Below are 45005 nucleotides of genomic sequence, written 5' to 3' on the forward strand. Positions count from 1 at the left end.
CAACCATAACAACATATTATTATACTCAAAGTCTTTTTGCCATTCACTTGGGAACTGAGAAGAAATTTGAGATGTAGTCAGCACTAGAGAAACTTGGGCATCCTGAACACAAGCTTGAAGTCGAGGCAGAGTTCGCTTCAATCGAATTGCATCAGGTGGAGGAGCCGGAATAGCAATGACTCCTGCATATAAACATCCAAAGAAAGCACAAATGAAATCTAGAGGCTGTGAATAGAGCAGCAATGCTCGTTCCCCCCTGGTTACCCCCATCTCCTGAAGCTGAGCTGCGATTGCTCGTGACCGCTTTTCCAATTCTCCATAAGTCAAGCTGGCTGTCTCTGTTTTTCCATTAGAAATAAAGGTATAGGCTTTTTGGTTCGGTTCATTTGTTACTCTATAACATAGCAGGTCTATCAAAGAGGTAAATTTTTTCTTAGTATTCATAAAATTTGTCCTTCATTCATTAATCATCCATCAATTCCTGAATTTTCGGCGTTACTGGAGTTTAGACTAAAGGGATAGGAGCAAACTATAAACAAAAGCCAAAAACCGCATCAGCGCTCAAAGATCTGAAAATTTAAGCATAGCTCCTAAGTGATTTTAGAATTTTTTGGAAAATGACAAAGTTTTTATTACCAGACGACTAATCCTTTGTCTTCAGGTATTATTTAATCTTTCAATATGATTAGTTTTACCAGTTTTTTTTGCTACTTGTTTGTGACGCTGTCTTGATGCAAAACGCGAGTGGGGGAACCACGGCAGTCGCTCATGGTTAGAAGTTACCGTAAGACAGTTGAGCCTTGTCTTGATGCAAAGCGCGAGTGGGGGAAACCCCCTGTTCCGAAGCTGCATCGCTAATCAATAAGTTTTACCCCTTTTCTGCATAGCCTACCAACCATAAAGGCTCAACGTAATCAGGTTTGGTCTCCGGGGGGAACCCCCGCGTGAAGGCTTAGGTGCGCTTTCCGTAGGCGAATTAAATTCGCCACGGGTCGCACCTCTGCATTGCTTTTGTCGTATTACTGTTCTTGATGCAATAGCGAGTGGGGGAAACCACGGCAATAGCGAGTGGGGGAGACCCCCAAGACCGCGCTGCCTCCCCAAGACCGCGCTGCATCGCTTTTATAAGCTTCCCAAAAATCTGTATAACACACAGCACATTGTCGAACCACTGGAGGGAAAGACTGCTACNAGTCGCTCATGGGGGAAACCCCCAAGACCGCGCTGCATCGCTAATCAATAAGTTTGAACCCTTTTCTGCATAGCCTACCAACCATAAAGGCTCAACGTAATCAGGTTTCGTCTCCGGGGAAACCCCCTTTGGCGGCGCTGCCTCCCCAAGACCGCACTGCCTCCCCAAGACCGTAATGGTGCTTTTGACCCGTAATTAAATTCGCCACGGGTCGCACCTCTGCATTGCTTTTGTCGTATTACTGTTCTTGATGCAATAGCGAGTGGGGGAAACCACGGCAATAGCGAGTGGGGGAGACCCCCAAGACCGCGCTGCCTCCCCAAGACCGCGCTGCATCGCTTTTATAAGCTTCCCAAAAATCTGTATAACACACAGCACATTGTCGAACCACTGGAGGGAAAGACTGCTACAGTGTAAAGCTTTGAGTTTTGGAAAATGTGCAATTAATTTTTTGCACCTGCTTAAAGGCAATGTTGTATCACTACATGTTTATCACTACCAATTAATTACCTACTCTGGATCTCTGTAACCCTTACATTGCAAGGCTTTGAGTTTCATTAAATGTGCAATTAATTTTTTGCACCTGCTTAGTTTAGCATAACAGGTACGGAAGAAGCAAATTTTTAAGAAAATCTATTCGGCTATAGTAAATTTACTTTTTAGTTGGTATAATCCGGAGCAAATTGTCAACAGGTAGGTTTTATGCTAATAAAATATTTACCTGTTTTTCCCACAAAACCTACCTTACTTATTTTTACCATAAAATTCTACAACCTTTACATAGCAAGCATTTGACCCTGTTTCGTTACCCCGTAAGAACATATAGCAAGTCTTATACCCATGAGGTACAAATCTCTGGTTTTTAGGGAGCAGGGAGCAGGGAGCAGGGAGCAGGGAAGAATGAAGAGGGAAGAGGGAAGAGGGAAGAGGGAAGAGGGAAGAGGGAAAAAATAATGTGTACCTCATAGCTATGAGAAACGCTATAGATAATGAACAGCTTTACAAAATGTTACACTAATAAAGTGCATTTCAGAATAGCTTCTGTTAAGCTACTGAATGATACTTTGTATCAGTATAAAAAACTAACCCATACAGTGTTTTTTTATACCATTACAGTAGTAATCTAGAAAGGATTGAACCCTGAATATGCTCACACCAAACCAGATTCAACACTTTGAAGAAAAGGGATGGTTAGGCCCCCTGGATCTATTTACAAGTTCAGAAGTAGAATCTGTAAAAAAATGTATAGAAACTAATAGTTCAATTAAAGAAGTAGAGGGTCAGCCGATGATGATGCTCTACAACAATGTCCTGAACCTCAACACATCTCGTGACCTTCATCTGTTTCATCAACCGATAGCCGAGATGTTTAAAAACAACAAAATTGTTCGGCTACTAAACCAGTTGGGTGGGGACAATTTACTATTGTGGAACAGTAATGTTTTTTGCAAAATGCCAGGGGAAGGAGAGATCAAATGGCATCAAGTTTATGATTCTTACGACCCCAGCGCTTATGATCCTCAAAAGCCAGCACTGCTTTACCCCAATACTGAAGATATTATAAATATATCAGTATGGATAGCTTTAGATGATGCTACTCTCGAAAACGGTTGCTTACATTTTGCTAATGGGACACACAAGGAAAAATTTCGGCGAGTGCAGGTACCTGCTGAGCAGGGAATGTTTGCGGGTATAAAAAACCATAAAATGGTTTGGCAAGGGCGGAGAAAATACTCAGTAGTGTTTGACTTCGATGACAATGAATGGGAAGTGGAAGCTGTACCAGCGCGCATGGGGCAAGCTATCATTTTTACCGAAAGAGTTATGCATTCCTCTCCCCCCAATAACTCCAAGCAACAACGCCGACTAGGTATTAATGGACGTTATGTTCCTCCCAGCGTACAGGTTTATCCACACCGTTTAAAAGGCGATTTCATCGACGAAAATTTTCATAATATCAAAAAGCATTTTTGTATCCTGGTATCAGGGCAAGATGATTATGGAATAAATGTCGTTCGTGATTCTCATGATCTAGACAATATAGAGTTAGAATTTCAGACCATGTCCAACTTAGTTCGCTTTGGTCATGTTCAACTACCTAAAGGCAAGAAAGAAATAGAGCTTGAGACTCTCTATCAACAAGCAATGGAAGGGGATTGTCTAGAGGAGGAGCCAGATCCGATTCTGCAACCTAGAAAGTATATTCAATGGCAAGCCTGGAATCAACTTAAAGGCATGAGTTGCAGTGAGGCGATGAAGCAATACAGTCAAATAGTAGCCAAACTGCCAGTAGTGGATCAAAAAAAGGAGCTGCCTCTAGAAGAAAAAATTAAAGCTTGGTTAGTCGCTTACATCGCCAAAGTTTTTAACATTGAAGCAGATGAGGTGAATAGTACTCTTCCTTTTGAGCGCTATGCTCTAGGATCGGCTGATGCAGCAAATCTAGTTGCTGAGTTGGGAGCTTGGCTAGAACGAGATATTCCTGCTACTGCGCTTTATAGTTACCCAACTATAGAGTTTTTGGCTAAGCATTTAGTTTCGTCATCCTGAAGATAAGGTGCAAATTACATGGATCCAACCGCGATTATAGGTATTGGTTGTCGTTTTCCAAGTGCTGGAAATCCAGAAAGCTTTTGGGATTTGCTGCGGCATGGGGTGCATACCATCACTGAAGTTCCGTCAAATCGATGGGATGTTGATGCCTTGTATCATCCAGATCCAGCTACACCAGGAAAAATGAACACCCGTTGGGGCGCTTTTCTGGAACAGATAGATATGTTTGAACCGAGTTTCTTCGGAATTTCTCCCCGAGAAGCAGAGTCAATGGATCCCCAGCATAGACTAGTCTTAGAGGTAGCCTGGGAAGCTCTGGAAAATGCAGGACTGGCACCAAATAAGTTAGCTGACAGCCAAACAGGTGTGTTTATAGGAATCGTTGCTAGTGATTATGGCCGACTGGTGTTCAATGATCACCTTAATATAGATGCTTATGGCGGCATTGGAATCACGCCTGGTATTGCAGCGAATCGTCTCTCCTATATACTGAATTTGCATGGACCTAGCTTGGCGATAGACACAGCTTGCTCGTCATCGCTGGTAGCATTGCATTTTGCCTGTCAAAGCCTGCAAAGCGGTGAGTCTAATTTGTGCTTGGTCGGAGGGGTGAATTTGGTTTTGTCCCCCGAATACACTCTCACTTTTTCTCAAGCTCGGATGATGGCGTCGGACGGTTTTTGTAAGACTTTTGACAAAGACGCCGATGGTTATGTACGAGGGGAAGGATGTGGTGTAATTGTCCTCAAACGCCTCTGTGATGCCCTCCGGGATAGAGACAATATTTTAGCAGTTATCAAAGGCTCGGCAGTTAACCATGATGGTCTCAGCAATGGAATGACTGCACCCAATGGGCGTTCGCAGCAGGCAGTTATCAGGCAAGCATTAAAAAATGCTGGTGTAGCTCCAGCCCAGATTAGTTATGTTGAAGCTCACGGTACTGGCACTTCCTTGGGAGACCCAATAGAAGTTGAATCCATAAAAGCAGTACTGGGTCAAGGGCGATCGCCTCTTGAGTCCTGTGGGATTGGTTCAATTAAGACCAATATCGGTCATTTGGAAGCTGCGGCGGGAATAGTTGGTCTAATTAAGACAGTTCTATCACTACAACATCAGCAAATACCATCCCACCTGCACCTAAAACAACTGAATCCCTTAATTCAGTTAGAAGGTACACCCTTTTTTATACCTACTGAGTCCCAACCTTGGTCTGTTGCTACAGAACCTCGCTTAGCTGGGGTCAGTTCCTTTAGCTTTGGTGGCACAAATTGCCATGTGATCTTGTCGGAAGCTCCCAAACAAGAAACCAAAGCTAATGAAATTGAACGCCCTGCTCACATTCTTGCTCTCTCAGCCAAAAATCAGAAGGCTTTGAGTGAATTAGTAGAGCGCTATGAGGCTCATCTGAAATCAAACTCATCCGCAAAGCTGGCAGACGTTTGTTTCACTGCCAATACAGGAAGAGCGCATTTTGATCACCGCCTTTTTGTTACGGCAACATCTACAACAGAGATGCAAAAGGCTCTGCGCGATCTTGCGGAGGGCGAAGATACAGTGCCAACCGGTCAAATATGCAGTCCCAAGCGCCAGAAAATAGCCTTCTTATTTACTGGTCAAGGGTCTGTGTATCTGAATATGGGGCGTCAACTCTACGATACCCAACCGACATTTCGTAATTGCCTCAAACGCTGTGAAGAAATTTTGCGTCCCTATCTGGAAGAACCACTACTCTCTGTTCTCTATCCAGATATTGATTTGTCTTCTCCAACATCTGGCGAGGCAAACCAAAAGTTATACAACACGGCCTATACTCAACCTGCTTTATTCGCTCTAGAATATGCGCTATGCCAATTATGGAAATCTTGGGGCATAGAGGCGGATGCTGTCATCGGTCATAGTGTGGGGGAATATGTCGCTGCCTGTGTTGCTGGGGTTTTCAGCCTAGAAGACGGTCTCAAATTGATTGCAATGCGGGGACAATTAATGCAACAATTGCCTCCAGGTGGAGAGATGTTGTCCTTGCTCGCATCAGAATCTCAAGTGCGAGAAGTGATTGCTCCCTATGGCGATCAAGTTGCGATCGCAGCTCTCAATGGCCCCAGCAGTATAGTAATTTCTGGTAAAAGTGAAGCCATCCAGGAGATTTACAGCAGCGTGTCAACGCAAGGAATAAAAGCCAAATTTTTGCAAGTATCCCATGCTTTTCACTCTCCGCTGATGGAACCAATGCTAGGGAAGTTTGAGGTAGCAGCATGGCAAATCTCCTACAATAAGCCTCAGATTCCTCTAATTTCTAATGTTACTGGGCAACGAATAGGCGATGACACTAGCACTCCTGAATATTGGGTGAATCATATACGACAACCAGTCCGCTTTGCTGATGGTATGCAGACTTTAGACCAGGAAGGCTGTAAAATTTTCTTGGAAATCGGACCCCAGGCAATTTTGCTGGGAATGGGACGCCAATGCTTACCAGAGGACACGGGGGTTTGGTTGCCTTCTCTGCGCAAAGATCGCGAAGACTGGCAACAATTGCTAGAGAGCTTAGGGGAATTGTACGTAAGAGGTGTAGAGGTAGACTGGTCAGGATTCGACAAAGATTATATCCGTGAGAAAGTAGTATTACCTACTTATCCTTTCCAAAGAGAACGGTATTGGACCAAAGCAACTAATTTTACTAACTTTGTAGATAAAGAGGAGTTCCGGGATTGGTTATACGAAGTAGAATGGCGACCTCAAGCTAGTTTTGGCGGGCAGTTTTCATCAGAGGAACTTCTAGACCCATTGACCATTAACCAGAAACTACAACCTTTGGTGTCGTCTTTAGCCTCTGTTAATAACTTGGATAGCTACAGTCAACTTGTGAGACAATTAGAAACTTTGAGTGTGGAATATGTCTTGCAAGCCTTTGACAAAATGGGATGGTCATTTAAACTGGGGGAAAACTTCTCCACTGAATCCCTAGCCCAAAGATTAGGTGTAGCACCACAATATAAACAACTTCTCAACCTGTTGTTAGAGATGCTAGCAGAAGTAGAAATTCTGCGCTACACCGAAAACCAGTGGGTGACACTCCAAACTCCTGAAAAAGTCAATCTACAACAAAAAAATCAGACCTTACTTGCTCAATTCCCCAGCGCTAATGCAGAAATAACTATGTTAGAGCGTTGTGGTTCCCAATTGAGAGCAGTTTTGCAGGGAACTATAGATCCCCTGCAAGTTCTCTTCCCTGAAGGGGATTTTACTATAGCTACCCAACTATATGAACAGTCTCCTGAAGCACAATATACCAATACTTTAGTCCAGCGAGCGATCGCTACTGCCCTGGAAAATTTACCTCCAAGCCGAGGGGTGCGATTATTAGAAATTGGAGCTGGGACGGGGGGAACTACTAGCTATATATTGCCTCATCTGAATCCAGAGCAAACAGAATATATCTTCACCGATATCGGTAGCTTATTTACAAGCAAAGCACAGGATAAATTTAAGGATTACCCATTCATACACTATCAAAACTTAGACATTGAAAAAAATCCCGAAATTCAAGGGTTTGACCCCCATCAGTACGATGTGATAGTGGCAGCTAACGTAATCCATGCTACAGCCTCTTTGCGTAAAACTCTAGAGCATGTGAGGCAGTTGTTGAGACCTGGAGGGATGTTGGTGTTGTTGGAAATCACAACTCCCAGGCGGTGGGTAACTTTATTTGCTGGAATGTTAGACGGATGGTGGAATTTTAGGGATTTTGATTTACGACCTAATCAACCCTTACTAACTGTATCAAAGTGGCAGAAATTGCTAATAGAAAGCGGTTTTCCCAAAGTGGTAAATCTGCCCAATATTCAGGGAACAGAAGAGGTTATATCTTCCCAGAGTGTAATTATTGCTCAAACTGCAACTACTCCATCGTTGCCTCCGAGTGAAGGATGGTTAATTTTTGCAGACCAGCAAGGTATCGCTCAACAGTTGGCAAATCGACTGCGGAGCTGCGGACAAGTCTGTAATTTGGTGTTTCCAGGAAAGGAGTACCAACAGATAGCATCAGATGAGTTTACTATAAACCCGGAAAATTCTGATGACTACTTAAAACTGGTGACAGAGGTAAAAGCTAATCTGCCCGATTTTAAAGGAGTGTTGCATCTATGGAGCTTAGATACTCCAAGAGCAGAGGAACTAACACTAGAAGACCTGAAAGTAGCTTCAAAACAGGGATGTGGGAGTGCCTTATACTTAGTTCAAGCCTTGAGCGAGGCAAAATTTGAGCTTTCGCCTCATCTGTGGCTTGTGACCACAGATGCACAGCCTGTTGTTCCCATCAAGGATTCGGGATCGGGATTAGCACAATCACCTTTATGGGGAATGGGTAGAGTAATCTCTCTAGAACATCCTGAATTGTCGGTACGAATGATAGATTTAGACCCTAATTCAGCGTTGGAACGTTCCTGTGCCAAACTTTTAGCAGAAATCGGGGATTCAAATGGTGAAAACCATATTGTCTTTCGAGATGAACAGCGTTACGTCCCACGCCTAGTGCATAAGAACTTCATAGAATCTCAAAGTCTCCAGTTCCGGTCGGATGTTACTTACTTGATTACTGGTGGTACTGGTTACTTGGGGCTGAAGTTCGCCGAATATATGGTAGAGCAAGGAGCTCGCCAGCTAGCATTAATCGGACGCAAAGGCCTTCCCGAACGGGAACATTGGACCAACCTTGACCAAGAGAGTAATGAATGGAAACAGGTTCAAGCTATTCAGCTCATGGAAGAGAAGGGAGCTAGCGTAACAGTGTACGCATCTGATGTTACCGACCAAGCTCAAATGTCCTCAATTATTAAGTCGATCCATACTGTTCAAAAACCACTGCGGGGTATTATTCATGCTGCTGGTTTAAGTGACCAACACAAATTAAGTCAGATGACTCATCAAATACTTGAATCGATACTTAGCCCGAAGACAGTTGGAACGTGGGTTCTTCATCAACTAACCAAAGAGATAAACCTAGACTTCTTTATCTGCTTTTCTTCGATTGGGTCAGTATGGGGTTCCCTAGGTCACGGACATTATGATGCAGCTAACCACTTTCTTAATGTTTTAGCTTATTATCGTCGTTCGATCGGGCTCCCAGCATTAAGTATAAATTGGGGAAGTCTCGGTGTTGGGGGCATGGTTTCTGAGGAAAGTTATGTACAATGGATGAAGCAGATTGGCTTAGGAGAATTACGACCACAGCAAGGATTTAATGCCTTAAGTTTTCTTTTAAAAACCAATGCTATCCAACCACTAGTGACAAAGGTAGATTGGTCTACATTTAAGAAATATTATGAAGTAAGGGGATTAGGAAAGCTATTTAGTGACCTGATGACTCTCTCTACTGTGGATATGAAAACACCTTCAATAGAGACAATAGAGAGTCAGGAGTCTAGCATCTTAGAACAATTACAAGCAGCTTCTCCAAGTAAAAGAGAAAACATTTTATTGACTCATTTTCAAAATGAAATTGCGAAATCGTTACGCACAAGCGCTTCAGAAATAAGCTTACAAAAACCTTTAAATAGCATGGGACTTGATTCCCTAATGGCTGTAGAATTGCGAAATATGAGTCTAGTGAAGCTAGGGATAGATATTCCTACTGTCAAATTTATAGAAGGGCTTAGTATTGCCGATATAGTAACTGAGGTAAAAGATCAACTGAACGAGATTGACGCTAGTCAAAAAGTTGAGGGGGAAAATCACCAACAACTTTACACAGAAGAAGCAGACCAGATAGAACGAGTAAGGGGTGAATTATGAATTTAGTTGAGTTTTTACAAGAGCTTTCAATTAAAGGTTGGCAGATCTGGAGTGAAGGTTCGCAGTTACGCTACGATGCTCCGAAAGAAGAATCAACTGCATCAGTATTGGCTCTGCTGAAGCAACATAAGACAGAGATTTTACAGTTACTGCATGACAACCGAGATCTTCTCGATGTTCATCCCCTTTCCTACGGACAACAGGCAATGTGGTTTCTCTGGAAACTAGCACCTGGTAGTTGTGTTTATAACGTGTCCGTACCTGTTCGTATTTGCTCCCAGGTGGATGTGACAGCTTGGAGGAAAGCTTTTCAAGCTCTATGCCAACGTCACCTCATGCTGTCAAGCACATTTACTAAGCTAGGTCAAGTACCCATTCAACAAGTACATCGCCATCAAGACGTGGACTTTTTGCAGGTTGATGCCTCTGCTTGGAGTAAAGAGGAATTAAATCAGAGAGTGGTTGAAGCTCACAAGCACCCTTTTAACCTTGAAAAAGAATCGGCGATGCGCGTCAGGTGGTTTGTGCGGTCATTTCAAGAGCATATTCTACTGCTGACAATACACCACATTGCCTGTGATGGCTGGTCTTTAGACATCATCTTTCAGGAATTACCTAAACTGTACCAAGCTCAACAGACCAACCTACCAGCATCTCTTCCCCCGCTAAAGTATTCATATCAAGATTATGTTCGCGCTCAAAGGAAAATTTTGGATAGCCCTAGAGGAGAAATCCTTTGGCAATACTGGAAACAAAAACTAGCGGGCGAATTGCCAACCTTAAATCTACCTACAGACAAACCACGCCCGCCCATACAAACCTACGAGGGGGCAGCCTATCATTTTAGCTTATCTGAAAAACTCAGTCAGCAACTTATAGAATTAGCTCAAAAAGAAAATGTCACGCTCTACACGCTATTGTTGGCAGTATTTGGTATTTTTCTTTATCGTTACACAGGTCAAGAGGATATTTTAGTTGGTTCTCCCACATCAGGTAGAAATAGGGCTGAAGAGGCTCCAATTGTAGGCTTCTTTGCTAACTCCGTTGTTATGAGGATGTCGGCGTCCGAAAATCTAAGTTTTAAGGAGTTTATCACTAAAGTTCAGCATACTGTATTAGAAGCAGTCAACTATCAAGATTACCCTTTCGCATTGTTAGTAGAGCGATTGCTGCCAAAGCGCGACCCTAGCCGATCTCCGATTTTTCAAGTTTTTTTCCTGCTACAGCAAATGTCTGAATGGCGAAAGCTGCTCTCTGGTGAAATGAAGACATCTTCGGATTGGCAAGGACTTAAGTTAGAAGCCTTTGACAGACCAACGAAGGAGTGTCAATTTGATTTCATACTAGAAATGATACAGGTTGGCTCGTCTCTTGGTGGACTTATTAAGTACAGTACCGATCTATTTGAGGAACAGACTATTGCCAGAATGGTGGAGCATTTCCAGACATTATTACAAGCAATAGTAACAAAGCCGACTGCTAACATAGATCGATTACCATTACTAACAGCAACCGAGCGGCAGCAGTGCCTAGCAGTCGGAAATAACTTGGGTAGAAAACAGGGGCAGAATAAATTTATCTATCAATTGTTTGAGGATGTATTTGGCTATCCAGGAGAGGTTAGTGGCAAGCAAACTCAGTTGGTAGACTATACAGAAATAGTGCCTGTAAATCTTCCGACTGATTTTTCAGTTTATGTTTTAGATTCCTATGGAGAACCAGTACCGCCAGGAGTAACAGGAGAGGTTTATGTTGGAGGTGGCAATTTAACTGAGAGTGACATAAATCGGAACCAACAAGCCCCAGTTAGTTTTGTAGAGCATCCCGAACTTGGTAGTTTATTGAAAACTGGGGAACGGGGTTGTCTTCGTGCCAATGGTGGTCTGGAATTGCAAGGATTTGGGCAACGTTGGGCTTGGATTAAAGGGCATCAGGTGGAGTTGCAGGCTATAGAAAAAGCCTTACTGGCAATTACTGGGGTGGAAGACTGCTATGTGATCATGCGACAACGACAACTAGTTGCTTATGTAGTGACCTCTAAGTCTTTCTTGTCAGAGTCTCTCCACAACCAGTTAAAGACCGAATTACCCAGCTATATGCTGCCAAGTGCCTATGTAACAGTATCTAACCTGCCCTTAACAGGCAAAGGACTAATAGATGAATCAGCGTTAGCCCAATTGGAGGTGATTGACTCCGAGTTAGTGTCACGTTGGGAACAACAGTTGCGTACGCTGCCAGAAATAGAGCAAGTAGCAGTGGTAGTTCAGCCACAAGTAAAAACCCTTCCCAGATTACATATTTCTGATTTAGTACCCTCACCCCCAAAGGGAATGGGTAAAGATTTTCCTCAAGTTGAAACTGACAACTTGATAGACAAAGTTAACAAGAACTTGCCACAGGAAGTAAACCAGCCCGCCATCAGCCAAGGAGAGCCTCTAACAGAGCCAGAGGCACAAACTTTAGGGGAGATACTGCAACGAGCAGCCCTAGAGAATTCAACTAAAGGTGTAGTATACATCCAACCTGATGGAACTGAGTTCGTACAGTCCTATAAAAATTTATTAGAGGATGCCCAAAGACTATTGGGAGGATTGAGAAAACTCGGTCTCAAGCCCCAAGACAAGGTAATCTTTCAACTAGCAGACAATCACAACTTTATTAGTGCATTTTGGGGATGTATTCTTGGAGGATTTATACCTGTACCAATTTCCGCAACAGGCAATTTGAACAAGCTGCAAAATAGCTGGCACATGCTAGGAAAGCCATTGGTACTATCAGAGCAAAAGTTAGCTCCAAAACTTCATCAGTGGGCAGAAGAATTAAAGTTAGAAAACTTTCAGATAGAACCCATAGAACCATTAAAAGATTCAGAGGCAGATCGCAATTGGCATAAATCAAACTCAGAGGACTTGGTGCTATTGCTGCTAACTTCCGGCAGTACAGGTATGCCCAAAGCGGTCATGCACAACCACCGTAGTTTGTTAAGCCGTAGTGCATCAACGGTTCAATTCAACGGCTTTAGCAAAGAAGACATTTCCTTAAATTGGTTTAGCCTCGACCATGTTGGGGGAATAGTGATGTTCCATCTGAGGGACGTTTATTTGGGATGTCAGCAAATCCAAGCTCCAACAGAACTGGTGTTGCAAGAACCGACACGATGGTTAGATTGGATTTCCCACTATCGAGCCACAATTACTTGGGCCCCAAACTTTGCTTATGGGCTAATTGTGCAAGAACTAGAAAATCGACAAAAGACGGGCAGTCAACAAGAAAATCACCGAGGATGGGATTTGTCCTCTATGCACTTTATTCTCAATGCTGGAGAGGCAATTGTTGCAAAAACTGTCAGGCGATTTTTAGAAGTATTAGGTCAATATCAGCTCCAAGATCGCGCCATGCATCCAGCATGGGGCATGTCAGAAACCTCAAGTGCGGTAACGTTTTCATCTAAATTTCTGCTATCTTCAACCACAGACGAGCAGAAATTTGTCGAAGTAGGATCTCCAGTACCAGGGTTCGCCATCAGAATAGTAGATAATCAAAACCAGATAGTGAAAGAGACAATGGCGGGTCGAGTACAAGTAAAAGGACCGTCTGTCACATCTGGTTACTATCAAAATACAGAAGCAAACCAAGACGCTTTTACAGAAGATGGTTGGTTTAATACTGGAGATATAGGCTTCCTGCAACAAGGGTGTTTAACAATAACCGGACGGCAAAAAGACATTATCATCATCAACGGTCTCAACTACTACAGCCATGAAATTGAAGCAGCAATAGAAGAAATAGAAGGTGTAGAAGTGTCTTATACTGCTGCTTGTGCAGTTAGGGATGGTGACAGTGATACAGACAAACTAGCCATATTTTTCAATCCAGCCAAAAGCGCAAGGGATCGAGAAGCAGATTTGTTAAAGGAAATTCGCTTACTGGTAGTGGATCGTTTTGGGATTAATCCTGATTATTTGATTCCTGTAGAACGAGACGTTATTCCCAAAACAGCGATCGGTAAAATTCAACGTTCTCAACTAAAACAGCGTTTTGAAACAGGTGAATTTAACACCATTCTCAAACGGGTAGATTTGTTACTCTTGAATGTCAAGACTATCCCAAGCTGGTTTTACCGAAAGGTATGGCAAGCCAAAGTCCCTGTTTTTAATCTGTCTTCCCAGACAACTACAACCCTAATATTTAGCGATACTTTAGGGCTAGGAACAGTCTTATCTGAGGAATTAGAAAAACATCACCAGCCCTGTATCCAAGTGTCTGTCGGTGAAAACTTTACCAAAATCAGTGACAATCATTATTCTCTTGTGCCCGACCGAGCAGAACACTATCAGATGCTTTTAGAGCAATTGGCACAAGAAAACAAAACGATTGGCCAGATTGTCTGCCTGTGGGAATACGATCAATATAGAGGTGAAATTTCACACCTAGAAGCGCTGGAGCAGTCACAAAAGCAAGGGTTTTTTCGTTTGCTTTTCTTAGTTAAAGCATTAGAAAAATCTAGGAGTGAAGAGCAGTCGGTACAATTACTGTGGGTATCAAGTTACAGTCAGTCGATAGTACCGAGTGATAAGATAGCCTATGAGAAAGGGACAGTTTTGGGCCTATTGAAAACAATTGCTCAAGAAATGACCTGGTTGAACTGTCGCCACATCGATCTGCCAGTACTAGAGGTTGAACTCAATAAGGCATACATTCGGCAAGAACTGGACAATTTTGCCAAAGAAACAGAAGTAGCCTACAGAGACGGAAAACGCTTGGTTTGTGGAATCGAATCTGTAAATCTAGCAGAAGAACCAAAGCAAGAATTACCCTTCATAACAGGTGGTATCTACTTAATAAGTGGAGGGCTGGGAGGTATTGGAACTGAAATTGCTAGTTTCCTACTTAAGAATTATCAAGCACGGTTGTTGATAGTTGGTCGTACTTCTCTACCCGATCAAAATACTTGGCAAACTCATTTAGATAGTGGAAATGAACTGGCAAGGAAAATCCAAGCTTATCAACAATTGCAGCAACTACCAGGGGCAGTCATTTATGAAGATGTAGATATCTGTGATTATGCTCAGTTGCAGCAGATATTGACAACAACTCTATCCAAATGGGGAGGCCAGCTTGATGGGATTATCCATCTAGCAGGAATTTTCACCGAACAACTATTAGTATCCCAAACCCTAGAAAGTATCACTGCCGTTCTTCGTCCCAAATTCCTTGGGACTTGGGCCTTACATAAACTACTGCTGGAAGATAATCCTCAAGGTTTGTTTCTTCATTTTTCTTCCATCAATGGCTTCTTTGGCGGTACCACTGTAGGTGCTTATGCTGCTGCCTCTAGTTTTATGGAAGGGTTTTGCGATTACCAGCAGACCTATACTAGCGTGCAAAGCTACTGCTTATCATGGAGTATGTGGGATGAAATCGGCATGAGTCTGGGCTATCAAATGAAAGACTTGACCCATGCTAAAGGCTACTTTTCGATTAATAAGGCACAAGGGATGTGCTCTTTATTAGCCGCCTTGTCTCGTGGCCAACGTCATTTGTTTGTGGGTTTGGATGGGAGTAAACCCAACATTGAACGTTTAACTATTACCTCAGAACCTCAAAACCGACAGCAGTTAACTGCTTATTTCACCTCCAAGGTAGAACAATTACCAGTGAGTCATTTAGAAGGGTTGGAAGTACGCGATCGCTTTGGCAGACTCAGCCGTTGTGTGTGGGCACAACTTGCCGAGATGCCTCTAAATGAAACTGGAGAAATTGTTCGAGAAAAGCTGATTGGACTTAGCACAGGTATTGGTCTTTTTGAACAAACAAAACCACGCAACCAAGTAGAACATCAACTCGTTGAAATTTTTCAGCAAGTACTAGAAGTGCCTGTTACTAGTATCCATGACAATTTCTTTGCTCTGGGCGGAAATTCTCTACTAGCAGTGCAAGTGGTTTCTCGTATACAGCAAACCTTTAATCAAGAGGTTTCTCTGCATATACTGTTTCAATCACCTACAGTTGGTGAACTGGGGCAAACCATAATCAAAGAAAATCTCTTACCAGGGCAAAAATCAGATACTAGTTTACCAACCCTTGTACCTGACCCAGAACAACGCTACGAACCATTCCCTCTAACTGATATTCAACAAGCTTATTGGCTAGGTCGCAATCAAGCCTTTGATTTAGGTAATGTTGCTAGCCATATTTACATAGAGATCGATTCTGAAAACTTAGATATAGAACGCTTAAACCAGGCTTGGCAGAAATTAGTTGACCACTATGATATGCTGCGAGCCGTAGTGTTACCCGACGGACAACAGCAAGTCAAACAACAAGTACCACCCTATCAAATACAAGTTTTTGATTTACAAAACCAGCCAGAATCAGCAGTTAGTGACCACCTCAAGGCAATTCGGGAGCAAATGTCTCACGAAATATTACCCTCTGAGCAATGGCCATTGTTCAAGTTGCAGGCCACTCACTTCAATGAAAAGCACTATCGCCTCCATCTGAGTTTTGATGCTTTAATTGCTGATAGCTGGAGCCTAATGCTACTGGGGCAGTATTGGCTGCAACTGTATCGAGACCCAGAAAGTTCGCTGCCTTCCTTGGAACTGTCATTTCGCGACTATGTGCTGGCTAAAATAGGGCTGGATGTTACACCACAGTATCAGCGTTCTCAAGATTACTGGTTCGATCGCTTGTCCACTCTCCCGCCAGCACCAGAATTACCCTTTGCCAAGCAGATAGTTGCTCTGGAGCAACCCCAGTTTACACGTCGCAGTGGGCGATTAAATGTTGTTGATTGGCAGCGATTAAAAGACAAGGCAAGTCAGGCAAATATAACTAATTCTACTGTTTTATTAGCTGCTTTTGCTGACATCTTAACTTGTTGGAGCAAGAGTTCTAAGTTTACCATTAACCTGACCCTGTTTAATCGCCTACCCTTACATCCCCAAGTTAATGAGGTGATTGGAGATTTCACATCCCTCACGCTCCTAGAAGTTGATAACTCAAAACCGACTCCTTTTATTAAGCGTGCTCAACTGCTACAGGAACAACTGTGGCAAGATTTAGACCACCGTTATGTCAGTGGTGTGGAAGTGCAGCGAGAATTGCGCCGCCTATATGGAAGTTATCAAGCTATGGGGGTTGTCTTTACCAGCGTTCTGGGGGCTGGTATCGAGTCGGAAGAACAATTGTGGGTTAATCAGCTAGGAAAAATGGTCTATAGCATTAGCCAAACCCCTCAAGTCTGGCTAGACCATCAAGTGCTTGAAGAACAAGGCGAATTAATATTTCAGTGGGATATAGTTGAAGAGCTTTTCTGTGAAGGTGTTATTGATAATATGTTCCAGAGTTACACAGATTATCTGCAACACCTAGCAACTTCAGAATCTGCTTGGATAGACCTCTACCCTCAACTGTTACCAAAAGCCCAACTCCAACAACTTGCACAACTCAATCAGATAAATCTACCTGTTCCCCAACAAACCTTACACGGTCTGTTTCTGCAGCAGGTGGAACAAAATTATCTAGAATTGGCAGTGATTACCCCAGAGCGCTGCTTAACCTATGGAGACTTACATCAACGCGCCCGCAACATCGGGCATTGGTTGCAACAACTGGGAGCTTCGCGCAATAGCTTAGTCGCTGTAGTAATGTTCAAAGGATGGGAACAAGTTGTTGCAGTCTTGGCAATCTTGATGGCTGGTGCGGCCTATGTGCCTATTGACCCCGAACTCCCCCAGGAGCGAAGAGAATTTTTACTGACCCAAGGGGAAGTGAAGGTAGTTCTGACCCAAGAACCTCTGTTAGAACAACTAGCAATACCAAAGGGAATTGAGTGTTTGTCTGTAGATACTTTCGAGTCAAGAAAAAATGATTCAATATCCTTCGTCCCCGTACATAATCCAGAAGATTTAGCCTATGTAATTTATACGTCTGGCTCTACAGGTTTACCCAAAGGGGTGATCATTAAGCATCAAGCAGTAGTAAACACCATCCTCGACATCAACCAGCGATTCAATGTTACAGCTAATGACCGAATACTAGCTGTGTCCGCTTTGAATTTTGACCTATCGGTATATGACATTTTTGGTATCCTGGCTGTTGGAGGAACTGTGGTCATTCCATCTGCTATTGAGGCTAAAGATCCTGCTCGTTGGTACGAGTTAATTGTTAAACACCAAGTTACATTGTGGAACTCTGTACCCGCACTAATGCAAATGTTAGTTGAGTACTTGTCTGGGCAGCTCAACCAGTCCCATGGCACCCTACGATTAGCATTGCTCAGTGGCGATTGGATACCACTAACTTTACCAGAGCAAATTAAAGATTTGTGGAGCGATATCCAAATTGTTAGCTTAGGTGGTGCAACTGAAGCCTCAATTTGGTCAATTTATTATCCGATCGAACAAATTTCCCCTGTAACTAAGAGCATTCCTTACGGGAAATCCCTTGCCAATCAAACTGTTTCTGTCCTCAACGATCTAATGCAGCCTACTCCAATATGGGTATGTGGAGATCTTTATATCGGAGGCGTTGGTTTGGCTTCTGGGTATTTGTTAGATGATAAAAAGACAAACGCAAGTTTTATCACTCACCCAGTTACTCACGAACGATTGTACAAAACCGGTGATTTGGGACGATATTTGCCCGATGGTAATATTGAATTTCTCGGTCGCTCAGATTTCCAAGTTAAAATCAATGGCTATCGCGTTGAATTGGGTGAAGTTGAGGCTGCATTAAGCGAGCATTCTACTGTCAAGGAGGCTATTGTTGTTGTTCTTGGCGAGTCGGAACACAAGCGTTTAGTCGCTTATATTGTCCCCAGTCAGTCCTCTGTTGACAAAGCCAAGCTACCAGAAGGTTATCAACCTAGTCAAACAACAGGGGTAATACAAGACCCTGTGGAGAAAATTGAATTTAAACTCAAGCAACCAGGATTGCGTTCTCCATCTCCCACAAAAGAAACTATTTCTTTACCGCTCTCAGAATTTGATGAAGCTCAAAAAGAAGCTTACCTCAAACGTCAGAGTTATCGACAATTCTTGATGCAACCCCTTCCTTTAGAGGAGTTTAGCCAGTTTTTAAGCTGTCTGCTGCAAATGAAACTGGACGATTTTCCATTACCCAAATATCTTTATCCTTCTGCAGGAAATCTTTATCCTGTACAAACATATTTATTAATTAAGCCAGAACGGGTTTCGGGATTGTCAGGAGGTATCTATTACTATTGTCCTCGGGAGCATAATTTAGTATTTCTCAATCCTTGGAGCGATGTTGACAGCAGGATTTACGGTGGCAATCAACCGATTTTTGAGGAGTCTGCGTTTTCCCTCTTTTTGATTAGCAAACTTAGTGCCATTACTCCGATGTATGGGGAACTAGCTGAAAATTTCTGTTTCCTGGAGGCAGGGCACATGGGGCAACTATTAATGAATACAGCACCAAACTACCAGATTGGACTTTGTCCAATTGGCGGTCTTGAGTTTGACAAGCTACGAGATTTATTTGAGTTAGAATCGAATCAACGTCTAATTTATAGTTTTCTTGGAGGCAAGATTGACCCAGTTCAAACAAAACAGTTGTTCGGTAAATCTTCAAAGGACGACAGATCTATTCCACAACAACTAAACGAGCATTTACAAGGAAAATTACCCCAGTATATGCTCCCCAATGATTATGTGTTAATGGATGTCTTCCCTTTAACTGCAAATGGGAAAGTTAACCGCAAAGCTCTACCTGCTCCTGAGGTATCAATACAAGAAAGAATTTTTCTGCCCCCCAGTACCCCTATTGAGGAGAAGTTAGCTAACCTATGGGCAACAATATTAGAGCTAGAGTTAAATCAAGTTAGTGTTAATGATAATTTCTTTGACATTGGTGGCAATTCCTTACTTGCTACTCAGCTAATCTCCAGAATTCGACAATTTTGCCAAGTCGATCTACCTCTGTCTGACTTCTTTGCAGAACCGACAATTGCTGGTTTGGTTGAACACATTGAAGTTCTTAGTTGGGTGGGACAAGATATACAAGATTCAGAAACAAATATAGAGGAGATAGAATTATGAATAATCAAACAATTGTCAAGTTCCTTTCTCAACTGCGTAAACTAAATGTTCAAGTTTCATCTAACGGAGAAAAATTACGCTGTCAAGCTCCTGAAGGTGTGTTAACACCTGCACTGTCACAGCAGATAGCTGAACGCAAACCAGAAATATTGGAGTATTTGCAACAGGTCAGACAAGAAGAACATAAAAATCTTCCAGCCATTTCGGTTATCCCTAGAGATGAAAAATTACCGCTCTCTTTTGCTCAAGAAAGACTCTGGTTCTTAGACCAACTTGATGGTTCAAAAGCTCCTTACATTCAGCAGGGAGCCATGGAAATTAGCGGTAACCTCAAGATACCTGTCCTCCAGCAAGCCTTTTGTGAAATTATCAGACGCCATGAAGTATTCCGAACCCGCTTTTACTCAGTCAATGGCATACCGATGCAGGTCATTGTTCCCGATACTTCTTTGGAAATACCAGTTGTAGATTGGAAGCATGTACCAAAAACACAACAGCAAACACAAATAAAACAGTATGCTCAGACACAAGCAGAAATACCGTTTAACCTTTCCGAAGATTTGCTCCTGCGAGTGAATTTGCTGCAATTATCACAGCAGGACTTTATATTGCTGGTTACCATGCATCACATTGTTGCTGACGTTTGGTCAATTGGAATATTAGTTCAAGAATTATCAGTACTGTATCAGGCTTACAGTCAGAGTAAACCCTCCCCTTTATCCGAACTATCTATCCAGTACGCTGACTTTGCTTCTTGGCAAAGACAATGGTTATCTGCGGAATTACAACACAAGCAACTGGAATACTGGAAACAGCAATTAGGTAATGCTCCTGCCTTGTTGCAGTTGCCGATAGATAAATCAAGGCCACCAATACAGACTTACCAGGGTAACATTCAAAATTTTGCTGTTGGCCAACAGTTAACTAAGCAACTTCAAGAACTTAGCCAGCATTCGGAAACCACTCTTTTTATGACAACGTTGGCAGTGTTTGCTGTGTTGCTGTTTCGCTACAGCGATCAGGATGATATTGTGATTGGTTCGCCAATTGCTAACCGCAACTATTCAGAAGTAGAATCCCTGATTGGCTTTTTTGCTAATACTATACCCTTAAGAATTTGCCTGCAAGGTAATTTAAGTTTTGAGCAGTTGCTAAGGCAGGTACGTGAAGTAACCTTATCAGCATATGCTCATCAAGATGTACCTTTTGCACAGGTGGTAGAAGCCCTGCAACCAGAGCGTTCTTTGAGTTACTCACCTCTATTTCAGGTGATGTTTACGTTACAAAATGCTCCAGTGATGTCTTTAGAATTGCCTGGTGTCGCTATCAAACCTTTGCCAGAGATACATCCGGGAACAGCAAAGTTTGAACTGGTCTTATCAATGGAAGAGACCGAATCTGGGCTTATAGGTACCTGGGAATATAATACTGACTTATTTGAAGAACAAACAATTACTAGGATGACGGGACATTTCCAGAGCCTGTTAGCAGCGGTCGTCGAAGCTCCCCAAGAGAGTATAGATAAACTGCCTTTGCTGAGTGAGAGAGAACGCCATCAATTGTTAATTGAATGGAATGATACTGCAAGGGAATATCCAACAGATAAATGTATTCATCAATTGTTTGAGGAACAAGTAGAGAAAACACCAGACGCATTAGCGGTGGTCTTTGAGAACGAGCAAATAACTTACCAAGAATTAAATCAAAAAGCCAATCAACTAGCACATCACCTGCAAAGTCTGGGAGTGGGTCCAGAAGTGCTAGTGGGGATTTGTGTAGAACGTTCACTTGAGATGGTGATGGGACTATTAGGGATACTGAAGGCTGGAGGGGCTTATGTACCCCTAGACCCTAATTATCCCCCCTCACGGTTGAGTTATATTTTGGCAGATTCGGGTGTTGAGGTGTTGTTGACTCAAGAGTCTTTGGTCGAATCTTTGCCAGCAACCCAAGCACAGGTGGTCAATTTAGATACAGATTGGGGGGCAATTGAGCAACTTTCTCAGGACAATCTTGAGCTTGGGGTAGGTTCAGACAATTTGGCTTATGTTATCTACACCTCTGGTTCTACAGGTGTTCCCAAGGGAGTTGAAGTTTGCCATAAGAATGTTGTTAATTTTTTGAATTCTATGAGTAATTTTCCAGGCTTAGGCCAGGAAGATACTTTCTGTGCAGTTACTACTATTTCTTTTGATATTGCAGCCCTTGAGATATATCTGCCTTTAACAGTAGGAGCAAAAGTTGTTGTCGCTTCTCGTGAAATTAGCACTAATGCAGATAGTCTATTATCTGAATTATTCAAGTCGAAGATTACTGTTATGCAGGCAACACCAGCTACTTGGCAAATGCTATTAACTGCTGGTTGGTCTTCCGATTATCCCATAAAAGTGTTATGTGGTGGTGAAGCATTAACAGCTCAACTAGCAGATCGAATTCTAGCAACTAGTAGCGAATTATGGAATCTTTATGGTCCAACAGAGACAACTATCTGGTCTGCAATTTACCAGGTACCCGCTAGCACTACAGCGGCTATAAATGGATATGTTCCTTTGTCTATCGGTCAACCAATAGCGAATACCCAAATTTATATTCTAGACTCACATCTCCAGCCAGTCCCTGTTGGTATAGCTGGAGAATTGTATATTGGAGGTGACGGTCTAGCCAGAGGATATTTTAATCGTCCAGAATTAACTTCAGAAAAATTTATCCCCAATCCCTTCTCTAATTCTCAATCGGAAAGGCTTTACAAAACAGGGGATTTAGCTCGATATTTGCTTGATGGGAACATTGAATTTCTCGGTCGCATAGATAATCAAGTGAAAGTAAGGGGATTCCGCATAGAACTTGGGGAAATCGAATCCATTCTTAATAGCCACTCCCAAATTCAAGAAAGTGTAGTGATTGCACAGGAAGATCCACTTGGGAATAAACGCTTGATAGCCTATATCGTTAGTGAAGATGAATTAATAAAGACTAACCAACTGCGTGAGTTTCTGAAACAAAAGCTACCAGAATACATGGTACCTTCTGCTTTTATGACTTTAGAGACTTTACCGTTAACTCCCAACGGTAAAATAGACCGCAAAGCCTTACTAGCCGTTAATGTTGACTTGAGTCTAGAAGAGCAATACGTAGCACCAAGCACGCCAAATCAAGAAATAATAGCTAATGTTTTCGCTTCAGTTCTTGGACGAGTAAATGTAGGAATATACGATAACTTCTTTGAATTGGGAGGACATTCCCTATTAGCAACCCAGTTAATCTCCCGACTTAGACAAAGCTTTGAAATAGAAATTCCTCTCCGGGCGATCTTTGAATCACCCACTGTAAAGCAATTAGATGGAAAAATAATACAGTTAAGAAGAGATGGAGGTCAATTCACTCCGCCTCCAATCAAACCAAGAAATAAGAAGGGAGAATTACCTCTTTCTTGGTCTCAAGAGAGGCTGTGGTTCCTGGCTCAATTAGAGGGAACAAGCCCAACTTATAATATACCAGGAGCAGTTCGGATTAGTGGGGATTTAAATCTCAAAGCTTTTGAGCAAGCCTTATCAGAAATAGTGCATCGTCACGAGATATTACAGACCAGTTTTAGGACTGTTGACGGTAGACCTTGGCAAGTTATTGAACCAGAAACCACTATCAAAATAAACTTAGTCGATCTACAGCAACTAGAGGCAAAAGAAAGAGAATCTGCTTTATACCAATATGTACAACAAGAAGCGATCGCGCCGTTTAATTTAGAGAGTGCCCCCCTAATTAGATGTAGTTTACTGTGCTTAGAGGAGAAAGAGTATGCATTATTGTTAACGATGCATCACATTATCTCCGACTTATGGTCAATAGGAGTATTGATCGAAGAACTATCAAGCTTGTACCAAGCTTTTAATGGGGGCGAACCATCTCCCTTGTCAGAATTAGAAATTCAGTATGCTGACTTTTCAGTGTGGCAAAGAGAATGGATAAATGGTCAGGTACGAGAAGCTTATATTGATTACTGGAAACAGGCGTTAAATGGGGCGCCAGAACTACTTGACTTACCCACCGATCGCCCACGTCCTTCTGTACAGACTTACCAAGGTAAAACCCAACGTTTTTGTATAAATACTGATTTAACTGACAAGCTGCAAATTCTTTCTCGCCAGTCGGGAACTACGTTATTTATGACCTTGCAGGCAGCGTTTGCAACGTTACTATATCGTTACAGCGGTCAATCAGATATTTTAGTTGGCTCAATTATTGCCAATCGAAATTACCTTGAAATTGAATCTTTAATTGGTTTCTTCGCGAATACCTTAGTGTTGAGAACTCGTTTTGAAGACGACCCTAGTTTTGAGACTCTGCTCGAACAAGTTAAAACAACTACGCTGAAGGCTTATGAATATCAGGATATTCCTTTTGAACAAGTGGTGGAAGCCTTACAACCACAACGTTCTTTAAGTTATTCACCCTTATTTCAGGTGATGTTTGTCTTGCAAAATGCTCCCATGGGCGAGTTAACATTACCAGGGATAACTATAAGCGAACTAGAATACGAATATACTATTGCTAAGTTCGATCTCACTCTATCAATGACTCAAACTCAAGAAGGATTGGTAGCCTCGTGGGGGTACAACACAGACTTGTTTGATGATTCAACCATCAAACGTATGGCTAATCATTTCGAGAACTTGTTGTCAGAGATCGTAGCGAATCCTCAACTTACAGTTGACGAAGTTCCCTTACTGAGTGAAGCAGAACGCCATCAATTGTTAATTGAATGGAATGATACTGCCAGGGAATATCCAACAGATAAATGTATCCATCAATTGTTTGAACAGCAGGTGGAGAAAACCCCAGATGCAGTGGCAGTAGTGTTTGGGCAGGAACAACTAACTTATCACCAATTAAATCAAAGAGCCAATCAACTAGCACATTATCTGCAAAGTATGGGAGTTAAACCAGAGGTGCTAGTGGGGATTTGTGTGGAACGTTCCCTCGAGATGATTGTCGGTTTACTGGCGATTCTTAAAGCTGGAGGAGCTTATGTCCCACTCGATCCGACCTATCCTCAGGCGCGTTTGGATTATATGATCCAAGATTCTCAACTCTTTGTGTTGTTAACTCAGCAGCAGTTGCGCTCAAAGCTTCCCCAACTAGATGCATTACTCATTGATTTAGATACAGACTGGAATCTGATTGCTCAACAGCCATTAGCCAACCCAGCTTGTCATACTACAGCTCAGTCACAGGCTTATACGATCTATACCTCAGGCTCCACTGGTCAACCAAAAGGAGTAATGGTTCCTCACCAAGGGGTTGTTCGTCTAGTATGCAACACAAATTATGTAAATTTACAGCCTACAGACTGTGTAGCTCAAGTCTCCAACATCTCTTTTGATGCTGCCACCTTTGAACTTTGGGGAGCCCTCCTCCAGGGAGCTAGGTTTGTTATCATCCCCAAATCAGTAGCCCTCGATCCTCATGACTTTGCGAACACTCTCAAGCAGCACCAAATTAGTACGCTATTTTTGACGACCGCCTTGTTTAACCAGTTGGCTAGTTTGTCACCAGCTGCCTTTAGTGACGTCAAGTATCTGTTATTTGGTGGAGAAGCAGTTGACCCTAAATCAGTGCAGCAGGTATTAGAACACAGCGCACCTCAGCACTTACTTCATGTGTATGGTCCTACAGAAAGTACTACATTTTCCTCTTGGTATGAGATTAACTATCTGTCTACAGGATCGACAACAGTGCCAATTGGAAAACCAGTGGCCAATACTCAAATTTATATTCTTGATCGCCATCTCAACCCTGTTTCCATTGGTGTTCCTGGTGAACTCCATATTGGGGGAGATGGCCTTGCCATTGCCTACTACAACCGCCCCGAGCTTACCCAAGAAAAATTTATCCCAAACCCCTTCTCCAATTCCAAATCAGCACGCCTTTACAAAACAGGTGACCTTGCCCGTTACTTGAGTGATGGTAACATCGAATTTTTAGGTCGGATCGATAACCAGGTCAAAGTGCGAGGTTTTCGCATTGAACTCGGAGAAATTGAATCTATTCTCAATACCTATCCTCAAGTCCAACAATCTGTAGTTATTGCGACAGAAGACACTCCAGGGAATAAACTCCTAGTTGCCTATATTGTGGCCTCAAATGAATCACTCAGTACTAATCAACTGCGCGAATTTCTCAGACAGAAGCTGCCAGAATACATGGTGCCTTCTGCATTTGTGACTTTAGACACCCTACCGTTAACACCTAACGGCAAAATAGACCTTAAAGCACTCCCAGCAGTAGAAGCACAACTAATTTACTCAAAAGAATATGTTCCCCCTCGGACTGTCACCGAGAAAACTATCTCCGACATCTTCGCAGCAGTGCTGAAAGTCCCAGCAGTCGGATTAAATGATAACTTTTTTGAACTAGGTGGCCACTCTCTGATTGCAACCCAATTGATTACCCGTCTACGGCAAGTCTTTGCAGTGGAATTACCTCTTCGGAGATTATTTGAATCTCCGACTGTAGCCCAACTCGATCGAATTATAAGTCAATTAATTCAAGAAGAACCATCCCAGCTCAAAGCCTCAAATTTAGACCTGCCAACAGCTATTGCTGCACCATCTGAGCTTCACCAACCCTTCCCACTGACAGAAATACAACAAGCTTATTGGGTGGGACGAAATGATACTTTTGAACTCGGAAATATATCTAGTCATATTTACGTCGAGCTTGATTGTCCAAATATAGACATAGAAAATCTCAGCCAATCTTGGCAAAAAATTATCAAGCACCATGAGATGCTGAGAGTGGTAGTACGGCCTGATGGACAGCAGCAAATCTTACGTCACGTTCCGGATTACCAGATTGAAGTGTTCGATTTACGTCGGCATTCAAAAAATAGCGTTAATGCTCATTTAGAAACCATTCGGCAGCAGATGTCTCACGAAATTTTTGCTGCCGAATCATGGCCTTTATTTAAGTTTTGTGCAACTCAGGTAGATACAAATTGTTATCGTTTGCACTTAAGTTTTGATGCCTTAATTGCAGACGCCTGGAGTCTAATGATTCTGGGGCAACAATGGTTGGAAATGTACTATAACCCACAGACAGAGCTTCCTAAGGTAGAGATTTCATTTCGCGATTATATACTTGCAGAAATCCAGCTTAAAGACACACCGCATTACCAACAGTCTCAAAAATATTGGTGGGATCGAATTGCCACACTTCCTTCAGCACCAGAACTCCCCTTTGTACAACAGCCAGCGGCTCTTAAACAGCCTCAGTTCAAACGATTTAGTGCAAAGCTTACTGCTCAACAGTGGCAAAAATTGAAAAGCAAAGCTCGTGCAATTAATTTGACGGGTTCTGGAATCTTACTAGCAGCCTTTAGCGATGTCTTAGCTTATTGGAGTAAAAGTCCTAATTTTACCATCAATCTCACACTCTTTAATCGTCTACCTTTACATCCTCAAGTCAACCAGATTGTTGGTGATTTCACATCCCTGACACTGCTAGAAGTTGACAACTCTATAGTAGCCACGTTTGTTGAGCGTGCCCAACGCCTACAGGCAAGATTGTGGGAGGATTTAGACCATCGCTATGTCAGTGGTGTGGAAGTGCAGCGAGAGCTACGACGTCAACGAGGCACTTATCAAGCTATGGGAGTTGTGTTTACTAGCACTCTAGGCTTCAGTGACATGGCTCAACAAGATTGGTTGGTCAACCAGTTGGGGGAAATGGTCTATTCCATTACTCAAACTCCACAAGTTTGGCTTGACCATCAAGTCACAGAAGAAGAAGGAGCTTTATTATTCAACTGGGATGCTATCGAAGAACTATTCCCTGCTAACCTGCTAGACGATATGTTCAGTAGCTATTGCAATTATCTTCAGCAATTAGCTACTGATGAGAAAATCTGGATGGAAAAATATCCGACTCTGCTTCCACCACAGCAGCTAGAGATTATACAACAACTAAACCAGGTTAATCAACTTAAGACCGTAACTTCTGAGCAGACATTGGATGGTTTGTTTGTGCAACAGGTGAAACAAAGAGGAGCATCACTTGCTGCGATCGCACCAGAATTATGCCTAACTTACGAACAGTTATACCAACATGCTGTCAAGCTAGGACACCAGTTGCGGTCACTAGGAGCAACTACAGGCACTCACATCGCTGTAGTTATGAACAAGGGATGGGAACAGATTGTTGCCGTGCTGGGAGTATTGATGGCTGGTTGCACCTATGTACCGATCGATCCAGGGTTGCCACAACAACGTCAGTGGTCGCTTTTAACACAAGCACAAATCCAGTTGGTTGTCACTCAAGAGGCACTGTACCAAAGTCTTTCGTGGCCAGAAGAAATTGAGTGTGTATATGTTGAGTATAACCCTCACATAGGAGTCCAGAGAACCTTAGAAAGATTGCACCAGCCTGGGGATTTAGCTTATATCATCTATACCTCTGGTTCGACGGGCATCCCTAAGGGTGTGATGATTGACCATCAAGGAGCGGTTAATACAATTATCGACATTAATCAGCGCTTTGGTGTTACGGCTGATGACCGAGTTCTCGCAGTTTCTGCTTTAAATTTCGACCTGTCCGTGTATGACATTTTTGGAACCTTAGCAGCAGGAGGGACAATTGTTATACCAACTGCAGCAAAAGCTAAAGACCCCGCACATTGGCTCTCGTTAATCAATGGGCACCATGTCACGGTTTGGAACTCAGTGCCAGCACTGATGCAGATGTTAGTAGAGTACACTTCAGCCCAATCGACACAACAGCATCATCCACTACGACTTGCTTTGTTATCGGGTGACTGGATACCGTTGAACTTGCCGCAGCAAATCAAAGCTATCTGGACAGGTATAGAAGTAGTGAGCTTAGGTGGAGCAACAGAAGCTTCAATTTGGTCGATTTATTATCCGATAGGAGAAGTTGACCCTAACTGGCGGAGTATTCCTTACGGGAAACCCCTTGGTAATCAAACCATGCATGTCCTGAATCAATGGATGGAACCTGCTCCGGTGTGGGTTCCAGGACAGATTTATATAGGTGGGCTGGGATTGGCACAAGGCTACTGGAAAGATGACGAAAAAACAGCCAAGCACTTTGTTCTTCATCCTCTGACCCAGGAGCGATTATACAAAACGGGAGATTTAGGACGCTATCTACCCGATGGAAATATTGAGTTCCTTGGCCGGGAAGATTTTCAGGTAAAAATTAATGGTTATCGAATTGAGTTGGGAGAAATTGAAGCAACACTAATGCGGAATTCCTTAGTGAATAAAGCTGTGGTGAATGCGATAGCTGACTCAAGAGACAGGAATAAAATTGTAGCTTATATTGTGCCCTCAGAAACGCAAGCAAAGTTGCCAGAAGCTTATTATCCTAGTGAAAAAGAGGGGATAATCACTGACCCAGTTGAACGAATTGAGTTTAAGCTCAAGCAACCTGGTCTAAGGAACCTGGAGTCAACGAATAAGGGTATAGATTTGCCTTTGGATATTGATGAGGAAGCCCTAACCCAAGCTTATTTCCAGCGACAAAGTTATCGACAGTTTCAACAGCAACCATTGGAGTTGCCAGAGTTTAGCCAGTTTTTAAGCTGCTTGCGTCAGTTAAGTTTAGCAAATAAACCGCTGCCGAAATATCTTTATCCTTCAGCAGGAAATCTTTATCCAGTCCAGACTTATCTGATGATAAAATCCGAAGGTTTAACTGGAGTTGAAGAAGGGATTTATTATTATTGTCCTCGACAACATCGCTTAGTTTTTCTCAGTACACTAATTAATGCTGAAGGAGATAAGATTTACGGAGGGAATCAGCCAATTTTTGAACAAGCTGCTTTTTCATTGTTTTTGATTGCCAAACTTGATGCGATCGCTCCCATGTATGGGGAATTAGCAGAAAGATTTTGCTTGCTGGAGGCTGGGCATATTGGGCAGTTGTTGATGACTAAGGCTCCTGAGTTTGGTATTGGTTTGTGTCCGATCGGGAATTTAGATTTCCAACAGATCGGCGATTTGTTTAAGCTAGACTCCCATCAAATGTTACTGTATAGCTTTGTAGGTGGAAAAATCGAGCCAGCCCAAGCTCAACAGTGGCTAACCTCTTCAGTCTCTCCTGCAAAATCCTCTGGTGATGCCGATCCGATTTCTCAGTTGCGCAAGCATCTACAATTGCACTTGCCCGACTATATGCTCCCAAGCAAGTTGATGTTACTCGATGCTCTACCGTTATCTGCGAATGGTAAGATTGACCGTCGGGCTCTCCCTGTGCCTGATAATCTCCACGATCTGGAGGAAGAAACCTTTGTGGCTCCTCGGGATCTTGTAGAACTAAAGCTCACCCAAATTTGGTCAGAGGTTCTTAATGTTTTCCCAGTGGGAGTCCAAAGTAACTTTTTCGACCTTGGGGGCGATTCTATTGTTGCCATTCGCTTGATGGCTCAAATTGAAGAGCAGTTTCAAAGAAATTTATCTTTAGCAACTTTATTTCAAGGTCAGACGATTGAGAAACTAGCAACAGTTCTCCGGGAGGAATCGGACCATATTTCTTGGTCTCCGCTAGTACCTATTCAAACTTCTGGTTATCAGCCTCCCTTCTTCTGCATAGCCGGAGGAGGGGGTAATGTTCTGTACTTTTATCATTTGTCGCGCTATTTAGGTCAAGAGCAACCGTTCTATGCTTTGCAAGCTGTTGGTCTTGATGGAGAATCAGAACCTTTTACGCGAGTCGAGGATATGGCGGCCCACTACATTGGATTAATAAAGTCCATTCAACCGGAAGGTCCATACTTTTTAGGGGGGCATTCCTTTGGTGGATTAGTGGCTTTTGAAGTCGCCCAGCAATTACAAAAGCACGGAAATGAGGTGGCTCTATTAGCTATTCTAGATATGCATGCACCAGATACGGAGCGACCAAAGCCTGGCAGCCATAAGCTAGATACAGATTGGGATAGCGCAAAAATGTTGACCAGCATTGCTAGCATATTTGGCCGTATGTTTGGAAAAAACATTGATGTATCATACGAGTTTCTCCAACAGCTGACTTTTGAGGAGCAATTAAATTATGTTAACGAGCGATTTCAAATGGTCAATATTTTCCCTCCTGAAACTGGAATTAAGCAAATTCGCGGTCTTATTCAAGTGGCTAGAGCAAGTCAAAATGCTTGCTACGTTCCACAGGAGGTTTATCCAACTCAGATTACTCTCTTTCGAGCTAGTGACGAAGTGCCGATAGAACTTGCTCCTAGCGTGGATATTTATAGGCTCCTTTACGACAGTAGAAAAAACGATCCAATGTGGGGATGGAGTGAGTTTTCTGCTGGAGAAGTAGAACTTCATCCTGTTCCAGGAGACCATCTGACAATTATGACAGAGCCATACATTGGTGCTCTAGCCGAAAAGTTAAAATCCTCCTTAGAAAAAGCACAAACAGCTAACCCTATGGGTCGTCCGTAGGCTTATTTTTAAGGCGGTGTTGTGGGGCAATCAGCACTCCACAACACCGTTAAATTTATCCCGGCTTAAGTTATAAACCCGTCCATAAATACAAAAATAGGAGAAAACTGATGAAATTTCCTGATGGCCCAAAAACCCCAGCCTTGCTACAGTCTATTAATCTCATAGTTAATCCTCTCAATTACTTAGAGGATTGTGCTAAACGCTATGGAGGTATCTTTACAATAGGTTTTTTGAACTATCCTCCAACGGTGGTTGTCAGTCATCCCCAAGGCATGAAGGAGCTATTTACAGCCAGCCTACAAACATTTAATACAGGGGAAGCTATGAAAGAGTTACCAGACACTTTTTCAGGTAAAACTGCACTACCTGCATTAGATGGCAATCCTCACAGACGTATAAAACAGATGTTAATCCCCGCTTTTCATGGCGAGCGGATGCGAGCTTATAGCCAGTTAATTTATGATATTACTAAGCAACAAATGACGCAGTGGAAAAAAGGAGAACAGTTTCACGTCCAGGGTTCGATGCAAGATATCTCACTGGAATTTATTATCCGTGCTATTTTTGGGGTAAATGAGGAAGCTCGCTTCCAACAGCTTAAGCAAACGTTGATTTCACTGCTGAATTCGATGAGTAGTCCTTTGACCTCTATCGTTTTGTACTTCCATACCCTACAACAGGATTGGGGGCCTTGGAGTTTATGGGGGCGTTTTGTACGCCTTCGCCAGCAGGTTGATGAAATAATTTATGGTGAAATTAAGCGACGTCGCGATAACCCAGCCTTGTTAGGTGAAGATATCCTTAGCTTAATGATAAGTGCTCGCGACGAGCAAGGCGAGCCGATGAAAGATGAGGAAATGCGTGACAATTTAATGATATTGTTAATAGGAGGTCATGAAACTACTTCTATCAGTATAACCTGGGCTTTGTACTGGATTCACCACTTACCAGAGGTGTATGAGAAGCTGATGGTTGAATTAGATACTCTTGGCGATAATCCAGATTCAAGTGCGATTACTAAGCTTCCATATTTGAATGCAGTCTGTCACGAGACCCTACGTATATACCCCCCCACTATTTTGGCAGCACATCGTGTTGCCCAAAAGCCTGTAGAAATTATGGGCTACCAATTTGAACCAGGTACATTCATTTTGCCTTGTATATATTTGACTCACAGGCAAGAAGATTTATATCCAGAACCGAATCATTTTAGACCAGAGCGTTTTTTGGAGCGACAGTTTTCTGCTTATGAATTTGTGGCTTTTGGTGGCGGAAGCCGTCGGTGCATTGGATATGCGTTGTCTTTGTTTGAAATGAAATTAATCCTGGCTAGGATTCTCACTAACGTAAAACTAGCCCTACCTGATAACTGTGTTGCTAAGCCTGTACGTAGCACTTTTACTGTTGCACCATCCCCAATATATCTCATTCCTGCCTAAAAGCTATTCTGAAAAACCTAGAATTAATAACGAATGGTACTGTAGATGGTGAGTGTCGGCTTTCAAAGTTTGATAACACAATCGTAAGTTTGATACCAAATCCGCTTGTCAAAACCCCTTTATGAATATCGACTAAATCTTTGTATGTCAGTAATGTAGGGCTATGCCGATAAGGGGGGTATGGGAAAAGGATTTGGTATGAGTCCTTATTATGGGACGATTACGGACGAGGTGCTCGCAGACTGAAAAAAGCATGTCAACAAATAGTTGATAGCGTACCAATTTTAGGAGGGAGATTGGTAAAGAAATTGTTTAGCCCCATAAAGGTTGTCTGTCAACCCAAAAAACATGGTATTGGTTTTATTGAGGTTGATCTAGGTAACCAGGAGATCAATCTTGATAACTTATTAGAGGCAAAAACCTATATAGGGTTTGCTGAAAAAGTCTTTTGGTATTGGTAGGAGTCAGGAGTTAGGAGTCAGGAGTTAGGAGAAATGGGAATTATATAGGAGGTAGTCGGAAGACTTGCCCCTTGATTTTTCTGCTCTTGTCTGCCCAAAAGCCTAAGTTATTGAGCTTTTTCGATCGATTTGCTGGCACTTTTTTGGACCCAAAAAGGCTAAAACCTTTATCTGTCAATGCTTTGAGAGTTAATCAGCCAGCCCTAAATAGTCATTGACACTCTGGTTAGTCATCTTAGACTCAGGAGTAACCACCATTTTTGAATTCAAAATGCCAAATTCAAAATTCAAAATGAATAGCTTGATAATTTTGAATTGTTGACACCGGATACAAGCCCCTATTTTTGAATTGGAGCGAAGCTATGTTTCAAACCCCCGAATTAATTCCTGGAGTATTTTTGAATTTTGAATTTATAATTTTGAATTGGAGCGCGTTAAGCAGCGGAGGCCGAAGGCCACGCTACGCGAACGGCTTGGCCGATAGCGTTTGACTCAAGGTGTTGACATGATCTGAATCCCCTGACTCGATAACTTGGTTACCCAAAACTCCAAATCTGGGTCAGTAATGTCAATGCTTACTTTCTGTTGAATTTCCTGGGCTTGCTCCTGGGACTCGCACAGGGCAAATACCGTCGGACCGGAACCAGACATCATGGTTCCTATCGCACCACTATTCTCAAAGGCTTTCCGTAGTTCCAAGACTTGGGGGTGATTGGGTAACACCACTTTTTCTAAATCATTGCGCAATAGTTTACCAATCTGTCCCCCATCCTTATTGAGGATTTCCTTAACTATTGGACCACTATGAAAACGATTAGCACGGGATTCTAAGTCCTCAGGCTCCCGGATATAGGTTTCCCCAAACTGATTTCGATAAGTCTGATAAGCCCAAGCAGTAGAAACCATGAGACTGCGGTATTTACCCAACACGACATATAGAGAATCTAGTCCCGGTAGGGCAGACAATCGCTCACCTCTCCCCAGAGCTAGAGCGGTGCCACCAGCAAGGCAAAACGGCACATCCGATCCAAGCTGTGCTGCCAATTGTTCTAATTCCGGGTGGGTTAATCCCAATTGCCACAACATATCGATTCCTACTAACACAGCCGCTGCATCCGTCGAGCCACCAGCTAGTCCAGCCGCTACAGGAATTCGCTTGTGGATAGTAATTTCCACACCACCCAAGTTAGCAAAACACTCAGGAAACTCCTCCCACATCAAGGCAGCTGCTTTATAAGCGAGGTTGCTTTCATCCGTTGGCACTTCCGGATGATTACAGTGGACTTTAATCTCCTGTGTACCAATGGCACGGATGTCGATTTGATCAGCTAATTCGATGCTTTGGAGAATCATTGCGAGTTCGTGATAACCATCACCCGCATCACCGAGGATTTCCAAATACAGATTGATTTTAGCTGGGGCATTTAGGGAGTATGAATGCATTCTTTATGGTGATCTGATTAGCTAGGGCTATCCACTGAGCAACACTAAGGTCTTCCGCTCGGGCTTGAGGGCTTATTTCTAATTGTTCCAGCAATTGGGTGATGCGATCGCGTTCGATTACAGATTTTAAATTATTGCGCAACATTTTTCGTTTGCTGCCAAAGCCCAGTTTCAATAGTGTCTCCAAGCATCTGGGGTCAGAAGCTGGTGGTTCAGCTAGGCTCGGATGTAACCGTACGACAGCGGAATCGACCTTGGGGGGAGGAGAGAATGCCGAGGCAGGTACATCGCAAATCAATTCACATTCGGCGAGATACTGCACCCGCACTGATAATGCCCCAAATGCTCTACAACTGGGCTTGGCATATAACCGCTGAGCGACTTCTTTTTGCACTAGCAGCACGATTAAATCCAACCCTGGCACAGCTGGCTGAGTAATAGTACCTAGCAACTTTTCCAGAATCGGACCGGTGATATTATATGGGATATTGGCAACAACTTTATTGGGTTGTTGGAAATTGGAAAAGTTAGCTAACAATGTATCTAACTCTAGGGATAGAAAGTCCCCTTGTAGCAGTAATAAATTATCTATCTTACCTAGTTTTTTCACTAATAATCGGCACAAGTCTCGATCAATTTCTACCGCCACTACAGACTGAACAAAAGGCAGTAACCGCTGGGTAAGAATGCCAGTACCCGGACCAATTTCTAGAATGCGATCGCTTTTTTGTAAATTAGCGGCTGTCACGATTTGGTTGAGTGCCTCCTCGCTACGCAGCCAATGTTGAGCAAATTTTTTACGAGCTTTTATGGTCATTGCCCAATTTTATAGCATTTCTGAATTCGGTACCCAATTGATAACTTAAGCGCGTAATTACCGATTAATGAAGTATAATACTGATGCTACTGTATAGGATATCAGAGCAAGTTTTCAATCACGTCTAATCGGTTTGATCTCATAAATGTTAGTGTTTAATTAACCAGTAACAAGTAACCAAGTTCCTTGAATTATCATTACTAAACCGACGAACAAGAGCTCAAAGGTTAATCAATTTATTTTCAGGAAGTTTTGGAACAAACCTTGGTTTTGCCAGGCGTAATTCTTGGCAACACGCTTTAACTTGGCAATATTGCTCCGAGTCGCATCATCCATTGCGTCACTAGTGATTTGCGGTTGTAGACGCAGGTAACGAGAAACTGTTGCATCCTCGGATTCTAAGCTACCCATCAACTCTTTGGTAATATACCGGTGAATGTCAGAAGGAGCATCAAATAGCACTTCAATCAATCGTCCTTGCCATCCCCATTGTCCCAATCCCCAGCCTTTAGCTTTTTCCCAAGGAATGGGGCGGTTGGATGCTCCTGTGCCAATGGAGATTATAGAAATTTCCTCAAGGGAATGATTTAAGCGGATCGCTTCAGCTAATGCACAGCTTGAGGGATTATTCGCCCCAACTCCACCATCAATTGCCGAGTAAGTCTTGCTTTGAGTCTTGAGCTGATGGGCTGGAAAATAGGTGGGGGCAGATGCGGAACAGACACAGGCTTCCCATAAGGGAACATCAAAATAATCTTTGTCTTCACGCCAGCTTTTAAAGACAATCGGCATGCGACTAATGGTGTCGTAGGCTGTGATCAACAGCCGAGGTGAATCGTAGATATCCGACAGTTTGGTCGTCCCAAACTGTTCTTTCATCACCTCAATTAACCCCTGATTGGAGTGTTTAGGAGCAGAAAGACCATACTGAAGGATAACCTTAAGCCGCTTTAGTGAAAAACGGCTGGTGTAGCGGAAAATCCTTTCCCCTTTCTGTTCATAAAGTCTAATCATCTCCCGACTGGGGATGCCAGTGGCAATCCCGGCAGCCAAGATTGAACCAGTGGAGGTACCTGCAATTAAATCAAAATACTTGTTGAGGGGCTGGTTAATCTCTTTCTCCAATTCCGCCAAGATTACTGCTGCGATAACGCCCCGAATACCACCGCCATCTAAGCTGAGTATGCGAAAAGTCATGATCCCCCTATAAACCCACGATGTTGAATTATTCGTCCTACCTATTGTGACGGCTTCTAGTCACTTCCAGGGTGATCTTACCTCCAAAATCCGGAATGGGGGCACCAGGTTTGCTTAACTGCACCTGGACTTGCTCCACCTTATCGAATTCTAGGATCGCATTAGCAATTTGAATTGCCAATTTTTCGATCAGGGCACATTTTGAGGTTTTAACCAAATTCTTGACAGTATCAATAGTTTGCCGATAATCCATGGTATCGCTAAGATCATCACTTTCTCCGGCAGTGCTTAGATCTAGCCACATGGTCAGGTCTACTTCAAACCACTGTCCTAGGGTTTGTTCTTCCGGTAGGTAGCCAATGTAGCCGTAGCAGCGAATATTGCTCAGTTTAATACAGTCCATCATCATGTAAAGTTTTCCCTCATGTATCTCCTATCACCAACGTAAACGATTGCGATTAGCGCTACTACTTTGGGCTAATCCCGTTCCAAATCTAATGTTTAAAAATGAGAATTACTGGAGTCTGTTACCAGAATTTTTGTCTCAATTCAACCCCTAGCATACAACGATATCTCTTGCTGTGCTTTCACCCTTCGTTCTCTTGGTGCGCGTTCACGCTTGTGGGGACACCCGACCGGGGTCGCACCGCTGCGTAAGTCCGCTCCTTTATTAGATTTCTAATCAAGCAATCCATGAAAGGGATTTGTGTTTAACAGTTCTAGTCTGTTCCAGTCTCTAAGGATACTGCTGGAGAAAGGGGTTTCCCGATTTGGGGTTCGGTACCTGTAAGTAGACGTTGGATGTTACTGCGGTGACGGATGATGACATATATGCCAGCAGCAATACCAAATAACTCATAGGCAAGAGGAGCTTTGGTAAGGTACATCAGTAGGGAAACAGCGATCGCACCAGCAATGGAACTGAGAGAGACAATACGAGAAATTGCCAAGACTACTGCAAATACACCTAAGGTTCCTAACCCTACAGGCCAAGACATGGTGAAGATAACACCTATACTGGTGGCAACGGATTTACCTCCGGTGAAGTTTAGCCAAATGGATTTACTATGACCAAAGATAGCAGCAAACGCAGCTAATGCCACTAACCAGGGTTGCCAGGTTTCAGGCAGTAGGGAAACTTCTGTCAGGGTATAAAAGCCATTGACTAGACTAATAGCCGCTACTCCTTTCAAGGCATCAATCAGTAATACCACCACTGCTGGTCCTTTGCCCACAGTTCTCAATATATTGGTGGCACCGGTTGATCCAGAGCCATGCTCGCGAATATCAATATCTTTAAGCCAGCGTCCTGCTAGGTAACCAGTAGGCAGGGAACCTAATAAATAGGCTGAGATGACTAGTAGCCCACTCCAAGTTAAGTTAAGTACCATTGGTGTCATGTTGAAGATTGTGACAAGATCCGGCAAGAATTCCCCGATCACCACCGCGACGGGTAGCTTGGCTGTAACATTGCTAACTGTTTTGATGTAAAGCGCAAGTGGGGAAAACTCCCGTCGGAGCAACTACATCGCTTTTTCAGTTCGCTGAACCTCCGGAGTGGCAGCAGTTTTGCGCCTGTTTTGCTAAAATTCAATCCAGTAAACTAAGTAATTCAATAATCGTCATAGGTATACATCTGCCGAGGATCAGGTGCAAAAGCCAACCATAGGGGAAATTGCAATAATGAGAGACTGATTTTATCTTCGGTTTCGTCAACAATGATTAAGGCTAACTGATCCCGCTTGATCAGTCGTTCCGCTTTTTGAACCAGGGCTATTGGATCTTCAAATAAAACAACTCCCCGTTCTGGACCAAAATCACTGCGGGAGATTCCCAGACAGTCCTGTAATCCTCTGCGCCATTCTCCCAGTCGTTCTGGGGTGTTGGCAAGGACAAGAGTACGTAGGCGATTGTCATATAGTGTCCGCAACACGGATATAACCGCTGAGGCAATTAAAACATTTTGTAAGCGGCTGCCCATAGTTTGCAGCGCACCACGACCACCTTGGGAAAAAAACCACTGAGACACTTTTTCAGCGTGAATTGGCTCAAAGGTACGACGCAGTTGCCAGGGAGGACCATAATAATCTGGCATTTTGCGATATTGATCCAACAGCTGACGAATCTGTCGGACTTCGTCTTTAAAGGCTTGTTCGGCAAATTGTGGGTTGCCTCTGGTGGGGGGTGGTGGGGGGTCTTCTAATGCTGGCCGTGGTGTTTCGGTTGGCGGCTGGGAGAGTTCCAGTTGTTCAGCAGCAGCAGCTAGGTCTTGTAAGGAGCCAACCAAATAATCTTTAAAGCCTTGAACCCGAATGGCTAGCTCTTGAGATACACCCGCAAAACTGGTGCGCATTTCTTCACGAATGCGTTCCCGGCGGCGTTCTAATTGCTCAATAGAAATTTGCAACTTTTGCTTGCGTTGCTCCAGTTCGGTCAGACCTTCAAGTATCATCCGCTCCACAACTGCTTGGGTGGTTCCCAATTCCTTTGAAACCAGTGACTGTTCATGGTTTTGCAGATGGGCAATTCTCTGTCTCAACTCCTGTTCTTTTTGCTCAAGTTCAGCCACAGTTTGAGCTAAGCTAGCCATTTTTTTTGCTTGTTCTGAAGACTGCCCTAGTTTAATTTGACTTACTTTCTCCTCCTGCAACGGCTCACTTGACTGTGTTGCTTTAGCTTTGTCATGGTCTGATAGGGTCAGAGAAATGGGAGGAAGGTCGGGAGCTTGAGAGTTATCCCTAGGAGTAGCCCTATCCTGATTTGGCAAATTTGACTCCTGTGAATTATATAATCCCTTAACTGCTTGGTTTTTATCTTGCTCTTGTTCTGGGTTTTGTGGGTCTTCGGAATTCATTTAAACTGATTTCTTAATAACTTATTCACTAACTACCTAACCTCTACTCTATACTTTGAGGTAAGTCAGTTAGATTTTAGGGATGCGTTCTTCTAGGCAAGTTCGTAGCAGCTTTGGGTCAAAGAGAATTGGTAGAAAGTGAATGCTTTTGACTTCTGAGAAATAAAACAAAATCGGTACTGATGTCCAGAAGATTTCCCAATTTTGCCATTCCTGATAAGGAAAACGCCGGATCAGGGTCTCGGAGCGATAAATATCCAAGGCGGTTTCTGTAAATTGCAGGCGTATGGTTACGGCCTGAAACAACAAGAACAACCCAAACAATGCGATCGCTAAACTTACCCAGGGTTGTATGAGCACTATTGTCACTGCAGCAATAATCAACACTATAGGCAGTGTGTAGCTTGGGGAGAGTTCAACGGTTGATGTCGATTTTGGAGAATAATCAGCAGAAGTCACTTGGCTTAAATCCCGAGCTGATAAACTTGAATGAATATCTGAATATAATCTAATTCTAAGCCTATATTCCCAACTTCTTCGATCTTCCCAACTTCTTCTATGGCATTTTATGGGATGACAGTTAGCTAATCTTACCTACTACCAGTATGTAGCACATGCCTGAGTAAGATTGACCAAAAATTAAGTTAAATCCCTGTACGGAGAGGGGGGGATTCGAACCCCCGATGGCTTTGACACCATAACAGATTTCGAGTCTGCCACCTTAAACCACTCGGACACCCCTCCATGATCTAATCAAGCCGCACCCCAGACTTCATCTGAAATTTGAACACAAAACCCTGGAATTTGTCAAGCCTTCCTTTTAAAACTCGCCTGTTGCTGGGTGGTCAATGATGGAATCACCATCAAGGAACATCAATGTCTATCTCAATATCTTCAACAGTAGTCTTAAAACCACCATCCGGTGTCCACTGGATAGCACCATCACGGCCTGTCCAATAGAGGGTCATCTTAGCATTGCGCATTAGCTTCGCCGTGTAGGAATCCACTACATTCGATGATGCGATCGCAATTTTTGGCTGCAGGGCATCGAGGAATTCTGGCCTCAGACTTTTTCCCGACCACCAAAGTACTTGTAGGTCAGGGAAACTGATGGTTTTGGCTAACTGTTTTTGGACGCCTGGTTTGATATCTCCTAGGAGTAACCAATTTTGGTCAATGATGCGCATTAGCAACACTGGTGGTTCAGTGTTGACTAATTCTATTGATGTAGAGCCAAAAGAGAGTATTTCACCCACTGGAATTGGTTGGTAGTTCGCCTCCCTAGAGGCTACTGCACTAGCGATAGAGTTACGGGTGACAATATCGTTCCAATTTTGAGCCTGAGACAATGGTGGTTGTAAATCAGTGTTATCGTAGAATGTCTCGATCGGCAAACTACCGAGAACCTGAACCCAACCACTTCTGAGTTGGGGCTGCTTGTCGAGAGCAACCGCCCAATTAATATGATTGATACCTTGCTTTTGCAGAAAAGGCAGCACTGTAAACCTGACTGTATCAGGGTTTCCACTATTGACCAAGGTTACTTGTCCCTGGTTTTGAATCACTAAAATTTGGTCATTTCCTGTAGCTAGCACTGTAACTTGAAACAATTTTGACGCTTGTTGCCATTGGGGCAATACCACCACAGTGACAGCAACTAGACTAATCAGCCACCAACGAGGATGTAACCATTGAATCAAGCAAGCTAGAACAATTAGCCCGTATAGAAATAACAGTTGCCCTAGGGAAATCTTGCTCACCGCTACAGAACTGCCTGGCAACTGATTGAAAAATTGCACTAGTCCCATTAGTCCATGGGTTGGGTAATACAGTAACCAAGCCAGCCCACTTCCTGCTGTTGGCCAAATTAGTCCTGCCAAGGCGCTGACAATTCCACCCAAAGTGATAATAGAAATTAGGGGTGTAGCAATAACACTAAGTGGTATAGAGTAGGTGGCAACAACTTGAAAAACATAAAGTTGCAGGGGCAGAGTCCAAACTGCTGCTGCAATTGGCACAGCAACTAGGGATGCGATCGCAGGTGGCAACCAATCCAAACCTTGGATAATCCCTGATGCAGTTACTAGTAATCCTAGGGTGGCCAGAAAACTCAGCTGAAATCCCACATCCGAGATCCACAAAGGATTAAATAGGAGTAACAGTGTTGCTGCTAACAAGAGTGACCCTAAAGGCTTCACTTTCCGTGCCGTCACTAAAGCAATGAGGGCACCCAGCCCCATCAGAGCCGCCCGCATTACCGATGGCTGGAGTCCAGTTAATGCTACGTAAATTAACAGTACACTCAAGCTAATACTGAACTGCTTTCCTTTGGTTAAACCCCTGGTAAGGGCTAAGACAAAACCCAACAGCAAAGAGACATGGAATCCAGATGCTGCTAAGGTATACGCTAACCCAGCCTGAATAAATTGATCGCGGATATCGTAGGGCAAATCAACAGCACGACGTCCTAAAACCATTGAACTGATTAAAGGACCTGTGGGAGAGCCTAAAAAGCTAACTTGGGAACGGATAATACGTTGTCGCAGTCTCCACCATCCCCAGGGTTTGCCAATAGTTTCCTCATCAAAGTTTATTTGACGCCCACTCAAACCAGCAAAAGCCCCTTGACGAGCAAGATAGGCTCCAAAATCAAAGGCTCCCGGATTAGTCACTGGCTTGGGTTTATATAAAACCCCAGTTACGCTAATTATCTGACCTGGATATATCCCAGTTCCTTGAAGTAATGGCACAGTCACATACAACTTGCCTGTCACTCCTTGACTTATCGCTCCCCCATCTTCGCGACTTTCAATTTCAGTTAACTGAGTAGTTTGTAACCAAAGTTGTGTACGCTGATTTCGGGTCAGGCGAGGCATACTCTCCACTTTGCCTTCAACCTTAAACACTTGCTCTGGCGCAATAGTATTGCTTGAGGGGACATATTCGCTAATATCATTCAGTTCTGGTTGTGGTACCCGCAATTGAAAATAGACCACCGCCAAGGCCGAGATTAGTCCTGCTGCTACCCATAATCTTGGTTTTGGTCCTGTGCGCCAGAACCTGGGGAATGCGATCGCAGCCACTATCCCTGTGACAACGAATCCTGTTACCAAAGCTCTGTACTCTTGCCAGGGAATCTCACCAGTCGGTAAGTTGAGAATCCCTGTAGAAAGTAAGCCGAGAATATAAGCAAGACTTATTACTGTACCACTGGCAGGCTTCATCAGATCGATAAACCTAGCTTTAAGCCCAAAACGACATGAAGCAAGAGCAGGCAAAGTGCCGTACTTCCTAAGTAGGCATGAACGCTACGGATCAATGCTTTGTTCCCGCCAAAGCCAGTCAAGGCAATCACCCCATTAGCAGCCAGCAAAATCACTACGATGGATCCTGTCCAAAAGTGGGGGCTTTCGAGAATTGGCTGATACTGCATTACCAGAGACAACACCCCACCCGTGTAGCCACCTGCGATAAAAATGAACATCCAGGGTGCTATTTTGCGATGATCACTGCGACTCTGTAGTGCTATTTCAGGATCAGATACTACTCGGCCACGCCATCCTGCTATTCCCACAAAGCTACCCATAATCAATACCACAATTCCCATCATCAATGGGTGTCCCCAATGCACCACTGGCTCAGGAATACCTAAAATCCTAAATTGGTTAGCAATTGGTTCTAACAGCTGACTGAAATTTCCCACCGGTGTAAAACTATCCTCTCGATTAAGGTTGACCTAGCTTAAGTAACCATCTTTGTAGCATATTCAGAATTTGATTGGGCAAGAAACTCTCAACATGCCCAGATAGTGATGTTTAGATTCCTTGACACTTGTCTCAAACGAGGAAACAGAAAATTCAAACACTCGCAGCTCAACGTGAACAAAGGCTCACACCAGATCCTAGAAGACTGGTATGAGCCTTTGCTTGTCCCTAGTGCCAAGGAGACGCAGGGCTTTAGCCCCAGGGCAAAGCCATCTAAATTTTTTTTGACAAATGACTAAGACTATGGATCGAATACTTGAAAGTACACCGCTAAGGGGATCTCCGAGAGATACCCATTTGTTAGAGGGCGATGCGGAATATCCGACACTACGGGAACGCTTACTAGCTGATTATTGAAAATAAATTAATCACCCACATTCCGCACCCCGCCACTGTCACTATTGTTTTTGATTAGGATTACCCTGGCCAATTTAAAACTGGTATATATCAAAATTAGTATTTACTAATTTTTTCCTGTCGCTAAGGTAGCTTTGTAGTTTTTTTTAGCAATGCCTTTACTATAGACAAGCCAGGTAAAGATGACTAATCCAGCTTCGGTTCCTACTAAATCGTGAAGGATATGAAATAAAGCATTAAAAGTCACTTGTGGATCAGTATAGGGATTCCCTCCAAACTTATCTAGAAGAAACACAAAGGTTAAATTGACTCCAACGGAGAAAATGGGGAAAAGAATAATTTTCCAATCTTGAAGTATCTTATAGCCTCGATAAGTCAATACACCCAAAACTAGAGTAAGTGCAATATAAATAGGAATCTTAAAATTATCGTTACCGGCTTGATAACCTAAAGGGTACAAAATTGAAACAACTAAAAGACTGATGGCAAACACAATATTAATCAAATTGGTGATTATAGTAGTTTTCTCTACTAACCCATCCGCCCACAGCGCAAATGCTGAAATCAAGAAAAAGTAAAACATGAAATTCAGCATCGTAAAATCGTTTTGATAATACCAGCATTGGGTGACGTGCCAACCAATTTCTGAAGCGATCGCCACCATCACAAAAGCTAGACCCAGTTGGGATGCAAAAATACTTCTCGATGGCAGTCCTAAGTTTTTTAAGCTGTTGTAAAAAATTCTCATCGCCAGAGGGATGATGGCAAAAACCAGCACGTGGGTGATAATTAATCCCAGTTTCCAACCATCGACTATACAGGTTCTAGAGGGGTCTGTCGGGGATTCTGCGATTCCAGGCAATGTGGCGAGAATATAGCCAAATCCAGCTAAACCAATTAAGAAGCAGAGTGCAGTAAACCCTAAGTTGGTAGTAAAAATTTTGCCATCGTTATTTTCTTCAAGAGCTTCCTGGGATTTAGTAAATTGCTTTGAAGACATTCAAAAGCTCCTTAAGCTCATAGACTACTTAAAAAAATCACCGAAATCGCCGAAATACGATTCTACCCACAGCCTGATACATAGTAGTAATTATCTCATAAAAACTATTCCTTGAATCGAATAGTTAAGATAAATTTTAGGTTATCATTAATAAACGTTAAGTAAGCATCAAATTTATGATGATTACGTTACATATCTTTGTTAATATATAGATTGCTTTACAAGTGTGATGGCTAAAGCCCCTGTACTTTAGTCGGGGGATATAGGCGAACAGATGAATTGATTCATCCGTGATGCGGGTCGTTAATGTACGCTAATACTTTCTGAGTGCTAATCTTGCCAGTGGTGTCAAACATATACGAAGGTGTCCATAAACTTGGCAATCTCAACAGGTCTGGAAATTATTGTCTAAGCAATAATGATCTTCGTAATTGGTTTGTTCATTGCTGTTACTATACCTCACGCTTACTAGGAAACGCTATAGTATGAAGCAAAAATTATCCCCAAAATTGACCTTAATCGCCGCTTATTGCATCAGCCTATTTGAGTTTTCTACCCTGGGGGGGCGACAAGCGCCCTGTAACCCTTGATATATCTTAAATTGACCAAATT

The 45005-nt window shown here is 43.0% G+C and carries 18 protein-coding genes, 1 tRNA gene and 2 pseudogenes (1 of these 21 only partly in view); 5 read left to right on the forward strand and 16 right to left on the reverse strand.

Going from position 1 to position 45005, the window contains the following annotated elements; all coding sequences use genetic code 11:
- From BJP37_RS09560 to BJP37_RS38840, 4 genes and pseudogenes are all read right to left on the reverse strand, one after another.
- Positions 1 to 444, reverse strand: partial view of a fatty acyl-AMP ligase gene (locus BJP37_RS09560; RefSeq protein WP_075898310.1) — the 5' portion only. 1377 nt of this gene lie to the left of the window's left edge; 444 of the gene's 1821 nt are visible here — the first part of the coding sequence; it begins with the start codon at positions 442 to 444; its stop codon lies beyond the left edge, outside the window.
- Between the two features lie 156 nt (positions 445 to 600).
- A pseudogene (locus BJP37_RS36060) lies at positions 601 to 726 on the reverse strand (IS1 family transposase); the annotation flags it as partial.
- 250 nt (positions 727 to 976) lie between these two features.
- Positions 977 to 1117, reverse strand: coding sequence for a hypothetical protein (locus BJP37_RS38835; protein WP_158069501.1), 141 nt, complete (start codon positions 1115 to 1117; stop codon positions 977 to 979).
- Positions 1118 to 1387: 270 nt separating this feature from the next.
- Positions 1388 to 1528, reverse strand: a complete 141-nt coding sequence (locus BJP37_RS38840) for a hypothetical protein (protein WP_158069501.1) — start codon at positions 1526 to 1528, stop codon at positions 1388 to 1390.
- An 810-nt stretch (positions 1529 to 2338) separates the two neighbouring features.
- On the opposite strand from BJP37_RS38840, the gene BJP37_RS09570 reads away from it, so the two are divergent.
- The 5 genes from BJP37_RS09570 to BJP37_RS09590 all read left to right on the forward strand — a co-directional run bounded on the left by BJP37_RS09570 (position 2339) and on the right by BJP37_RS09590 (position 32500).
- Positions 2339 to 3742, forward strand: coding sequence for an acyl-CoA-binding protein (locus tag BJP37_RS09570; RefSeq protein ID WP_075898312.1), 1404 nt, complete (start codon positions 2339 to 2341; stop codon positions 3740 to 3742).
- 18 nt (positions 3743 to 3760) lie between these two features.
- Positions 3761 to 9535: a type I polyketide synthase gene (locus BJP37_RS09575; protein ID WP_075898314.1), complete on the forward strand. Its 5775-nt coding sequence runs from the start codon at positions 3761 to 3763 to the stop codon at positions 9533 to 9535.
- The gene (locus BJP37_RS09580; RefSeq protein ID WP_075898316.1) at positions 9532 to 19602 is read left to right on the forward strand and encodes a non-ribosomal peptide synthetase; all 10071 of its coding nucleotides are present in this window, start codon (positions 9532 to 9534) and stop codon (positions 19600 to 19602) included. The genes BJP37_RS09575 and BJP37_RS09580 overlap by 4 nt, the downstream gene beginning before the upstream one ends.
- Positions 19599 to 31058, forward strand: coding sequence for a non-ribosomal peptide synthetase (locus tag BJP37_RS09585; protein ID WP_075898318.1), 11460 nt, complete (start codon positions 19599 to 19601; stop codon positions 31056 to 31058). The genes BJP37_RS09580 and BJP37_RS09585 overlap by 4 nt, the downstream gene beginning before the upstream one ends.
- 110 nt (positions 31059 to 31168) lie before the next feature.
- Complete coding sequence (locus tag BJP37_RS09590) at positions 31169 to 32500, forward strand: cytochrome P450 (protein ID WP_075898320.1); 1332 nt, start codon at positions 31169 to 31171, stop codon at positions 32498 to 32500.
- A 953-nt stretch (positions 32501 to 33453) separates the two neighbouring features.
- Here the strand turns inward: BJP37_RS09590 and ispE are convergent.
- From ispE to BJP37_RS09655, 12 genes and pseudogenes are all read right to left on the reverse strand, one after another.
- Positions 33454 to 34404, reverse strand: coding sequence for a 4-(cytidine 5'-diphospho)-2-C-methyl-D-erythritol kinase (ispE, locus tag BJP37_RS09595; RefSeq protein WP_075898322.1), 951 nt, complete (start codon positions 34402 to 34404; stop codon positions 33454 to 33456).
- A complete protein-coding gene (gene rsmA / locus BJP37_RS09600; RefSeq protein ID WP_075898324.1) occupies positions 34373 to 35221 on the reverse strand; it encodes a 16S rRNA (adenine(1518)-N(6)/adenine(1519)-N(6))-dimethyltransferase RsmA in 849 nt (282 codons plus the stop codon). Before rsmA ends, ispE begins: the two co-directional genes overlap by 32 nt.
- Before the next feature lie 231 nt (positions 35222 to 35452).
- Positions 35453 to 36418, reverse strand: a complete 966-nt coding sequence (locus BJP37_RS09605) for a CBASS cGAMP-activated phospholipase (RefSeq protein WP_075898326.1) — start codon at positions 36416 to 36418, stop codon at positions 35453 to 35455.
- A 37-nt stretch (positions 36419 to 36455) separates the two neighbouring features.
- On the reverse strand, positions 36456 to 36821 hold the full coding sequence (gene folB / locus BJP37_RS09610) for a dihydroneopterin aldolase (protein WP_075905935.1): 366 nt from the start codon (positions 36819 to 36821) through the stop codon (positions 36456 to 36458).
- Positions 36822 to 37137: 316 nt separating this feature from the next.
- Positions 37138 to 37809 carry a glycerol-3-phosphate 1-O-acyltransferase PlsY gene (gene plsY, locus BJP37_RS09615; RefSeq protein ID WP_075905937.1) on the reverse strand — a complete coding sequence of 224 codons (672 nt, stop codon included), beginning with the start codon at positions 37807 to 37809 and terminating at the stop codon, positions 37138 to 37140.
- A 221-nt stretch (positions 37810 to 38030) separates the two neighbouring features.
- On the reverse strand, positions 38031 to 39272 hold the full coding sequence (locus tag BJP37_RS09620) for a DUF3086 domain-containing protein (RefSeq protein WP_075898328.1): 1242 nt from the start codon (positions 39270 to 39272) through the stop codon (positions 38031 to 38033).
- A 69-nt stretch (positions 39273 to 39341) separates the two neighbouring features.
- Positions 39342 to 39731 (reverse strand): DUF3119 family protein, encoded by a 390-nt coding sequence (locus BJP37_RS09625; RefSeq protein ID WP_075898330.1) that lies wholly within the window; start codon positions 39729 to 39731, stop codon positions 39342 to 39344.
- A gap of 198 nt (positions 39732 to 39929) precedes the next feature.
- Positions 39930 to 40016 (reverse strand) — tRNA-Ser (locus BJP37_RS09630).
- A gap of 119 nt (positions 40017 to 40135) precedes the next feature.
- Positions 40136 to 42496, reverse strand: a complete 2361-nt coding sequence (locus tag BJP37_RS09635; protein WP_075898332.1) for a ComEC/Rec2 family competence protein — start codon at positions 42494 to 42496, stop codon at positions 40136 to 40138.
- Positions 42496 to 42975, reverse strand: a complete 480-nt coding sequence (locus BJP37_RS09640; protein WP_075898334.1) for a DUF4079 domain-containing protein — start codon at positions 42973 to 42975, stop codon at positions 42496 to 42498. Before BJP37_RS09640 ends, BJP37_RS09635 begins: the two co-directional genes overlap by 1 nt.
- Positions 42976 to 43499: 524 nt before the next feature.
- A complete protein-coding gene (locus tag BJP37_RS09650) occupies positions 43500 to 44393 on the reverse strand; it encodes a hypothetical protein (RefSeq protein WP_075898338.1) in 894 nt (297 codons plus the stop codon).
- 284 nt (positions 44394 to 44677) lie between these two features.
- A pseudogene (locus tag BJP37_RS09655) lies at positions 44678 to 44794 on the reverse strand (IS200/IS605 family transposase); the annotation flags it as partial.
- Positions 44795 to 45005: the final 211 nt, after the last annotated feature.

It is taken from the genome of Moorena bouillonii PNG (assembly GCF_001942495.1).
In the GTDB taxonomy this organism is placed as follows: Bacteria; Cyanobacteriota; Cyanobacteriia; order Cyanobacteriales; family Coleofasciculaceae; genus Moorena; species Moorena bouillonii.

Excerpts from the sequence above, each read along its gene's own strand:
- BJP37_RS09585 (WP_075898318.1), top strand. The coding sequence starts at position 19,599 with ATGAATAATCAAACAATTGTCAAGTTCCTTTCTCAACTGCGTAAACTA.
- BJP37_RS09635 (WP_075898332.1), bottom strand. The coding sequence starts at position 42,496 with ATGAAGCCTGCCAGTGGTACAGTAATAAGTCTTGCTTATATTCTCGGC.
- BJP37_RS09650 (WP_075898338.1), bottom strand. The coding sequence starts at position 44,393 with ATGTCTTCAAAGCAATTTACTAAATCCCAGGAAGCTCTTGAAGAAAAT.
- BJP37_RS09620 (WP_075898328.1), bottom strand. The coding sequence starts at position 39,272 with ATGAATTCCGAAGACCCACAAAACCCAGAACAAGAGCAAGATAAAAAC.
- BJP37_RS38835 (WP_158069501.1), bottom strand. The coding sequence starts at position 1,117 with ATGCAGCGCGGTCTTGGGGAGGCAGCGCGGTCTTGGGGGTCTCCCCCA.
- BJP37_RS09605 (WP_075898326.1), bottom strand. The coding sequence starts at position 36,418 with ATGACTTTTCGCATACTCAGCTTAGATGGCGGTGGTATTCGGGGCGTT.
- ispE (WP_075898322.1), bottom strand. The coding sequence starts at position 34,404 with ATGCATTCATACTCCCTAAATGCCCCAGCTAAAATCAATCTGTATTTG.
- BJP37_RS09575 (WP_075898314.1), top strand. The coding sequence starts at position 3,761 with ATGGATCCAACCGCGATTATAGGTATTGGTTGTCGTTTTCCAAGTGCT.
- folB (WP_075905935.1), bottom strand. The coding sequence starts at position 36,821 with ATGGACTGTATTAAACTGAGCAATATTCGCTGCTACGGCTACATTGGC.
- BJP37_RS09590 (WP_075898320.1), top strand. The coding sequence starts at position 31,169 with ATGAAATTTCCTGATGGCCCAAAAACCCCAGCCTTGCTACAGTCTATT.
- BJP37_RS09580 (WP_075898316.1), top strand. The coding sequence starts at position 9,532 with ATGAATTTAGTTGAGTTTTTACAAGAGCTTTCAATTAAAGGTTGGCAG.
- rsmA (WP_075898324.1), bottom strand. The coding sequence starts at position 35,221 with ATGACCATAAAAGCTCGTAAAAAATTTGCTCAACATTGGCTGCGTAGC.
- plsY (WP_075905937.1), bottom strand. The coding sequence starts at position 37,809 with ATGGTACTTAACTTAACTTGGAGTGGGCTACTAGTCATCTCAGCCTAT.
- BJP37_RS38840 (WP_158069501.1), bottom strand. The coding sequence starts at position 1,528 with ATGCAGCGCGGTCTTGGGGAGGCAGCGCGGTCTTGGGGGTCTCCCCCA.
- BJP37_RS09570 (WP_075898312.1), top strand. The coding sequence starts at position 2,339 with ATGCTCACACCAAACCAGATTCAACACTTTGAAGAAAAGGGATGGTTA.